Annotated in this window: 47 protein-coding genes and 2 tRNA genes (2 of these 49 cut by a window edge); 20 read left to right on the top strand and 29 right to left on the bottom strand. The window is 69.7% G+C overall.

Going from position 1 to position 56,581, the window contains the following annotated elements; all coding sequences use genetic code 11:
• Together BLQ14_RS01345 and mnmC2 are read right to left on the bottom strand one after the other, a co-directional pair.
• On the bottom strand, positions 1 to 584 hold the 5' portion of the coding sequence (locus tag BLQ14_RS01345) for a DMT family transporter (RefSeq protein ID WP_092497416.1). Its footprint begins 352 nt before the window's first position; the window shows 584 of its 936 coding nt (coding positions 1-584); the start codon lies at positions 582 to 584; its stop codon lies off the left edge, out of view.
• Positions 581 to 1,300 (bottom strand): tRNA (5-methylaminomethyl-2-thiouridine)(34)-methyltransferase MnmC2, encoded by a 720-nt coding sequence (mnmC2, locus tag BLQ14_RS01340; protein ID WP_092497414.1) that lies wholly within the window; start codon positions 1,298 to 1,300, stop codon positions 581 to 583. The genes BLQ14_RS01345 and mnmC2 overlap by 4 nt, the downstream gene beginning before the upstream one ends.
• Positions 1,301 to 1,330: 30 nt before the next feature.
• Here mnmC2 and BLQ14_RS01335 point away from each other — a divergent pair, with 30 nt between their 5' ends.
• Positions 1,331 to 2,371, top strand: coding sequence for an NAD(P)/FAD-dependent oxidoreductase (locus BLQ14_RS01335; RefSeq protein WP_245656803.1), 1,041 nt, complete (start codon positions 1,331 to 1,333; stop codon positions 2,369 to 2,371).
• 21 nt (positions 2,372 to 2,392) lie between these two features.
• On the opposite strand, the gene BLQ14_RS01330 is transcribed toward BLQ14_RS01335, so the two are convergent.
• The 3 genes from BLQ14_RS01330 to BLQ14_RS01320 form a co-directional block, all read right to left on the bottom strand.
• Positions 2,393 to 2,752 (bottom strand): hypothetical protein, encoded by a 360-nt coding sequence (locus tag BLQ14_RS01330; protein WP_143004450.1) that lies wholly within the window; start codon positions 2,750 to 2,752, stop codon positions 2,393 to 2,395.
• A 121-nt stretch (positions 2,753 to 2,873) separates the two neighbouring features.
• Entirely contained in the window at positions 2,874 to 3,692 is an 819-nt protein-coding gene (locus BLQ14_RS01325) for an HTD2 family dehydratase (RefSeq protein ID WP_092497410.1), read from the bottom strand.
• A 41-nt stretch (positions 3,693 to 3,733) separates the two neighbouring features.
• Positions 3,734 to 4,294 carry an NADPH-dependent FMN reductase gene (locus BLQ14_RS01320; RefSeq protein WP_092497408.1) on the bottom strand — a complete coding sequence of 187 codons (561 nt, stop codon included), beginning with the start codon at positions 4,292 to 4,294 and terminating at the stop codon, positions 3,734 to 3,736.
• A gap of 152 nt (positions 4,295 to 4,446) precedes the next feature.
• Between BLQ14_RS01320 and BLQ14_RS01315 the strand changes: the two genes are divergently transcribed.
• From BLQ14_RS01315 to phnE (BLQ14_RS01290), 6 genes are all read left to right on the top strand, one after another.
• Positions 4,447 to 6,090: a thiamine pyrophosphate-binding protein gene (locus tag BLQ14_RS01315; protein ID WP_092497406.1), complete on the top strand. Its 1,644-nt coding sequence runs from the start codon at positions 4,447 to 4,449 to the stop codon at positions 6,088 to 6,090.
• 43 nt (positions 6,091 to 6,133) lie between these two features.
• Positions 6,134 to 6,223: transfer RNA gene (locus BLQ14_RS01310), tRNA-Ser, on the top strand.
• 245 nt (positions 6,224 to 6,468) lie between these two features.
• Entirely contained in the window at positions 6,469 to 7,419 is a 951-nt protein-coding gene (phnD, locus tag BLQ14_RS01305; RefSeq protein WP_092497404.1) for a phosphate/phosphite/phosphonate ABC transporter substrate-binding protein, read from the top strand.
• Positions 7,420 to 7,487: 68 nt separating this feature from the next.
• Positions 7,488 to 8,309: a phosphonate ABC transporter ATP-binding protein gene (phnC, locus tag BLQ14_RS01300; protein WP_092497402.1), complete on the top strand. Its 822-nt coding sequence runs from the start codon at positions 7,488 to 7,490 to the stop codon at positions 8,307 to 8,309.
• Positions 8,306 to 9,112, top strand: a complete 807-nt coding sequence (gene phnE / locus BLQ14_RS01295; protein WP_092497400.1) for a phosphonate ABC transporter, permease protein PhnE — start codon at positions 8,306 to 8,308, stop codon at positions 9,110 to 9,112. Before phnC ends, phnE (BLQ14_RS01295) begins: the two co-directional genes overlap by 4 nt.
• Complete coding sequence (gene phnE, locus BLQ14_RS01290) at positions 9,109 to 9,921, top strand: phosphonate ABC transporter, permease protein PhnE (protein WP_092497398.1); 813 nt, start codon at positions 9,109 to 9,111, stop codon at positions 9,919 to 9,921. The genes phnE (BLQ14_RS01295) and phnE (BLQ14_RS01290) overlap by 4 nt, the downstream gene beginning before the upstream one ends.
• A gap of 92 nt (positions 9,922 to 10,013) precedes the next feature.
• On the opposite strand, the gene BLQ14_RS01285 is transcribed toward phnE (BLQ14_RS01290), so the two are convergent.
• The 4 genes from BLQ14_RS01285 to BLQ14_RS01270 all read right to left on the bottom strand — a co-directional run bounded on the left by BLQ14_RS01285 (position 10,014) and on the right by BLQ14_RS01270 (position 13,865).
• The gene (locus BLQ14_RS01285) at positions 10,014 to 11,228 is read right to left on the bottom strand and encodes a glycerophosphodiester phosphodiesterase family protein (protein ID WP_092497396.1); all 1,215 of its coding nucleotides are present in this window, start codon (positions 11,226 to 11,228) and stop codon (positions 10,014 to 10,016) included.
• Positions 11,229 to 11,325: 97 nt separating this feature from the next.
• A complete protein-coding gene (rbsK, locus tag BLQ14_RS01280; RefSeq protein WP_092497394.1) occupies positions 11,326 to 12,258 on the bottom strand; it encodes a ribokinase in 933 nt (310 codons plus the stop codon).
• Positions 12,259 to 12,285: 27 nt separating this feature from the next.
• Positions 12,286 to 12,744 carry an RbsD/FucU family protein gene (locus BLQ14_RS01275; RefSeq protein WP_092497392.1) on the bottom strand — a complete coding sequence of 153 codons (459 nt, stop codon included), beginning with the start codon at positions 12,742 to 12,744 and terminating at the stop codon, positions 12,286 to 12,288.
• Between the two features lie 29 nt (positions 12,745 to 12,773).
• On the bottom strand, positions 12,774 to 13,865 hold the full coding sequence (locus BLQ14_RS01270; RefSeq protein WP_092497390.1) for an ABC transporter ATP-binding protein: 1,092 nt from the start codon (positions 13,863 to 13,865) through the stop codon (positions 12,774 to 12,776).
• Positions 13,866 to 14,137: 272 nt separating this feature from the next.
• Here BLQ14_RS01270 and BLQ14_RS01265 point away from each other — a divergent pair, with 272 nt between their 5' ends.
• From BLQ14_RS01265 to BLQ14_RS01255, 3 genes are all read left to right on the top strand, one after another.
• Complete coding sequence (locus tag BLQ14_RS01265) at positions 14,138 to 15,787, top strand: ABC transporter substrate-binding protein (RefSeq protein ID WP_092497388.1); 1,650 nt, start codon at positions 14,138 to 14,140, stop codon at positions 15,785 to 15,787.
• A gap of 62 nt (positions 15,788 to 15,849) precedes the next feature.
• Positions 15,850 to 16,968 (top strand): carbohydrate ABC transporter permease, encoded by a 1,119-nt coding sequence (locus BLQ14_RS01260; RefSeq protein WP_211295342.1) that lies wholly within the window; start codon positions 15,850 to 15,852, stop codon positions 16,966 to 16,968.
• Positions 16,969 to 16,988: 20 nt separating this feature from the next.
• Positions 16,989 to 17,909, top strand: coding sequence for a carbohydrate ABC transporter permease (locus BLQ14_RS01255; protein WP_092497384.1), 921 nt, complete (start codon positions 16,989 to 16,991; stop codon positions 17,907 to 17,909).
• A gap of 98 nt (positions 17,910 to 18,007) precedes the next feature.
• On the opposite strand, the gene BLQ14_RS01250 is transcribed toward BLQ14_RS01255, so the two are convergent.
• Positions 18,008 to 18,853 carry an amidohydrolase family protein gene (locus BLQ14_RS01250; protein ID WP_092497382.1) on the bottom strand — a complete coding sequence of 282 codons (846 nt, stop codon included), beginning with the start codon at positions 18,851 to 18,853 and terminating at the stop codon, positions 18,008 to 18,010.
• Positions 18,854 to 18,866: 13 nt separating this feature from the next.
• Positions 18,867 to 19,907 (bottom strand): aldo/keto reductase, encoded by a 1,041-nt coding sequence (locus BLQ14_RS01245; RefSeq protein ID WP_092497380.1) that lies wholly within the window; start codon positions 19,905 to 19,907, stop codon positions 18,867 to 18,869.
• Between the two features lie 196 nt (positions 19,908 to 20,103).
• Between BLQ14_RS01245 and BLQ14_RS01240 the strand changes: the two genes are divergently transcribed.
• The 6 genes from BLQ14_RS01240 to BLQ14_RS01215 all read left to right on the top strand — a co-directional run bounded on the left by BLQ14_RS01240 (position 20,104) and on the right by BLQ14_RS01215 (position 29,155).
• Entirely contained in the window at positions 20,104 to 20,916 is an 813-nt protein-coding gene (locus BLQ14_RS01240) for a BtpA/SgcQ family protein (RefSeq protein ID WP_092497378.1), read from the top strand.
• Positions 20,916 to 22,007, top strand: coding sequence for a M42 family metallopeptidase (locus BLQ14_RS01235; protein ID WP_092497376.1), 1,092 nt, complete (start codon positions 20,916 to 20,918; stop codon positions 22,005 to 22,007). Before BLQ14_RS01240 ends, BLQ14_RS01235 begins: the two co-directional genes overlap by 1 nt.
• Positions 22,008 to 22,017: 10 nt before the next feature.
• Complete coding sequence (locus BLQ14_RS01230; RefSeq protein ID WP_092497374.1) at positions 22,018 to 23,535, top strand: FGGY-family carbohydrate kinase; 1,518 nt, start codon at positions 22,018 to 22,020, stop codon at positions 23,533 to 23,535.
• Positions 23,536 to 23,684: 149 nt separating this feature from the next.
• The gene (locus BLQ14_RS01225) at positions 23,685 to 25,514 is read left to right on the top strand and encodes an autotransporter assembly complex protein TamA (protein WP_170068377.1); all 1,830 of its coding nucleotides are present in this window, start codon (positions 23,685 to 23,687) and stop codon (positions 25,512 to 25,514) included.
• Positions 25,514 to 28,897, top strand: a complete 3,384-nt coding sequence (locus BLQ14_RS01220; RefSeq protein ID WP_092497370.1) for a translocation/assembly module TamB domain-containing protein — start codon at positions 25,514 to 25,516, stop codon at positions 28,895 to 28,897. Before BLQ14_RS01225 ends, BLQ14_RS01220 begins: the two co-directional genes overlap by 1 nt.
• Positions 28,898 to 29,065: 168 nt before the next feature.
• Positions 29,066 to 29,155: transfer RNA gene (locus BLQ14_RS01215), tRNA-Ser, on the top strand.
• A gap of 476 nt (positions 29,156 to 29,631) precedes the next feature.
• On the opposite strand, the gene BLQ14_RS15355 is transcribed toward BLQ14_RS01215, so the two are convergent.
• The 9 genes from BLQ14_RS15355 to BLQ14_RS01175 all read right to left on the bottom strand — a co-directional run bounded on the left by BLQ14_RS15355 (position 29,632) and on the right by BLQ14_RS01175 (position 40,879).
• Positions 29,632 to 29,784, bottom strand: a complete 153-nt coding sequence (locus BLQ14_RS15355) for a hypothetical protein (protein ID WP_170068376.1) — start codon at positions 29,782 to 29,784, stop codon at positions 29,632 to 29,634.
• Positions 29,781 to 30,143: a hypothetical protein gene (locus BLQ14_RS01210; RefSeq protein ID WP_092497368.1), complete on the bottom strand. Its 363-nt coding sequence runs from the start codon at positions 30,141 to 30,143 to the stop codon at positions 29,781 to 29,783. The genes BLQ14_RS15355 and BLQ14_RS01210 overlap by 4 nt, the downstream gene beginning before the upstream one ends.
• Positions 30,144 to 30,250: 107 nt before the next feature.
• Complete coding sequence (locus BLQ14_RS01205; RefSeq protein ID WP_092497366.1) at positions 30,251 to 31,783, bottom strand: DUF3987 domain-containing protein; 1,533 nt, start codon at positions 31,781 to 31,783, stop codon at positions 30,251 to 30,253.
• Entirely contained in the window at positions 31,780 to 32,682 is a 903-nt protein-coding gene (locus BLQ14_RS01200; protein WP_092497364.1) for a DUF7146 domain-containing protein, read from the bottom strand. The genes BLQ14_RS01205 and BLQ14_RS01200 overlap by 4 nt, the downstream gene beginning before the upstream one ends.
• A gap of 388 nt (positions 32,683 to 33,070) precedes the next feature.
• Complete coding sequence (locus BLQ14_RS01195; protein ID WP_092497362.1) at positions 33,071 to 33,268, bottom strand: helix-turn-helix transcriptional regulator; 198 nt, start codon at positions 33,266 to 33,268, stop codon at positions 33,071 to 33,073.
• A 439-nt stretch (positions 33,269 to 33,707) separates the two neighbouring features.
• Positions 33,708 to 34,967, bottom strand: a complete 1,260-nt coding sequence (locus BLQ14_RS01190) for a tyrosine-type recombinase/integrase (protein WP_092497360.1) — start codon at positions 34,965 to 34,967, stop codon at positions 33,708 to 33,710.
• Positions 34,968 to 35,368: 401 nt separating this feature from the next.
• A complete protein-coding gene (locus BLQ14_RS01185) occupies positions 35,369 to 36,571 on the bottom strand; it encodes a VLRF1 family aeRF1-type release factor (RefSeq protein WP_092497358.1) in 1,203 nt (400 codons plus the stop codon).
• Positions 36,572 to 36,866: 295 nt separating this feature from the next.
• Positions 36,867 to 39,254: a YbcC family protein gene (locus tag BLQ14_RS01180; RefSeq protein WP_092497356.1), complete on the bottom strand. Its 2,388-nt coding sequence runs from the start codon at positions 39,252 to 39,254 to the stop codon at positions 36,867 to 36,869.
• Positions 39,255 to 39,292: 38 nt separating this feature from the next.
• Positions 39,293 to 40,879: a proton-conducting transporter transmembrane domain-containing protein gene (locus tag BLQ14_RS01175; protein WP_092498286.1), complete on the bottom strand. Its 1,587-nt coding sequence runs from the start codon at positions 40,877 to 40,879 to the stop codon at positions 39,293 to 39,295.
• Positions 40,880 to 40,987: 108 nt separating this feature from the next.
• Here BLQ14_RS01175 and BLQ14_RS01170 point away from each other — a divergent pair, with 108 nt between their 5' ends.
• Entirely contained in the window at positions 40,988 to 41,941 is a 954-nt protein-coding gene (locus tag BLQ14_RS01170; protein WP_092497354.1) for a LysR family transcriptional regulator, read from the top strand.
• A complete protein-coding gene (locus tag BLQ14_RS01165) occupies positions 41,938 to 42,903 on the top strand; it encodes a calcium/sodium antiporter (RefSeq protein WP_092497352.1) in 966 nt (321 codons plus the stop codon). The genes BLQ14_RS01170 and BLQ14_RS01165 overlap by 4 nt, the downstream gene beginning before the upstream one ends.
• A gap of 33 nt (positions 42,904 to 42,936) precedes the next feature.
• Here BLQ14_RS01165 and hslV read toward each other — a convergent pair whose 3' ends face one another.
• The 9 genes from hslV to regB all read right to left on the bottom strand — a co-directional run bounded on the left by hslV (position 42,937) and on the right by regB (position 55,680).
• Positions 42,937 to 43,509 carry an ATP-dependent protease subunit HslV gene (gene hslV, locus BLQ14_RS01160; protein WP_092497350.1) on the bottom strand — a complete coding sequence of 191 codons (573 nt, stop codon included), beginning with the start codon at positions 43,507 to 43,509 and terminating at the stop codon, positions 42,937 to 42,939.
• A 133-nt stretch (positions 43,510 to 43,642) separates the two neighbouring features.
• Positions 43,643 to 43,963 (bottom strand): thioredoxin, encoded by a 321-nt coding sequence (gene trxA / locus BLQ14_RS01155; RefSeq protein ID WP_092497348.1) that lies wholly within the window; start codon positions 43,961 to 43,963, stop codon positions 43,643 to 43,645.
• 60 nt (positions 43,964 to 44,023) lie between these two features.
• Positions 44,024 to 47,413: a double-strand break repair helicase AddA gene (gene addA, locus BLQ14_RS01150; protein WP_092497346.1), complete on the bottom strand. Its 3,390-nt coding sequence runs from the start codon at positions 47,411 to 47,413 to the stop codon at positions 44,024 to 44,026.
• A complete protein-coding gene (gene addB, locus BLQ14_RS01145; RefSeq protein ID WP_092497344.1) occupies positions 47,410 to 50,349 on the bottom strand; it encodes a double-strand break repair protein AddB in 2,940 nt (979 codons plus the stop codon). Before addB ends, addA begins: the two co-directional genes overlap by 4 nt.
• Positions 50,342 to 51,034, bottom strand: coding sequence for a nucleotidyltransferase family protein (locus BLQ14_RS01140; protein ID WP_092497342.1), 693 nt, complete (start codon positions 51,032 to 51,034; stop codon positions 50,342 to 50,344). The genes addB and BLQ14_RS01140 overlap by 8 nt, the downstream gene beginning before the upstream one ends.
• Positions 51,010 to 52,038 carry an aminoglycoside phosphotransferase family protein gene (locus BLQ14_RS01135; protein WP_092497340.1) on the bottom strand — a complete coding sequence of 343 codons (1,029 nt, stop codon included), beginning with the start codon at positions 52,036 to 52,038 and terminating at the stop codon, positions 51,010 to 51,012. Before BLQ14_RS01135 ends, BLQ14_RS01140 begins: the two co-directional genes overlap by 25 nt.
• Positions 52,031 to 52,522: a tRNA (adenosine(37)-N6)-threonylcarbamoyltransferase complex ATPase subunit type 1 TsaE gene (gene tsaE, locus BLQ14_RS01130; protein ID WP_092497338.1), complete on the bottom strand. Its 492-nt coding sequence runs from the start codon at positions 52,520 to 52,522 to the stop codon at positions 52,031 to 52,033. Before tsaE ends, BLQ14_RS01135 begins: the two co-directional genes overlap by 8 nt.
• 39 nt (positions 52,523 to 52,561) lie before the next feature.
• Entirely contained in the window at positions 52,562 to 54,175 is a 1,614-nt protein-coding gene (locus BLQ14_RS01125; RefSeq protein ID WP_092497336.1) for a PAS domain-containing protein, read from the bottom strand.
• A 77-nt stretch (positions 54,176 to 54,252) separates the two neighbouring features.
• The gene (gene regB, locus BLQ14_RS01120) at positions 54,253 to 55,680 is read right to left on the bottom strand and encodes a sensor histidine kinase RegB (protein ID WP_092498284.1); all 1,428 of its coding nucleotides are present in this window, start codon (positions 55,678 to 55,680) and stop codon (positions 54,253 to 54,255) included.
• A gap of 125 nt (positions 55,681 to 55,805) precedes the next feature.
• Here regB and BLQ14_RS01115 point away from each other — a divergent pair, with 125 nt between their 5' ends.
• Positions 55,806 to 56,441 (top strand): SCO family protein, encoded by a 636-nt coding sequence (locus BLQ14_RS01115; protein WP_092497334.1) that lies wholly within the window; start codon positions 55,806 to 55,808, stop codon positions 56,439 to 56,441.
• An 85-nt stretch (positions 56,442 to 56,526) separates the two neighbouring features.
• Positions 56,527 to 56,581 carry the 5' end (the start) of an ActR/PrrA/RegA family redox response regulator transcription factor gene (locus BLQ14_RS01110; protein ID WP_092497333.1) on the top strand. It continues 500 nt past the right edge of the window, so 55 of the gene's 555 nt are visible here — the first part of the coding sequence; its start codon is at positions 56,527 to 56,529; its stop codon lies off the right edge, out of view.

Below are 56,581 nucleotides of genomic sequence, written 5' to 3'. Positions count from 1 at the left end.
CTGGTGGCCGCGGAATCGCGCCGCGCGGCATAGCGGGTAAGAAGGGAGTAGAGCGCAAACATCAGCGCCGAGATCAGCGGCACCACCGCGGCGGGGGAAAAGACGCGCATTCCCGGCTGAAGGATGATGAGGACCCCGACGAAGCCAACCCCGATCGCCACCCAGCGGCGCCAGCCAACCCGCTCACCGAGAATCGGCCCCGACAGGGCGGCCACGAGCAAGGGGTAGGCGGCGAAGACGGCGTGGCTCTCGACAAGGCCGAGCAGCACGAAGGCCAGAACCATCACGCAGATCTCGCCGGCAAGCAGGAAACCGCGGAACGCCTGCAGGAAGGGCTGGGTGGTGGCCGCCGCCCGCCTCAGCCCGCCGGCCCGGCGCGCCGCGATGACGGTGACGAAGGCGGCAAAGAACCAGTAGCGGATCATCACCACCATCAGCACGTTGTATTCGCTCGCAAGGTGGCGCGAGATCCCATCCTGCATCGCGAAGATGAAGGTGGTCAGCACCATCAGCGCGATGCCGGCGCGGCTGTCGGCGGCGGCATCGCGGGCGGTGGCCCCGACGGACAGGCTCGTGGGCTTCATGCCCAGCCTCCCAGCCGGCCCACCGTCATGTGCCGCTTGCGCCCGAAGCCGGGCCGCCGTTCGACGGTGAAGCCCGCCTCCGCCAGCGCCCGGCGCACATGCCCCGCAGCGGTGTATGTGGCAAGGCTCGCCCCTGGCGCGGAATGCGCCGCCACCGCCTGCATCAGTTCCGGCCCCCAGAGCTCTGGGTTCCTGGCCGGGGCGAACCCGTCGAGATACCACGCATCCGCCCGGCCCGCCCAGCGCGGAAGCGTCCGGCGCGCATCGCCCACCACCAGCTCGAAGGCGAGATCTGCGGTTTCGAGCCGGCGCGCACCGCCTGCCAGCGCCTCAAGCACCGGCGCCATGATCTCGGTCGCCCCGGCAAAGCGCGAGAGGGCGCGCGCCATGTCCGCCGCGGGCAGCGGAAAGGCTTCGAAGCTGGTGAAGCGCAGCCGGCCCGGCACAGCCGCCGCGCGCCATGCCATCAGCGTGGCGGCGAGGTTGAGCCCGGTGCCGAAACCGAGCTCTGCCACATGGAATCCGGGGCGGAAGCGGGCGGGCAGATCGTTGCCGGCGAGAAACACGTGGCGCGTCTCGGCGAGCCCGTCGGCACGGGAGAAGTATGGGTCATCGAAGCGCGTCGAGACGGGCACGCCATCGGCCGTCCAACGCACATCCGCCGCTGTCTGGTTCTCGTTCACGTCAGGCTCTACTCTCTCGCGCGAGCCGCGCATGCCGCGCGACAATGATGAAGGAGCCGTGCCTTGGCAAGGATCGACGTGACGGTGATGGGCGCGGGCATCTTCGGCCTTGCCTGCGCCTGGGCCTGCGCGGCGCGCGGCGCGCGGGTGCGCGTGATCGACCCCAAGGGCGTGGCCGCTGGTGCTTCGGGCGGCGTCGTCGGCGCGCTCGCCCCGCACGCGCCGGAGCGCTGGACGCCGCTCAAGGCCTTCCAGTTCGACTGCCTCATCGCCGGGGAAGGCTTCTGGGCGGAGGTCGAGGCAGTCTCGGGCCTGTCTGCCGGCTATGCGCGGCTCGGGCGGATGCAGCCGCTGGCGGACGACGCGGCGGTGGCGCGCGCGCAGGAGCGGGCAGAGGCGGCGGCGGCGCTCTGGCAGGGCAAGGCGCGCTGGCAGGTCGTGAAGGCGCCCGAGCGCGCAGGCTGGGCGCCGGTCTCGCCCACCGGGCTCGTGGTGTTCGACGATCTCTCGGCGCGGCTCTCCCCTGCCCGCGCCTGTGCGAGCCTTGCCGCCGCGATCACCGCGCTCGGCGGCGAGGTCGCGACCGAGGGCGCGCGGGAAGGGGCCGTGATCTGGGCCACCGGCGCGGCAGGGCTTGCGATGCTCTCGCAGGCGCTGGGCAGGTCGGTGGGCGCGGGGGTGAAGGGGCAGGCCGCGGTTCTCGGACATGACGCGCGCGACCATGCCCAGATCGCCGCGCCTGGCCTGCACATCGTCCCCCACGCCGACGGGACGGTCGCCGTGGGCTCGACCTCGGAGCGCGACTTTGCCGACCCTACGGCGACCGACGAACGCCTCGACGCCGTGATCGCGCGGGCGCGTGCGCTGGTGCCGGCGTTGCGCGACGCGCCGGTGATTCGCCGCTGGGCGGGCGTACGGCCGCGCGCGAGAAGCCGCATGCCGATGCTCGGACCCTGGCCCGGCCGGCCCGGCGAATTCGTCGCCAATGGCGGCTTCAAGATCGGCTTCGCGCTGGCGCCCGGCGTGGGGCGGCTGATGGCCGATCTGGTGCTCGAGGGGCACGACGCGATCGCGGCGGAATTCCGCGTCGAGGCGAACCTGTGAACGGCAGACGTCCGCCTTGCCTCACCGCCCGGCGATGATCCGGCCGGAGGCCGCATCGACATGCGGCTTGCCAAGCCGTGCCACCATCTCGGCCAGCCCGTAGCCGAGAAACCGGCAGGTGCAGAGCGCCACACCCGTCACCGCATGCACGAGGCTCAGTCGGTCGTCGCGGAATTCCAGCCGGAAGCCCTTGGCGGCGAGCCGTTCGCCGAGCGCCTCCCAGCTCGTGGCGGTTTCGAAGTCGCTCCCGAGGTGGCAGCGCAGATAAACGGCGGTCTCGCAATCCATGCGGCTCTCGGTGCCCGCGCGGTCGGCGTCGCTCCAGATCGGCCCTGGCGGCGGCATCTGCCCCCGCGCGGGCGAAATTGCCCGAATGCCCATCATCATTTGCCTCACAATGCTTTGCCGGTTCTCCCGGCTTTCCGTATCTGGAAACAATACCGGGCAAATCCGGCGCGCGCGGGTCACCTTCGTGCCGGAAGCGGGGCAAATGCGTGCCGGTTCAGGCTGCCGTGACGGCCTCGGCGGTCATGCACAGTCGCCCGTCAGGGCCGCGGGCCCAAAGCCCGCCATCCGCCGCGCGACAGAACGCGACCCTCTCGCCCGCGAACAACGGCGCCGTGGCGCGAAACCTGAAGGCGGCCAGCGGCCCGGCCTCGCGGCTGGCAAGATCGATCAGCATCTGCGCCAGCAGCGGCCCATGCACGACGAGGCCGGGGTAGCCCTCGACTTCGCGGCAGTAGTCAGCATCGTAGTGGATGCGGTGACCGTTGAAGGTCAGCGCCGAGTAGCGAAACAGCGTCACCGCGTCAAAGGCGCGCTCAATCCGTGTCACCTCATCCCTTGGTGCCTGCGGCGGCGGCGGGCCGGCACGCCGCGCCTGCACCGGCTCTCGATAGACGAGATCCTGCCATTCGACGAGGCACAGCCGCCCCTCCTGGCGGAATTCGTGGCGCAGGGTCACGAAGCCAAGCCGCCCGCTGCGCCCCTGCTTCTCGCTGACCGCCTCGAGCACCGAGATCCGCTCGGCCGGCGTGCCGAGAACAAGCGGATGATGAAACTCGAGCCGCCCGCCCGCCCACATGCGCTGCGGCAACCCGAGCTCGGGAATGAGCCCCTGCCCCACCCGCGGGTGGCCGTCGCGGCCGAGCGCCTCGGGCGGCTGCGGCGCCCAGAAGTGGATGTGGTGCCAGAAGGGGGGCAGCGCCTGCCCCTCGGCGGGCGGCGGGCCCATGCGCCCCAGCGTGGCATGCAGCGCCGCAGCGCGGGCCGGGTCCATCCGGTCGATGATGCGTTCTGCTCGTGGGCGTGTTCCGGTCATGGGGCCGGCAGCTTCGTTCGCATCCGGTTGCACGATGGACGTTACGCCGCCCGGCGCAGGAGATCCACCTCCGCCTTCAGCGCCTCCATCAGCGCGGCGAGGAGTTTCAGCGATTGCTCGTTGATGAGCCGTCCCTCGGCGTCGAACTGGTTGCGCCCGTTGGCGACGAACACCTCCGGCCCCGGCAGGAGCCTCGGGCGGAAGGGCAACAGGGCGAGACGGGTGATCATCTGCCCCCGCTCGCCGCCCGAACGCCCGGCGGCCGAGGACATCACCGCCACCGGCTTGCCGGCCCATGGGTTGGGGCTGGTGCGGCTGACCCAGTCGAGCGCATTCTTCAACACCCCCGAAATCGACTTGTTGTATTCGGGCGCGGCGACGATCACGGCATCCGCCTCGGCAATCTGCCGGGCAAGCCGCTGCACTGCTTCGGGGATGCCTTCGCTGTCCTCGAGGTCACCGTCGTAGAGAGGCAGGCGCAGATCGGCCTCGATGAAGCGCGCCGGCCCGTAGAGCCGCGCGGCCTCGCGCATCAGCATGGTGTTGGAGGAGCCTTTCCTCAGTGCCCCCGAAAGTCCCAGGAGAACGTCGCCTTCGGCCATCTTTCCTGCCTCGCCCAGTCGTTGCGGTTGTGCCGGGTTTACCGACTCGGGTGGCGAGGTCCAGCCCCTTGCCTTCCCGTTTGGCGGGCGCGTGCTTGCCATCCGCCGCGTCCGGTGAAATCGTCGCGGCGGGTAGCGCAGGAGAAAGGGCGATGACGCGCAGACACGGCGGGCTTGTTCTGGCCGAGATGCTGGCCGCACACGGGGTCGAGCGGGTGTTCTCGGTGCCGGGCGAGAGCTTTCTGGCCGCGCTCGACGGGCTCCATGAGCTCGGCATTCCCAACATCGTCTGCCGGCACGAGGGCGGCGCGGCGATGATGGCCGAGGCCACGGGCAAGCTGACCGGCCGGCCCGGCGTGGCCTTTGTCACCCGCGGACCGGGCGCCACGAACGCCTCGGCAGGCGTGCATGTGGCGCGGCAGGATTCCACGCCCATGATCGTCTTCGTCGGCCAGATCCCGCGCCGCCACCGCGACCGCGAGGCGTTTCAGGAGGTCGACTTCCGCGCCATGTTCGCGCCACTCGCGAAATGGGCCGCCGAGATCGACGACACCGACCGCATCCCCGAATACGTCATGCGCGCCTTCCACGTCGCCAGCTCCGGCCGCCCCGGCCCGGTGGTGCTCGCGCTGCCCGAAGACATGCTCTCGGCCGACTGCGCCGCGCCGCTCCTCGCGCCCACCGCGCCGGTCCGCCAGCCCTTCCCGCAGGACGCGGCCGAAGCAGTCGCCGCGGCGCTCGCCGAGGCCGAACGCCCGATCATCATCGCCGGCGGGCCGGGCTGGAGCCAGCGGGCGGCCGAGGATCTCGCCCGCTTCGCCGAGAGCTGGCGCGTGCCGGTCGCGGTGAGCTTCCGCCGCCAGGATCACATCGACAACGACAGCCCCGCCTACGCGGGCGATCTCGGCGTCGGCGCCAACCCGAAACTGGCCGAACGGCTGCGCGCGGCCGATTGCGTGCTGGCTCTTGGCACCCGGCTCGGCGACATCGTCACCGGCGGCTACCGGCTCATTGACCCGGCCGGGCCCGGCAAGCGCATCCTCCACATCCACCCCGACCCCGATCTGCCGGGCAGCGTGTTCCGCGCCGATCTCGCCATCGCCGCGCCGGCCGCCGAGGCGATCGCCGCCCTCGCCGCGCTCAACGCGCCGTCCCGCGACCCCGCATGGATGCGCGCCGCGCGCGCCGATTACGAGGCCTGGCAGGAGCCGCGCCGCACACCGGGGCGGGTGCGCATGGAGGAGGTCGTGGGCTGGCTGCGCAACAATCTCCCCGAGGACGCGATCCTGACCAACGGCGCCGGCAACTACGCGGCCTGGCTGCACCGCTACCACCGCTTCCGCCGCTACGGCACCCAGCTCGCGCCGACTTCGGGCAGCATGGGCTACGGCTTTCCGGCGGCCATCGCCGCGGCGCTGCATGACCCGGGGCGTCAGGTGGTCTGCCTTGCCGGCGACGGCTGTTTCCAGATGACGCTGAACGAGCTCTCCACCGCCCGCCAGCACGGCGCCGCGCCGATCGTGATTGTGGCCAACAACGGCCGCTACGGCACCATCCGCATGCATCAGGAGCGCCACTATCCCGGCCGCGTCTCGGGCACCGATCTGGCCAACCCCGATTTCGCCGCGCTCGCCCGCGCCTATGGCGGCCATGGCGAGGTGGTGGAGGACGACGCCGAGTTTCCCGCCGCCTTCGCCCGCGCCGCCGCCGCCGGCACGGTTGCCGTGATCGAGCTGCGCCTCGATGCGCGCGTTCTGTCGACCGCGGCCGACCTGCCGGACTTGAAAGGCGGCTGACACTTGCGCATATCGGGGGCGCGAGTCTAAAAGGACGCGCGACGGAGAGGTGGCCGAGTGGTCGAAGGCGCACGCCTGGAACGCGTGTAGGCGGGAAACCGCCTCCAGGGTTCGAATCCCTGTCTCTCCGCCACTGTCTCTACCGATACTCTTTTCCCGCACGCCTGCGAAACAGGATCTTCGGGAGTCCCAGGGGCTCCTGGATGCGATCATGCCTGGCCTGTCACCCGGCATTGACGACGAGCCGCAGGCTCGAGCCAGGCACGCCGCTTCCCGCGCTCAATGGAAAGGGATGTCACAAAACCTTTGTCGAACTGTCAGGAAAGCGTTTAGCCTGCCGTCTAGGAGGACAACGATGGCAGCTTCAGGGAGAAACAGATGAAGACGCTTTCCATTCTTGCCGCCGCAGCGCTTGCCGTGATGACATTGCCCGCGCAGGCGGAATTCAGGCTCGATCCGCGGTTTACCGACAAGGATGGCGATCTTGTCGCCGACATCCCCGAGGATCCGGCCCAGCAGATCGACCCCGGCACGCTCATCTTCGCCTACACCCCGGTCGAGGATCCGGCCGTGTACGCCGAAGTCTGGAAGGAGTTTCTCGATCACATGGCTGAGGTGACGGGCAAGAGAGTGCAGTTCTTCCCCGTCCAGTCGAACGCCGCCCAGATCGAGGCGATGCGGGCGGGCCGCCTGCACGTCGCGGGCTTCAACACCGGCTCGAACCCGCTTGCGGTCGCCTGCGCGGGTTTCCGGCCCTTTGCCATGATGGCCGCGGCCGATGGCAGCTTCGGCTACGAGATGGAGATCATCACCTATCCCGGCTCGGGCATCGAGAAGGTCGAGGACATCAAGGGCAAGCAGCTGGCCTTCACCTCGGAGACCTCGAATTCCGGCTTCAAGGCGCCCTCGGCAATTCTCAAGGCCGACTACGGCATGGAGCCCGGCCGCGACTTCGAGCCGGTGTTCTCGGGCAAGCATGACAACTCGATCCTGGGCGTGGCCAACCGGGATTACCCGGCCGCGGCGATTGCCAATTCCGTCAAGGCGCGGATGATCGAACGCGGCGTGATCAAGCCCGACCAGATCGTCACCATCTACACCTCGCAGACCTTCCCGACGACCGGCTACGGCGTGGTCTACAACCTCAAGCCCGAGCTGCAGGAGAAGATCAGGGAGGCCTTCTTCAGCTTCGACTGGGAAGGCACCAAGCTGCAGGAGGAATTCTCCAAGAGCGGCGAGGCGCAGTTCATCCCCATCACCTTCAAGGACGACTGGGCGGTGATCCGCAAGATCGACGAAGCCAACGGCGTCGAATACAACTGCAACTGAGCAGGCCACCGAGAGACCTGTCGCGGGCGGCCCACCACGGGCGGCCCGCATCTTCCATTGGAGGGGTGATGCTCAGAATCGAAAGCCTGTCGAAGACCTATCGCACCGGCGACACCGCGCTTTCCGACGTGTCGCTGGAGGTGCCCAAAGGCCAGATCCTCGGCCTGATCGGCCCGTCTGGCGCGGGCAAGTCCACACTGATCCGCTGCATCAACCGGCTGGTAGAGCCGACGGCCGGCGCGGTCTGGCTGGGCGATGTCAACCTGGTGACGCTGGGCAAGGCCGAGCTGCGCCGCCAGCGCCGCCGGATCGGCATGATCTTTCAGGAATACGCCCTGGTCGAGCGCCTGACGGTGATGGAAAACGTCCTGTCGGGGCGCCTGGGCTACGTGTCCTTCTGGCGCAGTTTCACGCGCCGTTTCCCGCCGCAGGACATCCAGCGCGCCTTTGCGCTGCTCGACCGGGTGGGCCTTCTCGACCATGCCGACAAGCGGGCCGATGCGCTGTCCGGCGGCCAGCGCCAGCGCGTCGGCATCGCGCGGGCGCTGGCGCAAGAACCCGAGCTGCTGCTGGTCGATGAGCCGACCGCCAGTCTGGACCCCAAGACCAGCCGCCAGATCATGCGGCTTCTGACCGAGATCTGCGCCGAACGCGGCCTGCCCGCCATCGTGAACATCCACGACGTGCCGCTGGCCCAGCAGTTCATGCAGCGCATCGTCGGCCTGCGCGCGGGCCGCATCGTCTTTGACGGACCACCCGAGGCGCTGACCCACGAGGTGCTGACCCGCATCTATGGCGAGGAGGATTGGAACGCCATGCGCCGCGGCGACGAGGAACAGGCCCGCGCCGAGGCCGAGGCGCGCGAGCGCATGGAGGCGCTGGCGCAATGACCCCATCCGCCTATCCCACCACATGGCGGCGCCCGCCGCAGATCATCCGCGACCGGCGCTGGCGCCTCGCGGTGCGGCTGGGCATCGTCGTCTATCTGGCGCTGGCGATCTCCACCGTCGAGGTGAACTGGGCGCGGGTCTACGAAGGTCTGGATCGCGGGTGGAACTTCGTGCTGGGCTTCCTGCGGCCCGATTTCTCCAGTCGCTGGAACGACATTGCACAGGGCCTGACCGAAAGCCTGACCATGACGCTGACCTCGACCGTCGTCGGGGTGGCGATCTCGGTCCCGATCGGGATCGGCGCGGCGCGCAACCTTGCCCCCCGCCCGGTCTATTACCTGTGCCGGGGCATCATCGCGGTCAGCCGCGCGCTGCAGGAGGTCATCGTGGCGATCTTTCTTGTCGCCATGTTCGGCTTCGGCCCCTTCGCGGGCTTCCTGACGCTCAGCTTTGCCACGATCGGCTTTCTGTCGAAGCTTCTGGCCGAGGATATCGAGGATATCGACGCCGGCCAGGTCGAGGCGATCCGGTCCACCGGCGCCAGCTGGGCGCAGGTCATCAACTATGCCGTCCAGCCGCAGGTCATGCCGCGGCTGACCGGGCTGTCGCTCTACCGGCTGGACATCAACTTTCGCGAAAGCGCGGTCATCGGCATCGTCGGCGCGGGCGGCATCGGGGCCACGCTGAACACCGCGATCGACCGCTATGAATATGACAGCGCCGGGGCGATCCTGCTGATCATCATCGCCATCGTCATGGTGGCCGAATACGGCTCCAGCCATCTGCGGAAATACCTGCAATGACCGAAATCACCCATCACTCCCAGGTCTGGTCCCATCGCACGCCCCGCACGCGCCTGTTCATGTGGGTCGGCTGGCTGGCGCTGGTGGCGCTGTTCGTCTGGTGCTGGCAGGTCATGACGCGCGACACGATCTGGTTCTTCGTCGCCGACGCGCCGCGCCAGGCCGCCGACATTGCAAGCCGGATGGTGCCGCCCCGATGGTCCTATCTGGGCGAGCTGTGGCGCCCGCTGTGGGACACGATCAACATCGCGACGCTGGGCACGATCGGCGGCGTTGTCATGGCCGTGCCGGTGGCCTTTCTGGCGGCGCGCAACACCACGCCTTCGGCCCGCTTTCTGCGCCCGCTGGCACTGTTCGTCATCGTGGCCTCGCGCTCGATCAACTCGCTGATCTGGGCTCTGCTTCTGGTGGCGATCATCGGGCCGGGGCTTCTGGCCGGGATCGTGGCGATCGCGCTGCGCTCGATCGGCTTCGTGGGCAAGCTGCTCTACGAGGCGATCGAGGAAACCGACCAGAGCCAGATCGAAGCCATCGAGGCCACCGGCGCCAGCCCCGCGCAGGTGCTGAACTACGGCATCGTGCCGCAGATCATGCCGGCCTTCTGGGGCATCACCGTTTTCCGGTGGGACATCAACATCCGCGAAAGCACGATCCTGGGGCTGGTCGGGGCGGGCGGCATCGGGCTGAAGCTGCAGGCCTCGCTGAACGTTCTGGCCTGGAGCCAGGTAACGGTCATCCTGCTCTTGATCCTTGCCACCGTGGTGGTCAGCGAATGGGTGTCGGCCCGGATGCGCCACGCGATCATCTGAGCCTGGGCTGAAAGGCAAGGCGCCCTCGCCCGGGATCCGGGGCGGGGGCGCCTCAGGGCCCGCCCATGCAGGCAGGCCCGTGCCGCATCGGCTCAGTCGAGACCCATGCAGTTGGCGTAATAGGTGACCGTCGCCGGCCAGTCGGAGAAGATGCCCTCGACCCCGACATCCTGCGCCAGCACATCGATCAGCTCGTACATCATGCCGTCGCTGTTCACGACGTCGCCAATCGACTGGTAATACCAGCCGCCGCCCTCGACGAGCGGGCCGGAACGCTCCAGCGTCCAGGTGATGATCTTCAGGCCCGCGGCCTTGGCGCGCCGTGCCAGCTCCGAGGGCACGATCCGCCCCTCTTCCAGCGTCACCAGCATCCAGGTCGGCGGCGCGATGTAGTTCACGCCCATGGCCTTGAGCTCTTCCATGCTGTGCGGCCACGTCGCCGGATCCATCGGCGAGTATCCCTCGATGTTGTATTCGTCCATCAGATACACGGCCTGCGCGCCGAATTCGGGCTCGTTCTCGATCCAGTAGAGGATGTCGTCGAGATTGAACGACTGCAGCCAGACATCCGAAGGCGGTATGCCGGCGGCCTTGTATTCGTCGACCAGCTTCTGCGCATAGTCCTGCTGCGTGAAGCCGTTGAAGGGCATCTCGACCGCGGGCGCCTTCAGTTCGGGCGTGAACTTCGCGCCGAGGGAGCGGAACAGTTCGATCGACTCGGCATGAGTCATCAGCGTCGCCGGTTCGGCGGCATAGAGCTCGGTCCGCCAGTCGGGGGTGCCGCGCATGTAGGCTTCCACGGTGGTGGCGGTTCGGTCGGCGGCGTCCATCTTCGGGGTCAGGGTGCGGAACTCCTCGAGCGTGATTTCCGAAGTGCGGCACTCCGCCTTCGCCGGCTCGTCGCCTGTGGCGGGGGTGAAGGGGGTGATGCAGGTTTCGGCAAGCGGCGTAGCGAGAATGTTCGTGGTGGTGTGCAGGTCGTTCTGGGCGTGACGGCACACCAGCTCCAGATCCTTGGTGAAGGTGACATCGCATTCGAGGATGCCCGCGCCCATCCGCGCCGCCGCAAGGTTCGATTCAACCGTATGCTCGGGAAACTGCAGCGGCGCGCCGCGATGGCCGATGGAAAACCGGGTTGTCCGCGGCGTCTGCCCCGCACATGACAGAAGCCGCTCCTTCAGCGGCCCCTCGGCCATCCGGTCGATCAGGTAGAAGGGGCGCGGGCCGTAGCTGATGCCCTCGATCCCCTGCGACAGCGCCGGCGCGGCGGCGAGCACGAGAGTTCCAAAGGTGAGATGTCGCAGCATGTTGTCCTCCGGTTGTGGCTGGCGACCGGAGGATGCCCGCACCCCGTAATGGCCGTGTGACGGATCGGCGACGATTGCGCGACAGGCCCCGCCGCGCTCACCCGCCGGCGCCGGACAGGAGCGCCTCGATCTCCTCACGGCGCGGCATCGACGGCGCGGTGCCGGGCCGGGTGACCGAAATCGCCGCCGTCGCGCAGCCGAAGCGCACCGCTTCCACGGGGTCGGCGCCCTCCGACAGGGCAACGGCGAAACCGCCGTTGAAGGCGTCGCCCGCGCCGGTTGTCTCCACCACCGGGCCGGCGTCGAAGGCGGGCACATGCACCGTGCGCGCGCCATCGCGGTAGAGCGCGCCGCGCTCGCCCAGCGTGATCACCGCCGCGCGCGCACCCTGCGCCAGCAGCGCATCGGCGGCGCGCTCGGCATCGGAGAGGCTGGCCACGCTCACGCCGGTCAGCGCCTCGGCCTCCGACTCGTTGGGGGTGACGTAGTCGCACAGTGCCAGCATGCCGGCAGGCAACGGCGCGGCGGGCGCGGGGTTGAGAATGGTCACCGCCCCCGCCTCACGCGCGATCGCCAGCGCCCGCTGGGCCGCGTCGAGCGGCTGCTCGAGCTGGGTCATGAACACGCCCGACGTGGCGATCGCCTCCCTCCAGCGCTCCACATCCTGCGGCGAGATGGTGCGGGCGATGCCGGGACAGACGATGATGGCGTTCTCGCCTGTCGCCTCCTCGACAAAGATGTAGGCCGCGCCGGTGTAGCCCTCGGCGTGCCGGGTCACCTCGGGTTTCACCCCTGCCTCGGCCCAGGTCTGCAGGGCCATCTCGGCGAAGGTGTCGCGCCCGAGCTTGGTGAGCATGCGCACATTGCCCCCCGCACGCGCCGCCGCCACCGCCTGGTTCGACCCCTTGCCTCCGGGCCCGAGCGCGAAGGCACGGCCGAGTATGGTCTCGCCCATCCGCGGCTGGCGCTCGGCGCGATAGGCGGTGTCGGCGACGAAAACGCCGAGAATCGCAACGGGCTTGCCGGTCATTTCTGGGCCCTCCTCATCGCAGCCGCGTCAATCTTCCCCCTCGGGCGGGATCACGCCCTTGCGCAGGGTGAAGCAGCCGTAAAAGCGCCTCTCCCCGGTCTGGATCACAGCATAGGCGGTTCGGGCGAGATCGTAGAAGGCAAACCTCTCGATGCCGACCATGGGCCGGTGCCGGCCCTCGGCGGCATCGATGGCGGCCTGCACCTCGGCCTGCACCGGCGGGATGGTGTCGGGCTCGCCGACGATTTCCATGCGCCCGGCGAAATCATCCACGAAGGTGTCAAGCGGAAACACCGAAAGAATCGCCTCGACGGCCTCGGCCGCGGTCAGATTGTCCATGCGCAGAAGCTCACCCAGCACCGTGTGGCGCGCCACCGAGTCCGACGGAAAGTTGGCGTCCGCGATCACCAGAAGATCGCCATGGCCCATCGCCCGGAGCGCATAGAGCACATCGGCGTTGAGCCGGGGGTCGATTCCCTTGAGCATTCCCTGTCTCCTCCCTTCGCGTTTGCATCTCAGCCGGCGTCTCGGCCGCCCTGCCCGCCAAGCCGTGCGCCGCCGGGGCCGGCATCGAAGACATGTATCATGCCGGGCGCGGGGCGCAGATGCAGCTTCTGGCCAACTCCGAAGCGGTGCCGCTCGCGGAACACGGCGACGATCTCGTCATCGCCGTGACGCGTGACAACATGGGTTTCCGAGCCGGTCGGCTCCACCACCGCCACCGTCACGGCGATGCCCGAATCGGCGAGCTGCAGGTGCTCGGGGCGGATACCGAGCACCACCTCGCGCCCGGGCTCGATTCCCGGCCCAGGCTCGAGGGGGAGGTTGACGCCCCCGATGTCGGCCACCGGCGCCCCGCCCTCCCCGGCGATGCGCGCGCCGATGAAGTTCATGGAGGGCGAGCCGATGAAGCCGGCGACGAACCGGTTCGCCGGCCGGTCGTAAAGTTCGAGCGGCGCGCCGATCTGCTCGATATGGCCGGCGTTCATCACCACGATCCGGTCAGCCATGGTCATGGCCTCGATCTGATCGTGGGTGACGTAGACGGTGGTGGTGCGCAGCCGCTGGTGCAACTCGCGGATCTCGGCGCGCATCTGCACCCTGAGCTTGGCGTCGAGGTTCGACAACGGCTCGTCGAACAGGAACACCTGCGGATCGCGCACGATCGCCCGCCCCATGGCCACGCGCTGGCGCTGCCCGCCCGACAGCGCGCGCGGATAGCGGTCGAGATAGTCGGTGAGTCCGAGAATCGCCGCCGCGTCGCGCACGCGCCGCTCGATCTCGGCCTTGTCCATCCCGCGCATCCGCAGGCTGAAGGCCATGTTCGCCGCCACCGTCTTGTGCGGGTAGAGCGCATAGTTCTGAAACACCATGGCGATGTCGCGTTTGGAGGGCGGGAGCCCGTTCACCACCCGTCCGCCGATGGCGATGGTGCCGGCGCTGATCTCCTCAAGCCCCGCGATCATGCGCAGAAGCGTCGACTTTCCGCACCCGGATGGCCCGACCAGCACCATGAACTCGCCGTCGGCGATGTCGAAGCTGAGGCCGTGGATGACCTCCATCGCGCCATAGGTCTTGCGCACCTCGCGTATCGTGACTTCGGCCATGCTTCCTCCCGCGCGCCGATGTTGCCTTCCCGGCTCGAGAATAGGCACAGCGGCGGCGCCGTGTCCACGCATTGTCATGCTAACATGTCAACCTCTTGACAGGCCGGGGGGTCGACTGAGACAGTTCACGAGGGCCTTCCCGTGGGCCTGCCCGTGACGGGCGGCTGAAGGCACGACAACGCGAAACTGCCGCGGCCCCGCGCATGCTCGGCGTGCGGGCCGGGCGAGAGGACCGGGGGTCATGGCACCCCGGCGTTTGGGAGGAGAGACCAATGAGACGCGAGATCTACGAAGCGATGATGAAGGCCGGCAAGATCAGCCGGCGCAACATGCTCAAGGGCGCGGCGGCAACCGGAGCGGTCGCGGCCTTCTCGGGCGTGTCCACGGGTGTCAGCGTCCGTCCGGCCTGGGCCGCGGCGCATGAGTCGCTGCGCGCCGCGATCCTGAAGATCCCGGGCGTGGGCATGGGCAGCCCCACCGATGCCGACTGGCAGAAGGTCGGCGAGATGTGCATGGGCCCCGTCAAGGAGGTGGTCGCAGAAGGCGAGTTCAAGGGCGTCGAGCTCACCTTCATGGGGCTCAACAACCAGAACCTGCACAACTTCCTGTTCCGCGGCTTCCTCAAGCCGTGGGAGAGATATACCGGCGCCAAGATCAACTGGATCGACCTCGCTCAGGCCGACTACAACGCCCGCCTGCAGCAGTCCATCGCCACCGGCACGGTCGATTTTGACATCCTCGAGATGGGCGCGCCCTTCGAGGGCGACGTGCTGGGCCGCGGCATGGCCTCGGAGATGCCGGGATGGGTCGCCGACATCATCGACATGGATGACTACGTCGATTACCTCAAGGCGCCGGTCGGCACCTGGAACGGGAAGACCCACCGCGTCTCGATCGACGGCGACTGCCACACCTTCGCCTATCGCACCGACTATTTCGGCCCGGGTTCGGTGACGGGGCGCGATGTGCCGAAAACATGGCAGGAGGTCAACGAGATCACCAAGGCGCTCAAGGGCAAGACCGACCCGCTCACCGGGCTCGAGGCCTACGGCTATCTCGACCCGCTGAAGGGCTGGGGCGGCTTCGGCTTCTACTTCATCGAGAACCGCGCCACCGCCTACGTGAAGAAGCCGGGCGACCCGGTGTGGCTGTTCGACCCCGACACGATGAAGCCGCTCGTCAACACCCCCGGCTGGGTGCAGGCGATCCAGGACGTGATGGACCTGATCGCCGCCGACGTCTACCCGCCCGACCAGATCAACGCCGATCCGGGCACCACCGCCTTCCAGCAGTTCCTGGCCGGCACCGGCTCGATGCTGATGTGGTGGGGCGACGTGGGTTCGAATGCGCGCACCTCCGACACCTCGGTGGTGGGCGACGTCGTCGGCTTCGGCATCAACCCCGGCTCCGAACGCTACTATGACCGCGCGACGGGCCAGTGGGTGAACGAATACAACGAGGCGCCGAACATGGCCTACATCGGCTGGGGCATCTACGTCATGGCCACGGTCGATGGCGACCCGAAGAAGAAGAAGGCCGCATGGTCGGCGGCGGCGCATCTGGGCGGCAAGGACATCTCGCTCTGGGCGTCGGCCTATCCGTCGGGCTTCCAGCCCTACCGCAACTCGCACTTCAATTACGACGAGTGGGAAGCGGCGGGCTACGACCGCGCCTTCATCGAGGATTACCTCGGCTCGAACCGCGACAGCTACAACCACCCGAACGCCGCCATCGAGCCGCGCATTCCCGGCATCTTCCAGTACTACTCGGTGGCCGAGGACGAGCTCGCGAAGGGCTTCGCCGGGCAGTACGCCTCTGCCCAGGAGACGGCCGATGCCATCGCCGCCGCCTGGGAGAAGATCACCGATCAGATCGGCCGCGAGCAGCAGCTGAAGCTCTACCGCGCCTCGCTCGGGCTCTGAGCCCGGCGACAGGGTGACGGGACTGCAACCGGGCTGAACGTGATGGAACGGAGCGGCGGACGATGAGCGCAGGCAGGCACGACATGGGCGACCGGCTGCATGTGGTGTTCGAGGACAGGATTGCGCCCTGGCGCCGCCGTCTCGGTGCGGTGCTCGTCTGGGGCGGGGCGGCGGTCATGGTCGCCGTCTTCGCCCTGCTCGCGCTCGGCCGCTTCGGGCTCATCGCGCTTGACGTGCCGAACTGGCGCCCGGCGCTCTATGCCTATCTCGCCTGGGCGGTGGCCTTCTGCACCGCCCAGGTGCTCACCCGCGGCGAGCGCGGAAAGCGGGCGCTCTTCATCCTGCCCGCGGTGCTGTTCGTGGTGGCGATGGTGGTGTTTCCGCTGATCTTCGCCGTCGCCATCGCGCTGTCTGACTGGAACCTCTCCTCGCTCAGCGGCCCGCGCTTCAACGGGCTCGACAACTTCCGCCAGATGCTGAGCGATCCGTTCTACTGGAACGCCATGCGCAACATGCTCTGGTACACGGGCATGATCTCGGTCGAGTATGTGATCGCGTTCGGCCTTGCATTGATCCTTGCCGGCCAGATCAGGGCACGCAAGTTCTTTCGCGTGGCGTTTCTCTTGCCGCTCATGCTCTCGCCGGTGGCCGTGAGCTGGATGGTGGGCAAGTCGATGCTCGAAGTGCGCTTCGGCCCGGTCGCCCGGCTCGCCCGCGAACTCGGCTGGGAGCGGCCCTCGTTCTTCGGCGATCCGCTGATCGCCCGGCTCACCATCGAGGCGATGGATGCCTGGACCTACATCCCCTTCATGATGATCATGCTGCTTGCCGGGCTTCAGGCCATTCCGCGCGAGCTGACCGAGGCCGCGGAGGTCGACGGCGCCAGCGCCTGGCGGCGGTTCTGGGAAGTGACCTTTCCGCTGATGCTGCCGGTGTCGATCACGGCGATCCTGATCCGCATCATCTTCAAGCTCAAGCTCGCCGACATCATCATCAACGTCACCTCCGGCGGCCCGGGCGGCGCGACCGACAGCGTCACCTCCTTCATCTTCCGCGAATACCGCGACCGCTCGAACGTCGGTTACGGCACGCTGCTGGCGCTCGTCTATCTTGTGGTGATCGTCGTCGCCATCACCGTGTTCATGAAACTCGTCGACCGCTGGATGAACCCCAGATACTGAAGGCCCGGAGCGCAGACAGCATGTCAGGCACGCAGATCTTTCACGACCACCCGGTCGATCTGGCCTACAGGGCGCGCTGGTGGAGCGGCAGGCTGGTCATCTACGCCATCCTGATCCTGTGGACGGTCATCTGCCTTTTCCCGATCTACTGGACCATCACCACCAGCTTCAAGACCGCCCCCGACGTGATGAAGGGCAACCTGATCCCGTTCTGGGACTTCACGCCGAAATGGCTTGGCTGGCGCTCGCTCGGCCTCTCCCCCGACACGTGGGGGCAGGAGAGCACCGTGCGGGCCGAGTTTCTCAAGCGCTTCACCAACTCGGCCATCGTCGCGCTCGGCGCCTCGAGCCTTGCCGTCATCCTCGGCTCCTGCGCGGCCTACGGGCTCAGCCGCTTCAGCTACCGCTTCGGCTTCATGCGCAATCCCGACATCTCGTTCTTCTTCCTGTCGCAGCTGATCCTGCCGCCGGTGGTGCTCGCGCTGCCTTTCCTCGTGCTCTACAAGGAACTTGACCTGCTCGACACCCGCATCGGGCTGATCCTGCTCTACACGCTGACGGTGCTGCCCATCGTCATCTGGATCATGCGCGACCAGTTCCAGTCGATCCCGGTGGAGCTCGAGGAGGCGGCACTCGTCGACGGGCTGTCGGTATGGGGGGCGTTCCTCACCATCGTTCTGCCGATCGCCCTGCCCGGCATGGTGGCGGCCTTCATCCTCAGCCTCACCCTGACCTGGAACGAATACTTCTTCGCCGCTCTGCTGACCTCCACCGAGGCCAAGACGCTGCCCGTGATGCTGGCCAGCCAGACCGGAAGCCAGGGCATCAACTGGTGGGCAATGGCGGCCCTGGCGACGGCGGCGATCCTGCCGCTCGTGATCATCGGCATCCTGCTCGAGCGCTACATCATTCGCGGGATGGCGGCGGGGGCGGTGAAGTAGGCCCGCCGAGGCGTCCGCCCCCCGCTTTCCGCCCCCCGCTTTCCGCCCGCCTGTCCGCCCGCCTGTCCGGCCGTCTATCCCGCCGTCTCGCCTCTCTTTCACGTCCCAAGCCGGTAGAAGGCCGCCGCGGTGCCACCGAAGACGCGCGCACGCTCCGTCTCGGAAAGCCCCGCCGTCAATGCTTCGGCGGCGGCGCGCCAGTCGTCGTAGCTTGCGCGCAACAGGCACACCGGCCAGTCCGAGCCCCACATCACCCGCTCGGGGCCGAATTCCCTGAGCACATGCTCCACGCAGGGGGCAAGATCGTCGAGCGTCCATCCTTCGGCGGCTTCCGTCACGAGGCCCGAAAGCTTGACGAAGGCGCCGGTCTCGCCCGCAATGCGGCTCATTCCCTCGGCCCATGCGCGCATCAGCTCGGGCCGGGCGGCATGATCGCGGATGCGGGGCTTCATGCAGTGATCGATCACCACTCGCATCGCCGGGTAGCGCCTGAACAGCTCGAGAAAGTTCGCCAGATGCTGAGGAAAGCCGAGGGCATCGAAGGCGAGGTCAAGCTCGCAGACGGCGCGGAAGCCCCACTGCACGTCGTCGCGCAGCATCCAGTTCACATCGGGGATGTCCTGGATCATGGGGCGCACGCCCTTGAACTTGGGATGGCGCGCGAGCCGCTCGAGTTCGGCGCGCTGGTCGGGGCGCTCGAAATCCACCCAGCCCACGACGCCGACGACGCTGTCCGTGGCATCGGCGATGCCCAGCATGTATTCGGTTTCCTGCACGCTGGGCGCGGCCTGCACCAGCACCGTGGCGGCAATCCCGTGCCGGTCGAGATGGGGCCTGAGATCGCGCGGCAGCCACACCCGGTTGAGCGTGGCATTGTCGCGCGGCATCCAGCCATAGTCGCCGCGGGCGGGGTTCCAGTAGTGCTGATGGGCGTCGATCCGCATCCTGCCGTCCTCCTCAGGCGGTGGGCGCGTCGGTGGGCGCATCGGGGCGCATCAGCCCCTCGGCCTTGAGATCGGCCCAGAGCGCTGGCGGAATTCTCGCCTCGAGCGCGGCAAGGTTCGACTCCATCTCGGGCATCCCCTGACCGCCCGGTATCACCGAGACCACCGCCGGATGCATGAGCGGAAAGCGGAAGGCCGCATCGACGAGCCGCACCCCATGGCGGGCGCAGACCGCCTCGATCCGCCGGACGCGCTCGAGAATCTCCGGCGGTGCGAGATCGTAGTTGTAGTGAGCGCCTTCCACCGGCCCGGTGGCGAGAATGCCCGAATTATACGGCCCGCCGATGACGATGCCGATGCCGCGGCTCTCGCAGAGCGGCAGGAAGCTCTCCAGCGCCTCCTGTTCGAGCAGCGTGTAGCGCCCGGCAAGCAGGAACAGGTCGAAATCGCCCCGCTCGGCCAGCCACTGGCAGGGCTGCCACTCGTTGACGCCGGCGCCGAAGGCGCGGATCACCCCCTGCTCGCGCAGATGCACGAGCGCCCGATAGCCGCCGGCCATGAACTCGGTCAGCCGGCCTTCCAGCGCCTCCCGCGTGCCATGGTTGAAGACGTCAAGATCATGGGCAAACAGGATGTCCACCCGGTCCAGTCCAAGCCGTTCGAGCGAGGCCTCCAGGCTGCGCATCACCCCGTCATAGGTGTAGTCGTACACTTCCTGGCGCGAGGGCACGTCGAACCACTTGCCCACCCCGTCACGGGCGTCGGGCGGGCAGGCGCGCAGGAGCCGCCCCACCTTGGTTGAAAGCACGTATTCATCGCGCGGCTTGCCGCGCAGGAAACGGTTGAGCCGCGTCTCGGCCAGCCCGAAGCCGTAAAGCGGCGCGGTGTCGTAATAGCGCACGCCCGCCGCCCAGGCGCGCTCGAGCACCGCCTCCGCCTCCGCGTCGCTGACCGCGCGGTAGAGGTTGCCCAGCGGCGCCGTGCCCATGCCAAGTTCGGTGAAGCTCAGCCCGCCGTCGCGCCGTCTGTCCCAGTGCCGCGTCGCAATCGCCATATGTGTTCCTCCTATCCTCGCCGCGCTTCTCCGGCCGCGTCCGTTGCCACCCGCTGCACCGGCCGGAGCCGACGCAGTGTCGCCGACATGCTAGAATATTCAGGATTGGCGTGCACATGAAATCGGGTAGGTTCTAGAGCGAAGCGCGCCGCCCGGGAGGGCGCGCGCAGCGCAGATCCGGGCGAGGGAGGCGGCATTGGACAGGTTTCGCAGCATATTCGGCGACGTGAGGCCGGTGATCGGCATGGTGCATCTGGGCGCCCTCCCCGGCGCGCCCCTTCACGACGCCCGGGCGGGGCTCGAAGGGCTTGTCGAGTCCGCCCGCGCCGATCTCGCGGCGCTGCAGGCGGCCGGTTTCGATGCGGTGATGTTCGGCAACGAGAACGACCGGCCCTACGAGCTGAAGGTCGACACCGCCTCGACCGCGACCATGGCCTATGTCATCGGCCGGCTGAGGAGCGAGATCACCGTCCCGTTCGGGGTGAATGTGCTGTGGGATCCGATGGCCACGGTGGCGCTGGCCGCGGCCACCGGCGCGGCGTTCGCGCGCGAGATACTCACCGGCCTCTATGCCTCCGACATGGGGCTCTGGTCACCGGACGCCGGCGCGGCGATGCGCTACCGTGACCGGCTCGACCGGCGCGATCTGGCGATGTTCGCCAATGTCTCGGCCGAATTCGCCGACAGCCTCGACCGCCGCCCGCTTCCCGACCGGGCACGCTCGGCGGTGTTCTCCTCCATCCCCGACGCGGTGCTTGTCTCGGGGCAGATCACCGGCGAGCCCGCCGCGCTTTCCGACCTGGAGGCGGTCAAGGCGGTGCTGCCCGAGGTGCCGGTTCTGGCCAACACGGGCGTGAAGCACGACACCGTGGCCGATGTGCTGGCCGTTGCCGACGGATGCATCGTCGGATCGGCGCTGAAGGTGGACGGCGACACCTGGGCACCCGTCGACCCCGAGCGCGCCGCCGACTTCATGGCGAGGGCGCGCGCCGCCCGGAGGCCGCGGTGATGCGGAGCCTTCTGCGCGACGACCTGATGGCGCTGATGCGCCTGCCCGGCCTGGCCGGCCACGAGGACCGGGTGCGCACCGCGATCCGCGCCCGTCTTGCCGCCGCCGGCGTGGAGAGCCGCGGCGACCGGTTGGGCAACCTGATCGCGACGCTTCCCGGCGCGGCGGAGGCCCCCTCGGTGATGGTCTTCGCGCACATGGACCAGCTCGGTTTCATCGTCCGCCGCATCGAGGATGACGGACTCCTGCGGCTCTCGCGGCTGGGCGGCGTGCCCGAGCGCGCGCTCGCCGCGCAGGAGGTTCTGGTGCAGCTCGGCGAGGGCCGCGATCTGCCCGGCGTGATCGCGACCAAGGCCCATCACGCCACTGGCCCGGAAGAGAAATTCCGCGTGGTGCCGACAGCCGAGGTTTTCGTGGATGTCGGCCTTGCCTCCCGCGCGGCGGTGGAGGCGGCCGGCATCAGGATCGGCACGCCGGTGGTCTGGGCGCCGCGCGCGCTCGAGATCGGCGACGGGCGGATCATGGGCACGGCGGTTGACGACCGCGCCGGCTGCGCGGTGCTCATCGCGCTTGCGCGTGCCCTGCGCCGGCGCACGGGCGGGCCGACCGTGCATCTGGTGTTCTCGGTGCAGGAGGAATTCAACCTTCGCGGCGCGCTGGTCGCCGCCCAGGCACTGATGCCGGACATCGCCATCCAGCTCGACATCATGCTCGCGACCGACACCCCCGACATGGCCCATCTCGGCGAGATGCGGCTTGGTGGCGGGCCGGGGATGAGCCTCTACTCCTTCCACGGCCGCGGCACCCTCAACGGCGTGCTGCCGCACCCGGCGCTGGTGCGGCTCATGGAAGAGACGGCGGCGGCCGAGAACATTCCCCTTCAGCGCAGCGCCCAGGTGGGTGTCCTGACCGACCTCAGTTACGTCCAGCTCGTCGGCCAGGGCGTGGCGGCGCTCGATCTGGGTTTTCCGATGCGCTATTCCCACTCGGCGCGGGAGATGTGTGACCTCGCCGATCTCGAGGCGCTTGCCGCGCTTCTGTGCGCCGCTCTCGCCCGTATCGGCGCGGGCTTCGATCTGATCCGGCACTAGGAGGAGCGGTATGGGCTGCACGCTTGGCATCGATATCGGCACCTATCAGAGCAAGGGCGTGCTCGTGGACGAGACGGGCCGGGTGCTCGCCGAGGCACGGCGCGATCACCGCATGATCGTTCCCCGCCCCGGCTGGGCCGAGCATCGCGCCGAAGAGGACTGGTGGGCCGACTTCGTGCACATCACCCGGGCGCTGATCGCCGAGGCCGGCGTGGCACCCGGCGAGATCGCCGCCGTCGCCTGTTCTGCAATCGGCCCCTGCATGCTGCCGGTGGATGCCGCGGGCCGGCCACTGATGAACGCGGTGCTCTACGGGGTGGATACCCGCGCGGCCGCCGAGATCGAGGAGCTGACCGGGGAAATCGGGGCCGAGAGGATTCTCGCGCGCTGCGGCAACGCGCTCACGAGCCAGGCTGTCGGGCCGAAGATCCTGTGGCTCAAGCGCAACCGCCCCGAGATCTTCGCCGCCGCGGCGAAGGTGATGACCTCGACGAGCTACCTGGTGATGAAGCTCACCGGAGAATGTGTCATCGACCACTACACGGCGGCGAATTTCGCGCCGCTCTATGACGTCGCACGCCGCGACTGGTGCGACGATCTCGCCCCCGACATCATTCCGCTCGAGCGGCTGCCGCGGCTGATGTGGTCGGCCGAGATCGCCGGGCATGTGAACGACGCGGCGGCGCGCGAGACGGGCCTTGCTGCCGGAACGCCGGTGACCTGTGGCACCATCGACGCGGCCGCCGAAGCGGTCTCGGTGGGCGTGGCGGCGCCCGGCGAGATGATGCTCATGTACGGCTCCACCATCTTCGTGATCGAGGTCACGGCCGAGCGCGTGCGCGACGCGCGGCTGTGGTATGCGCCGTGGCTGTTTCCCGACCGGCACGCGGCGATGGCGGGGCTTGCCACCTCGGGCACGCTCACCCACTGGTTCCGTGACCACTTCGCCCGCGACCTGCCCCGCGACGAGGCCTTTGCCCGCCTGGCCGCCGAGGCGGAGACCACCCCGCCGGGCGCGGGCGGGCTCCTGTGCATGCCGTATTTCTCGGGCGAACGCACGCCGCTGCATGACCCGAAGGCGCGCGGCGCCTTCTTCGGTCTCGATCTCACCCACACGCGCGGGCATCTTTATCGGGCGCTTCTCGAGGGCATCGCCTTTGCCACTGCCCATGTGCTCGAAACATATGCCGAGGCGGGCGCCACGCCGGAGCGGATCTTTGCCGTGGGTGGAGGGGTGCAGAATACGCTTTGGCTGCAGGCCACGTCGGATGCGGCGGGAGTCATGCAGCGGATCCGCGCGCGCACCCTCGGTGCCAGCTACGGCGACGCCTTCCTCGCCGCTCTGGCAGCGGGAGCGGTGGACGAGGGCGACATCGCCCGCTGGAACCCCGAGGCACGCCGCGTGGAGCCGCGCGATCTGCCCGCCTACCGCGCGCTCTATCCCCTGTTCAAGGCGCTCTACGTCCAGACCCGCGACATCGCCCATGCGCTCGAGCACCTCGCCGATGGCGGCACGGCCCCCGCTTGATCCCGCCCGGCGGATCCTGGCCGAAATCCCGTGTGCCCCCGCCGGCTGACTGTCGCCTTCCGGACTGCGCGGCGCTAGGTTGCCGGCACGGCGGGCCGGTCCGCGACTCACGCATGCCGCGCCCGCAAGCCGCCGCGCAGGGAGCCGCGATGACACCGCACCGCCGCCGCCTGGGCTTGCGCATCCGACCGCCTTTCGGGGCGCTTCTCGTCGCCTTCCTCGCGACAGCGGCACCCGGCGGAGCGCAGGCGCTCGAGCGACTGAGCTACGAGGTCGCTTCGCGCGAGGCGCATCTGCGCGCCGCGGTCGAGCGTGCCTCGGCGCTGCGCGCGGCCGAGCGAGAAGGGCGCACATCGCCGCGCGAGCTCGTCGCCGCCGCCCTGCTCGACTACCGGCGCATCACCGAGGCGCTTTATGCCGAGGGCCATTACTCGGTGGTGGTTTCCATCCAGATCGATGGACGCGAGGCGGCCGACATCCCCCTCACCGCGCCGCTTGCGCGGATCGACACCATCGCCGTGCGCGTCGACCCCGGCCCGCCGTTCCGCTTCGGCGCCAGCACCCTTGCCCCGCTGCCCCCCGGTCACGGTCTGCCGGAAGCCATCGCGCCCGGCCGGCCGGCGCGAAGCGGCGCGGTGCGCGAGGCCGTGCGCGAGGCCGTGGAGGCATGGCGCGAGGCCGGTCACGCCAAGGCCCGCCCCGCGCGCGACCGCGTGCTTGCCGATCACGCCGCGCGACGGCTGGATGTGACGGTGGAGATTGAGCCGGGGCCAAGGGTGCGCTTCGGACGGCTGCGGCAGATGACCCCAAGCGCCGTGCGGTCCGAGCGCATCGAGGCGATCGCCGGCTTGCCGGAAGGAGAGGTCTTCTCCCCGGCCACGGCCCGCCGCGTCGCGGACCGGCTGCGCCGCAGCGGCGCCTTCGCCACCGTCGCGCTTGGCGAGGCCGAAACCCTCTCTCCCGGCGATCGCATGGACATGCTCCTTTCGGTGGTGGACGAAAGGCCGCGCCGCCTCGGCTTCGGCGCAGAGCTTTCCTCCTTCGAGGGGCTCGAGCTCTCGGGCTACTGGCTGCACCGGAACCTGTTCGGTGGAGCCGAGCGCCTCAGGCTCGACGGCCGGCTCGGCGGCATCGGCGGGCAGAGCGGCGGGCTCGACCAGTCTCTCACGGCGCGGCTCGACGTGCCGGCGGTGTACGGCCCCGACACGCGCGGCTTTGTCCATGCCGGCGGGGAACGCCGCGAGGAACCGGACTTCACCTCCCTCGGCGTGAGCGTCGGTGCCGGGCTTGGCCGGGACTTCACCGAGAACCTCTCGGCCGAGGCGGGAATTGCCCTGTCGTGGACACGGGCGACCGATGCGCTGGGCACCCGCAGCTACCCGATGGCGATGCTCCCCGCCCAGCTCACATGGGACGGGCGCGACAAACGCCTCGACGCAACGCGCGGCCATTTCCTTGCCCTCGGGGCGATGCCCTTCATCACCCTCGACGATGGCACCGCCGGGCTCAGGGCAACGCTCGATGCGCGCGGCTACCAACGGCTCGGCGACGAGGACGGCGCCACGGTGCTGGCCGGGCGGCTTCAGGCGGGCACGCTCGCGGGGGTTGCGCTGGCCGACGCGCGGCCCGACCTCCTGTTTCACAGCGGCGGCGGCGGCACGGTGCGCGGCCAGCCCTACCAGTCGCTCGGGGTCGATCTCGGCGGCGGCGCCACCACCGGCGGGCTGAGCTTCCTGGCGCTGTCACTCGAAGCGCGGGTGCCGCTTGGCGAACGCTTCGGCGCCGTCGCCTTCGTCGATGCCGGCCATGTCGGCTCCACCGCGCTGCCGGGAAGTTCGGGCAACTGGCACGCGGGAGCGGGGATCGGTCTGCGGTACCACACCGCCTTTGCCCCGATCAGGCTAGACATCGCCGCCCCCGTCGCCGGAACCACCGGGCAAGGCCTGCAGATCTACCTGGGGATAGGGCAGAGCTTCTGATGCGCCAGCTTCTCTTTCCCGCGCTCCTTCTGCTGCTCGCCGCCATCGCCCCGCCCTTCGCGCCGGCGCGGGCGCAGCAAGGCGGCGATGACGGCGCCGGGTTTCTCGAACGCTGGCTGGAGACGCGGCTTTCGGCCGCCGGGCGCGAGGTCCGCATCGAGGGTTTCCGGGGAGCGCTCTCGGGCCGGGCCGAACTCGAGGCGCTCACCATCGCCGATGCCCGCGGCGTATGGCTGACGGTGCGTGGCGCGGTGCTCGACTGGAACCGCGCCGCACTTCTTTCCGGCCGACTCGAGGTGGCCGAGCTTGCCGCCGAGGAAATCATCCTTGCCCGCCTGCCCGAGCCGGAACCCGCCCCCGGCGCACCGCTGCCCGACCTGCCGGCGGCAAGGGCGCCCGGCTTTTCCCTTCCCGAGCTCCCGGTGGAGATCGACATCCGGCGGCTGGCCGTTGCACGGCTGCGGCTCGAACCTCCGGTTCTGGGCGAGGCGGTGGAGCTGACCGGCACCGGCAACGCCCGCCTGGCCGGCGGCGCAGGAACCGCCGCGCTCGACATCCGCCGCACCGACGGGCGGGAAGGCGCGGTGAGCCTGCGCGCAAGCCATGACAACGCGGCCCAATCGCTCGCGCTCGAGATGAGCGTGACCGAGCCCGAGGGCGGTATCGCCGCCCGCCTTCTGGGCGTGCCCGGCCAGCCCGCCCTTTCCCTGCGAATCGCCGGCGAAGGCACGCCGGAGGATTTCGCCGCCGACCTTTCGCTCGACGTCGCCGCGGCACGGGCCCTCTCGGGCCGCTTCGCGCTTGCCGCGCAGCCGACGGGTGGCGACCTGCGCTTCACGCTCGAGATCGCCGGAGACCTGCGCCAGCTGCTGCCGCCGCAACTTGCGCCAGCGGCAGGCTCCCATGCCACGCTTTCGCTCCGCGGCGCGCGTAGCGCCGGGGGGCTCCTGCGGTTGACCGACATCGCGCTTGACAGCGGCACGCTGCGCATCACCGGCGCCGCCATACTCACGCCCGAAGGCGACAGCGCACCCACGCCGATGGGGCCACGTGCCGATCTCGACCTCACGGTCGTCATCGACGATCTTGCGCCCCTGTCGGGGGTGGTTGCACCTCCCCTGCCCGGCCCGCTCGGCGGCGGCGTCACGCTCCGGCTGCGCGGCAAACTCGCACCTCTGGGCGGGGCATTCGATCTCGCCCTGGAAGGCCGCACCCGCGACATCACGCTTGGCCTTGCGCGGCTCGACCCGCTGCTCTCGGGTGAGGGCCGCCTCGCCGTCGCAGCCCGCCGCGACGCCTCCGGCACGCGCCTCGAGCGCGCCGAGTTCGCCACCGCCCGCGCCACTCTCCGCGCGGTGGCGGACTTTCCCGGCGCCGAGGGCACGGCGCGGCTCGAAGCCGAAATTGCCGATGTCTCGCCGCTTGCGCCGGGGCTCGCGGGTGCCGCGCGGCTCGCGCTCACCCTCGATGGCGCCGGAGGGCTCTGGCAGATCCGGCTGAGCGGCGAGGGCCCGGGCGGCGCGCGCCTCGCCGCAGAGGGTACCGGAACGGTCCGCTCGGGCGCGCTTGCGGCTCTCGAGGGCACCGCCCGCGCAGATGTGCAGGCCCTTGCCGGCTATTCCGGCCTCGCCGGGCGCAGCCTGAGCGGTACAGCGCGTCTCCAGGCGCAGGGCCGCGCCGATTTCACCGCGAAGGCGTGGTCGCTCACGATAGACGGCGAAGCGCAGGATCTTGCCCTTGCCGAGCCGCTCCTTGATCCGCTGCTGCGTGGCACGGCGCGCCTGTCGGCGCGTCTGCGCGGCCCGCGGCAGGGCCTCGCCATGCTCGAGGCGCTGAAACTCGAGTCGCGCGAGCTTTCCGCCACGGTGGCGGCCGAGCCGGAAGCAGCTCCGGCCGCGTTTGCCGTGTCAGCGCGGCTGCGCGACATGGGGCTTGTTGCGCCGGGGCTTGCCGGTGAGCTCACCGTCGCGGGCACCGCCCGGGCCGGCGCCACCTCCGATGACGGGAGCTGGCGCATCGACATCGCCGCCAACGGCCCGGCCGGCCTTGCCGCGCGCGCGGTGGGAAGCATCCGCCCTGCCCTTCCCGGCGCGGAGCTGTCGATGACCGGCACCGCCCCCCTTGCGCTTGCCAACCGTCTCGTTGCGCCGCGCCTTCTGTCGGGGCGCGCGGATTTCGACCTGCGGCTCGACGGTCCCCTCGCGCTGGAGGGGCTCTCGGGCAGGTTGCGCCTCTCGGAGGCCGGAGCGGCACTGCCGGCACTGCAAATCTCGCTGACGGGCGTCTCGGGCGAGGCGCGCATTGCAGACGGTGCCGCGGAGCTCGCGGCTTCGGGACGGGCGCGCAGCGGTGGCCGCTTCGGACTCGCCGGCCGGATCGGACTGGCGCCGCCCAATGATGCCGCACTGACCCTGCAGCTCGACGGCCTCGTGATCCGGCGGCCGCCGCTTCTGGAGGCGACCGCAAATGCCGCGCTGACGCTCACCGGGCCGCTGGCCACGCGCGCGCTGCTCGGCGGACGTGTGGATGTCATCACCGCCGAGCTGCGGCTCAGCGAGGGGCTTCCCACCGGCGCTGCGCCGCTTCCCGGCCTGAGGCACCGCAATCTGCCCGCCCGCGTGCGCGAGACGCTCCTGCGCGCGGGCCTTCTTGAAATCGCCCCCCCGGCACCCGCCGCGGGCCGGACGCTTGGGCTCGATCTTCTCGTGAGCGCTCCGGCGCGGGTGTTTCTGCGCGGGCGCGGCGTCGATGCCGAGTTTGGCGGCAGCCTCCGGCTCGGAGGCACTGTCGACGAGGTGATTCCCACCGGCGGCCTGCAGCTTCTGCGCGGGCGCATGGAGTTTCTCGGCCGCCGCCTCGAGCTGGAGGAGGCGACGGTGACGTTGCGAGGCAGCTTCGATCCGCTTCTGCGCCTGCGCGCGGCAACAGCCACCCCCGATGGGCTTCGGGCAGCGGTTCTTGTGGAAGGATCGGCTTCCGATCCGGTGGTCACGATCTCCTCGAGCCCGCCGCTGCCGGAGGACGAGATTCTCGCCCGCCTCGCGTTCGGCCGCGACATCTCCAACCTTTCGCCACTGCAGGCGGTACAGCTGGCATCGGCGATCTCCACGCTTTCGGGGGCCGGCGGTGCCGGCGTGGTTGACCGCATTCGCGCGCTCTTCGGCCTCGACGATCTCGAGGTCACCTCCTCGGAGACCGGCGGGCCACGAGTGCGGCTTGGCCGCTATCTTGGCGAGAACCTGTACACCGATGTCGAGATCGACGCCGCGGGGCGCACCGCGATCGACCTTGAGCTGTCGGTTTCGCCCTCGGTCACCGTGCGCGGGCGACTCGACTCGACAGGAGATACCGGACTGGGCCTCTTTTACGAGCGTGACTACTGACGCGGCCGCGACCCGCCGGACGCTGACCGCCTTCGAACCGGCATCCGTGGCAGGGCCAGGGCTGCGTCCGCGCGGGCGCGTTGACGGCTGCCGCCACGCAAAAAACACATCGATCTGGCCCCCTGCGCCTTGCCACGGGCAGCGGAGGCGCGCTACCTCTGCGCCGCCGGAGGAGTGGCAGAGCGGTTGATTGCACCGGTCTTGAAAACCGGCGTGGGTTGACGCCCACCGTGGGTTCGAATCCCACCTCCTCCGCCATAGCATCCGTGAAACACCAATGTTTGCAGGGTGTTGCAGGAATTTCGAAAAACGAGTTCCCACAATCGTTCCCACAGTTTGCACGGGCTTGGGCCTGTTTCACGGCCTCGAAAAGGCGAGGTCACATCCTTTCGGGAATCGAACCTTGAGGCCTCGCGCGCGAGGAAATTTTGCGGGTTTAGCGCAGATGAGGTCCAGCCGCCGGTTTCTCGGTCCAAGGCCTCAGAGATTTGACCCGCCCCCCGGTCGGGTCCCTTTCCGGGCGTCCGAGCGCCAGCGGTAGCGCGAGGCCCTGCGCCCTCTCTAGTTCGTGATGCTGAAAATCCTGTCTCGCCGCTTGGGTTCGAGCAGGTGGGTAAAATCGCTTTTATCCGTTTTTCCAGCCACTTGCCGGATTTTTCAGGGCCTTTGACCGGAACGGCGAACGCGCCGCGACAGGTGCAGGCCTTTTTATAGAGCCGGAAAATTCCGGGTTCTTATCGAACGTTGGCGCGCACCTCGCGCAAGAGCGCCTCGGCAAGGGCCAGCGCCGCGTGAGTGTCGAGCGGGATTGCCGCCAGTTCCCGGCCATCTTGCCAGACGTGCAGCACCGGCCCTGGGCGCACGGCGACAAGCATCACGGGCGTCATGGCCTGCCCGTCGGCACCGAAACCGCGTGCCGCCATTCATCCGGGTTGGGCGGGTGGCAGGTGGCGCACCGCCAGCCTTCACCCTCGAAGGGCAGGCGCATCGGCTTCCAGAAGTCACCGCCGCCGCAGCGGGTGCAGGGCTGGAAGGGCAACCCTTCGCTATCGAGCGCGGGTGCCTCGGGCATCACCGCCCTGCGCACCTCGGCCACGGGCAGGCTCAGGGCGCGGGCGGTATCTTCCACCGCCAGCGCCTCGGCCTCGGCACGGGCGAGCCCGCCGTCATGCTCGCGAATGGCCGCGCGTTCCTCGAACAGATCGCGGGCGAGGTCATCGGTGAAGGGTTCCGGCCCTTCTGACAAAACCGACGAAACTGACAAAACCTCTCTCGGGCCGGGTTTCGTCAGTTCTGTCGGTTTTGTCAGCGAGGGAAGGGCACCCAGTTCCTCGGCCAAGGCGCGCCAGCCGCTCATGGCGCACCGTTCAGAATCGCCGGATTGACCGCGAAGCGCCGTGAGGGTCGCCCGCCCTTCGGGCCGATCACCTCGGGCAGTTCGCGGATCACGTCGCCTTCGGCCAGCACATTCGCCGCCGCTTCCACGTCGGCCGCACGGGCGAGCCCGGCCCGGCCCGCGCGCTGCACCTCGCGCAAGGTGAAGCTGCGCCAGCCCTGTTCGCGGATCATGGCGAGAAGCCGCGCCGCCGCCCGCTCGGCCTTGGGCTTCGAGGCCTCGGCATAGGCGCGCCGGGCCATCGGCAGGGCGTAATCCTCGAGGAAGGCGCAGGCCCGTGCGAGGTGCGTTGCCGTCACCGCTTCCACCTCGGGCGGGCGGTCGGTCGCCATGTCGAGATGCGCGAGGATCAGCGCCAGCCGAACCGCCATGCCGGGCAACTTGCCGGTGAAGCCGAGAAGAAGGCCCTCGGCCTCGCCTTCCCATGCGCGGCAGGATTGGCGGAAGGCGGTCAAGAGCGCCTGCGCCTCATCCTCGAATGGCACGAACCACGGGCGCGGGTTTCCAGCGTCATCTTCGGCCATGCCGAGGCCATGAAGCCGCTCGAGCGTTGCCTTGATGAAGGCGTCATCGGCACCCGGCCCGGGCGCGGTGATCGGTGCCGGGTCGGGCCAGAAGGGCAGGAAGCGGGCAACGAGCCCGTCATCATCAGCCTTCAGCATCAGGCTCTTCAGCCGGTCAGGCTGGATACCGCCCAGCACCGCCACCGTCAGCCGTTCCACCGTCACCGGATCGCGGCCCATGCGTTCCACGCTATACCGCCGCCCGCCGTAGGCCTCGAGCCAGAACGGCCGATCCGATCCGCTCGAATAGCGCGCCATGCCCTCGAGCCATCCGGCCAGTTCGTCGCGCAACTGAAGCACGCCGCGCGGGTGCCGCTCGAGGATGACCGCCACGCGCTCAATCGTCGCGTCGTTCAGCATCAGGCGCGGCGGGAAGGGTTCCGGCCCGGGATCGCAGGCGGCAGGCTTGGCGGGCGGTTCCTCGCCTTCCTTGAGCGCCGCCTTCACCGCTTCCTTCCACGCGCTTTCGGCAATCTTCGCCACCTCGGCCTTCTCGGCCCAGGCCTTGCGCTCGGGCTCGGCCGCCTCGCGCCGGGCGCGTTCCAGTTCGGCCAGCGGCCGGGTGATTGCGTCAAGGGCCGGGCTCTTGCCCGCCGAAGGATTGCCGATCACCATGCACCACAGCGCGGGCGGCTCGCGCCAGCCCGGCCAAGGTGCCGCCCAGCGCGCATTGCCAAGCGCTGCGCCCGAGGCCGCCAGAAGGCCCGCCAGAACGTAATCGGCAGGCGCGCCCTTGCCTTCGGCCGCCGCGCGCACCCATGCCGCCAGCGGCGGGCTCAGAAGCGGCTCGAGATGCAAGGGCGGTGCCTCGGGCCGCTCGGGCGCGAGAAGCGCCGGGTCGGGCTCGGCCCATTCGATAGCGGCAAGCTCGGCCTCGGGCGTGTAGGGCGTGACTGCCGCCGAAAGCGGCTTCACCTCGGCCGTCATGCTGCACCGCCTTTCCGGGCGCGGGCCTGTTCGGCCAGCGCATCGGCAAAGTCGGTGCCGGGCGGTGCCGCCAGCACGGCCGCAGAGATGCCCGCCGCATGGGCCTTGCGGGCGAGGGCATACATGGCCTTGATGCCCGCGTCATCGCCGTCGCCAAGCGCCACAATTGACGCGCCGGGCGGGACATGGGCGAGGTCGAGGCCCGCCATGCCGGTTGCGCTCAGCGCCGCCCAGGCACCGCAGGGCGCACCGAACATCGCCACCGCCGCCAGCGTCGTTTCGATGCCCTCGCCTATCAGCACAGGCCCGCCCTCGGGCGGCTCAACCAGTCGCACCGCGCCGCCCTTGGGAAGGCCGAAGGTGGCCTTGGCAGGCACCACCGCCGCCTTGCGTCCGGGTTCGGCCAGATAGGTGACGTGGCAGGCGGTGCCTTCGCCGCCGTCGATGCGCGCCACCATCGCCGGAAGCCGCGCGCCGCTCGGGTGCGGTGCCGCCGGATGGAAGCGCAGCGCCGCGCCCTCGGGAAGCTCGAGGTGACGGCCGTTCAGGTAGCGCTCGGCCACCGTGCCGCGCGCCGGTCGCGCTTCCCGCCAGATGCGCCATGCGGTGCCCTCGCGCCGCTTGCGCTGCGCTTCGAGGTCAGCCTTCCGCCGCACCTCGGCCGCCGGGTCGGGTCGCGAAACAGAACCGGGTGCGATGCCCGCCGCTGCAAGGATGTCCGAGAACGAACAGCCCGCCTTGTGGCACCGCAGCAGAAGCCGCCCGTCATGGCCCTGCGAGATGGACAAGGCCTTTTGGTCGCGCCGCCGCTCGGGCTGGCACAGCGGACAGGACGCTACGCCGTAGCTTCCGAACCACCGGCCGCCCAGGGCGCGGGTGAGGTCGCGCGGATCAGTCATGGCGCGGCCCTCTCATTTTTTGCGCGCCCGCCGTCCGAAAAGCGTGCGATTTCATCGCCGGACGCGGAAGCGCCGCCATCAGCCGCGCGAGGTCAGCGGCCGGAATGCCGAGGCTCGGGCGATGCAAGACGGGTGGAAGCGCCCTTGCGTTCAGGATGTAGGCAACGGCCTGCCACGGCCACTTGCGGTTTCCACCACGTCGCCGTTGCAGGATGAATTGCAAGTCATCGCGGCACCGGATTGCTCGCCACCGGCCCGAAGCGGCAAGGGTGCCGTGATAGCCGTCAGCGGTTTCGTGCAGGGTGGCACGGCCGCAATCGCGAGTCGCACCTTTCCCGTTCCCGCCCTGCATCGGGCGGGTTGCCGTGAACGCCGAAGGCATGACGAATCAGCCCGCCGCGCGTTCGCGGTCGCGCTCGGCCGCCCGTTCGGCCAGCCATTCGCGCACCTCGGCCTCGGGCCATGCCACCGCGCGCTTGCCGATGCGGACAGGTGCGGGAAACCGGCCCGCCTTCACCATCCGGTCAAGCGTCGCGTCGGAAACGCCAACGATTTCGAGAAGTTCGGTTTTCCTCAACAGCTTCATGCGCTGTTTTCCTCTAGATGCAGGCCGGCCCAAGCGAATGTGACGGAACACATTTGGTGTTGCCGAACCGGCCCAAACGTGCATCTATGAGGGTGTGACAAGATAATTCACACCCGCCGCGCTTCGGTGTTGCAGCACCGGGCGCGGCACCTTCCGCATGGTGATGCACTTTGACGCATGCGGCGGCAGGAACAAACAAGCGGAACCACCTGCCCGAATCAAGAATCAATTTGAGTCGGAAAGCCGCATTTTGTGCTTGACAGCGCGGGAATCTGCAACCGCTTGTGTCGCCCTGGGTTTGACTCGCTGCCTCGCCCTTCCCGTGTAGCGATTGTAGCGGATGTAGCAGCGGGCCGGGCCGCGAAACGCGCGCCCGAGGTTTTGTCGGTTTCGTCGGTTTTGTCACCTAGGGTGAGACCATCCGACAGGCGCGCCTGTCCTACCGCCGAAACTCGACAACCTGCCCGCGCGCTTCCTTCCCGGTGACGTGATCGGCCCAGGCTTCCATCATCGCCCGCCGCCGTTCCACCATGTCGGAACGCCGATAGGCGCGCTCGGTCGCATCACCCACGTCATGGGCAAGGGCAATCTCGGCAAGGTCGCGCTCATAGCCGCGCTCGGCCGCCCAGTCGCGGAAGCTTGAGCGCAACCCGTGCGGCACCGCCGGGCGTTTGCTTCTCGGGTCAAGGAAGCCCTCACCACCGGCCTTGAGGTCGCGCCCATGCGCCGCCTTCATGGCCTTCGCAAGGGTCATGTCGGACATGGGCCGCCCGCGCCGGATACCGGGAAACACAAGCGCCTCGCCCTCTATGCGCGGCACGCTTGCCAGCACCTCGAGCGCAGCCCGGCTCAGAGGCACCACATGCTCACGCTTCGCCTTCATGCGGCTTGCAGGAACGCGCCACAGGCCCGCCTCGAGGTCGATTTCATCCCACGTCGCGCCGCGCACCTCACCAGAACGCGCCGCCGTGAGTGCCGCGAAGCGCAGCGCCGCCGCGCCCATGCCTTCCACTTGCGCCAGACGTTGCCACCATCTCGGCAGGTCGGCTTGTGCCACCGCCGGGTGATGATCGCCGCCCTTCTGGCGCTTGAGGGATGAGGGCGCGGGCAGAACCTCGGCAAGGTTGCCCTTCCATCGCGCCGGGTTGTCGCCCTCGCGAAAGCCTGCCACCGTTGCCCAGGAAAGCACCGCCTCGATACGGCCGCGAAGGCGGGAAGCGGTTTCCGGCTTCTCCTCCCAGATCGGTTCGAGCACCCGCAGCACGTCGCGAAGGCCGATGCGGTCAACCGGCATGTCGCCCAGCACCGGGAAGGCGTAGGTTGCCAATGTCGAGCGCCATTGCCTGCGGTGCTTTTCGTTCGACAGGCCCTTCGCCCGCTTGACAAGGCACCGCTCGGCCGCCTCGGCAAAGGTGATGCGGCTTTTCTCGGTGCGGTGCAGAAGTTCGGCACCTTTCCCTTCGCGAATGAGCGCCTTGTTCGCCGCCGCCTTGGCGCGGGCGTCGGTCAGGCTCACGGCCGGGAACGGTCCGAGCCCAAGGTCGCGCCGCTTGCCGTCGATGGTGACGCGCTGCACCCAGAACCGGGAACCGGAAGGCTTGACGTAGAGCGCGAGCCCGTCACCGCCGCCGTCATGGTATCGGCCCGGCCCGGCCGTCGAACAGAAGCGCGCCGTGAGCCTCTTGCCTTGCCTCGCCATGCGGTTCCCTCAATCGTTCCCTCAATTTGCACGCGCTTCAGGGCATTTTCCTGAAACCTTATGAAGTCATATGACGGGAATTATCGTTCTGAAACAAGAGGTTTTTTGACCGCTCGCGAGGGCTTGTGAAACATAGGTATGGCGGACACCTCCTCCGCCACGGCACCCGCACCGCGAACTGCGCGCTTGACGGGGCGACGGGGAAACGTCCTCGCCGGCTTCGCCAACAAGATCCCCGCCCGTTCCCTTCGGTTTTCCCGTCCGTTGCGGCCAGGCGCGTGCAAGGGATCCACTGCAAGGCGCCCACAGCAAGGTGCCCTCGGTCAACTTGGCCCCGGACGACGAAAGCGGCGCCTGAGCGCCGCTTCCGCACGTGCTCCGTCTTTGCTCGACCGCCGCCGCTACCACCGCCTGTGCGCGGCGATACCGCCGAATTCTTCCCTCAATCTGTCCGCCGCCTCGCCGTCGACGAACTCGACACGGGTGCCGAAGTTCTCCGCGAGCCGGAAAATGTGGTCGGCGAGCGGCACTTCGACCGGCTCCGCGCAGTATCTTTCCGCTGCAGCGCGGGTACCGCCGTAGAGGCCGCTGTCGGGACAATGCCAGATCTTCGCCTCGGTGCGGAAGGGAACCGCCACAACGTCAACCCGGCCGAACTGGATGGCGTCGATGACCGCTTCAAGCCCCATGGGGCCCGGCTCTTCGCGGATGCGGTCGAGAAGGCGCATTTCCTCGCGCCGCTCGGCAGCCTCGAGTGCAGGCAGCACCAGATCGTGGAGCTTCCTCGGGTCGATATCGTTGCCGTCCGAGGGGTTCGGAAGGATGGCGGCAATCATGTCATGATAGCGACCGGTGAAGAGGGATGCGACCATCGCCGCCTCGGCATGATCGCCGAGGATGACGAGCCGCTCGATGCCGCGCGCCTCCAGAGCCTTCTCCACGAGGCGGACGAGCCGCTGATAGAGCTTGCGCCGCCAGTGGCGCGACTTGGCTGCCCAGCGATCCTTGGTCGAACCGGAAAGATCGGGAGTCACTTCGGCCCTCAGTCGACCCGAACGGATGAAGTCGGCCGCCTCGCGCAGCTCCTTCCAGTCCTGCTCGTCGACTTCGGCGAAGACGCCGTCGATTTCCTCGAATTCACCAAGGAAGAACTCGTAGAGGTGCCACTCGGTCCCGTGGATGTGAAGCGCCGCCGCGCGCTGGTATTCGTCGAGCGCATACAGCAGCGGTGCGATCCAGGGCTCACCCCAGCGCGCGTCGACCCGGCCGCCGACGAGGTCAACCACGGGCACGGCCACCTTGAGGTCGATCCGCTCGAGAAAGGTCTTGCCCAGATGGTTCTGGCGGGCAAAGAGAGCCATCGTCTTCGCCTCGGGGCGTTCCTCGTCGATGAGCGCGACCACCTCGTCGTAGAGGCTCGGGCGGTGCTCGGTGCGCTCGTGGATCTCGGGGATGTCCTTGAGCGCATTCTTGACACGCACGCGCCACGCGCCGCCCCGGTTGTCGGGATTGGATGGGTCGATGTCAGCATAGACGCTGAGAACAGGAGTCTCGAGCTCCTGCAGACGATTCCAGATTTCGGCCGCCTCGTTCCGTCCGATCATTTCACTTGCTCCCTTTCCGGCAATGGGTCTTCTGGGGTCATTCCCCTTGGCCAGCGACAGGCCTCGGGCCCTCGCCCTGCCTCCGGTCCAGTCGCTCCCCGATCTGGGGGCGCGGCAGGGCATTTCAAGCACGCCGTTCAACGTTTCTCCCGGCCATTGCCGAGCACTCCCCCGAGGGAAACATCGTCTGAAGGCCCGCCCGCCGGGCGAGGGCCGGCGTCCGGTGCGCCGAACTCGCGGTCGTAGAGGCGCCTTCGAGGGGCGTGTGGTGATGCGGTGCGGGCTGCGCACAGGTTCAGGCGGCGCCTGCCTCCTCGCGCCAGCCGCCGCCCGGCCGGTAGCGCGCACTGACGCGGCCGCCCTCGAGCTGCATGAGGTGCAGCCAGCCGTTGTCGAAGAGCGCCGCGACCTCGCGGTGGCGGGCAAGAACCTGCGCGATCGCCTCGCGCGGGGCCTCTATGAGCACGGTGAGGCGCAGCGGCTCATGCATGAGGCGTTCGCCGTCATGCACTGCCTGCCAGGGCAGTCCGGCGCGCAGCCGCCCGCCATTGCCTTCGACCACGCCGATGCCACCCACCACGTTGTGGATCAGCTTGTTGCCCGCGCCGAAGGTTTCCGGCGCGAGGCTCGACCCGTGATACTGGAGCGCAATCCAGCTTGCCACCACCACGGGCGCGGTCAGGATCAGCTCGAGCGTGGCAAAACCCTCGTCCGCCTGCCAGTCATAGCTGTGCAGGAAGGCGCGCCCGCCAAGGTCCTTGCCCCGGGTGACCGCGCGCGGAGCCGCGATGAAGGCGGCACAGCCCGCGAGCCCCCACTCGGGGCGCGTCTCGGCCCAGTCGCGCGCCCGCGCCGCCACGCCGCCGGGCGCCGCGCCGGGAAGCCGCAGGGCGCGCCCGGCCCGCACCTGCCGCCCCGCGGCCTCGAGCCAGGCCCGCGCCCGCGCAAGATCCTGCGCGTGCTCGCCGGCCTCGTCCCCGGCCTTCTCCACGTCAAACAGCGTCACCTCGTCGGTCGTGGTCTCGTGCAGCGCCGCGACGAAGCGCGTGTCCTCGGGCACGGCGATGCCGGCCGTGGCCAGATGCGCGCGGGTGTCCGGGTCATTCAGCAGGCTGGCCAGAAGCCGCGCCGAGACCGCGCCGGTGTGCCCCCCGCAGGCGCCGCAGTGATAGGCGCTTTCGTGGGGGTTGTTGGTCACCTTCGCGCCATGGCCGACGAGCAGCACGAGCCGCGCGAACCCCTCGCGCACCCCCATCGCCGTCAGCACGGCGGCCGCGATCTGTGCCCGGCGCGCCGGATCGAGGGACGCGTCCAGCCGCGGGGCGGGTTCCGGCAGCGACGCCTTGCCGCCCTTGCCGAAGGCACCTGCGAGTAGCTTGCCGCCGTAAGCCAGCCCCGCGGCCTCGACGAAGGCAAAGGAGGACACCGCCGCCTGCCGGAACCGCCGCCAGGCGCGCGCGGCCCGCGCCGCGATGCGGGCCGCCTGCTCAGCCGCTTCGGGTTGATGGCTGGTGCTGCGCAGGGTCGGCTTCAGCAGGGCCGGAAGGTGTGCCTCGGCCACATCCGAGCCGTGCGGACAGTGCGCCACGGGCAGGCCGAAGAACCCGGCAAAGCCGATGGTCTCGATCCCCGGGGCCTGCGCCTCGAGGGCGCGGCGGAACGGCTCGGAGCGCACGTCGATGCAGAAGGCGGCCTGCAGCGCCGGCCGCTCCGCCGCTGCCCCTGCCGCCGGCCGGTCGAGAAGCGCGCCGAGCCGGCGCTGGAAGGCGCGCTCGGCGGCATCCTGAAGGATCGCGTCAATGACCATGTCGGGGGTGGGCGTGACCGGCTCGGCGTGCGCCCGCGCCACCTCGGCCCAGCGGGGCGCAAGCGCGGGGTATTGCGCAAGCAGCGCCTCTTCCCAGATCAGGCGGATCGCGAGCAGTGCGAGCAGGGTGCGGTCCGTCGCGCCTTCCTGCTCGGCCTGCCACAACATCCAGCGCGCGTGCTGCGCCCAGCCGCCGAGATCCATCAGCAGGCGGTGAAAGGCGGTCTCGGTGGCCTCGGCCTCGATCCCCAGCGCCTTCGCCGCCCGCACGATGGCGCGCTCGGGCGTGTCGGGCACGGCCGCGACATGGGCGCAGAAGCCCTCGAGCCCGGCAATCTCCGGCGTCAGGTCGCGCGCGGCCCAGGCCCGCCAGGCGGCCCACGCATCGGCGCCCGGCGCCGGCAGCCACAGGGCCTGCCCCCGGTCGAAATGCCCCGCCGCCCAGAGGCCCACGCAGCGCTCGATCAGGGCGGGCCAGTCGGTGCCGCTGAGCTCGGCGGCCAGATCGGCAACGGTCGGCAACGCCTCCGGCGCGGGGGCGGGGGCGTGCAGCTTTGCCTTCAGAAGCGCGAGGTCGACCGGCTTGAGCGGCGAGCTGCAGGCGATCAGGGCCGCCGCCAGATCATCATCCGAGATGCGCCCCTCCGCCACCTCGGCGGCGATCTCCGCGCGCGGCCGGAAGAGCCGCGCCCCGGCCACCCGCGCGAGCCGCGCCGCCGCCACGGTGACATCCTCTCCCGCCTGCCCGAGGAACGGGTTCACCGCCACCGTGGCATCGAGCGGGAAGGCGGGCGGGATCGCCCGCGCGGCGGCCTCGGCCGCCTTCAGCGTCGCCGACAGCCGGGCCGGCGTGATGTCGATTTCCTGCATGAACATGGTCGAATATCCCTGCTTGCCGGTCCTACTTGCCGGTCCTACTTGCCGGTCACGACGCGAAAACCGCCGATGGCCCGGTCGATGAGCGCGTTGAGGTAGAGGCCGTTGGCGACATGCACGCGCAGCCCGGCAGTCGCGGGGTGATGCGCCCAGAGCGGGAACAGCGCCTGCGCCAGCGCCACGAGCCCGAACGACACGACGGCGAGCACGATCAACGCCCATTCGAGCGGTCCGGGCGTCGGCGGAGCGGGCAGATGCGCGCCCCACAGCGCCTGCGCGCCGAGCTGGAAGCCGAAATACGCCACCGTGGCCGCGAGCGAGGCGACGACGGTGCGCCGCGTCAACGCCCGTGGCGCGGCATCGGCCAGCCCCTGCGCCACCAGATAGGCGACGCCGAAGACCAGCATCGCGCCCAGCGCCAGCGCCTGCGGCGACTTCGGCCCGGCGATGGCCATGATGGCCCCCGCCATGGCCGCGTAAAGCAGGAGCGCCAGCGCAAAGGCCTGCAGGACCGCCCCCCAACCGGGCACCGCCACCGGCCCCGGCCGGCGCGCCGCCCCTACCTCGGCCACCGCCATGCCGGCGGTCAGGAAGGCATGGCTCTTGTAAAGCCCATGGGCCACGATGTGCAGAAGCGCGAGCGGCCACAGCCCCAGCCCGCATTGCATGAGCATGAACCCCATCTGCCCGACCGTTGACCAGGCGAGCGCCGTCTTGACCGCGCTTTGCGTCAGCATCACCACCGCCCCGAAAAGCGCGGTGAGGCCGCCGAGTAGCACCAGTGCCGCCATCGCCGCGGCGCTTGCCTGCACCAGCTCTGCAAGCCGGATCAGCAAGACCCCGCCCGCGTTGATGACCCCGGCATGCAGGAGCGCGGAGACGGGCGTGGGCGCCTCCATCACCTCGGTGAGCCAGCCGTGCACCGGGAAGGCGGCCGTCTTGAGAACCGCGGCCAGAACGACGAGCGCCGCGGCAGCCTGTCCCGCCGCGCCAAGCCCCTGCGCCGGCACGAGCGCGGCGAGTGCGGCCAGATCGACGGTGCCGAAGCGCAGCCACAAGAGCCCCGTGGCCAGCGCCAGCGCTGCGTCGCCCGCGTGCCAGACAAGCGCGAACTTTGTCGCCGCGCGCCGGGCCGCCGTCCGCTCGGGGTAGAACAGCAAGAGCCCGCGCAGCACCGCACCCGTCACCACGAGGGCGCCGGTCGCCACCGCAAGGTTAGCAGCCTGAACCAGCACCATCACGCTCGCCAGCGTGCAAAGCATCAGGGCATGAAACCGGCCCTCGCGGGCTTCGCCGTCCATGAAGCGCGTCGCGTAGCGCGTCACCACCCAGCCGATGAAGCCGACGAGCACGGCGAGGCTCGCACCGACCGCATCGGGGCGCAGGAGCGCCGCAAGCCCGTCACGCGCCGCCGGATCTCGCAATCCGGCGCCCTTTTCGGCTGCCCCGGCAAACGCGATGTCGAGCGCTCCGGCAACCGCCAGCAACAGCGCCAGCAGGCTTGCACCCTGCGGCACCCGGCGCGCAAGCGGGGGGCGTCGCCCCGGCTGGGCCATCATCAGTGCGGCACCGGTCAGCAACACAAGCGGCGCGAGTGCCGCGGTGACGTCAGCGGAATAGGCCATGCCGATCTCCACGTCTTCCCTTGTCTCTTCAGGCGAGGCGGAGATAGGCGCTGGCGCAGTTAAATAAAATTATATATTGTTTCTGAAATCGTTCTATTTAATGGAACAATGAGCACGCTGAACCTGCACCACCTGCGCCTGTTCAGGGCGGTCGCGCGCGAGGGCACCCTGACCGGCGCCGCGCGCCTGCTGAACCTTTCGCAATCGGCACTGTCGACCCAGATACGCGCGCTGGAGGCGAGGCTCGGCCACGAGCTTTTCGAGCGTCGCGGCCGCGGTCTGGTCCTCACCGAGGCCGGCCGCATCGCGCTTGACCATGCCGAGGCGATCTTCCGCACCGCCGATGACCTCGTTGCCACCCTGCGCGAACGGCGCGCCTCGCGGCAGGCGCTGCGTGTCGGCGCCCTGTCGACGTTGTCGCGCAACTTCCAGATCGGCTTCATCGCGCCATTCCTCGCGCGCGACGACGTGGAAGTGGTGCTTCGTTCCGGCCCGCAAGCCCAGCTCCTCGCCGGGCTCGAGGCGCTTGCCCTCGACGTGGTGCTCACCAACCATCCCCCCGCGCAGGATGCGCTGAGCCGCCATCTCGTCAACCGCCTCGCGGAACAGCCCGTGAGCCTGATCGGCCCGCCGGAACTTCGCGGACAGCCGCTGCGCGTCCTGCTCGAGAGCCGGCCCCTGATCCTTCCCACGGCGGAAAGCCCCCTGCGCGCCGGCTTCGACGCACTGCTCGAATCGTTTTCCATTGTTCCGCGCATTCTCGCCGAGGCCGACGACATGGCCATGCTCCGGCTTCTGGCGCGCTCGGGCGCCGGGCTTGCGGTGGTGCCGCCGATCGTGGTACAAGACGAGCTCGCTTCCGGCCGTCTGGCGGAACTCGCCCGTCTCGACGGGCTGACGGAAACATTCTATGCCGTGACCCTGCGGCGCCGTTTCCCCAACCCGCTGGTCCGCGAAGCGCTGGAGGCGGCCGAGGCGTTGGCCGGCCGGGCCAAGCCGGCTTCCGGCCAGGCGGACAGCGGCGCCGACGCGAGCGGGAAACCGAAGGAAAAGCTGGAGTGATACAGGATCTGTTTCTGGTGGCCGCGGGCCTTGTGCTGTTGTTCCTGGGTGGCGAGGGGCTGGTCAGGGGCTCGGTCGCCATCGCCGAGCGCCTGGGCCTGTCGAAACTGCTGATCGGCCTCGTGATCGTTGGCTTCGGCACCTCGACGCCCGAACTGCTTGTCTCGGTCGATGCGGCCCTGAACGGGGTGCCCGAGATCGCGCTTGGCAACGTCGTCGGCTCGAACACGGCCAATGTACTGCTGATCGTGGGTGTCGCGGCGGTGCTCCTTCCCATCGCCGGCTGGGAGCGAACGGCCGTCAGGGAAGCGCTTGTGGCAACCCTCGTCGCGCTGGTGCTCGTCGGACTCGTCCATGGAGCTGCCATCACGCGTTTCGAGGGCCTGGCGATGCTGGTGGTGCTGGCCGCGTATCTTGGCTCGAGCTACTGGCTCGAGACCAGGCGGCCCGACGACCAGACCTTCGTGCACGAGGCCGAAGCGTTCGAGGACATCCCGCTTCCGCGCCCGTGGCTCGCGCCTCTCCTCGCGCTCGGCGGAATCGTGGCGCTGGTGTTCGGCGCCGACCTGCTCGTGGAGGGCTCGGTGAACATCGCGCGGTCACTCGGCGTGCCCGACGCGGTCATCGGGCTCTCGCTGGTGGCGGTCGGCACGTCGCTGCCGGAGCTGGCCACGGCGATCATTGCCGCGATCCGCCGCCATTCCGACGTCGTGCTCGGCAACGTCATCGGCTCGAACATCTTCAACGTCCTTGCCATCCTCGGCACAACCGTCGTGATCAGGCCCATCGTGGTCAGCGACCGCTTCCGCACGATCGACACGCCGGTGATGCTGGGCGCGAGCCTTCTGCTGCTGGTGCTGCTGTTCTCGGCGTCGCGCATTTCCCGCCTCTGGGGCGCGGTGATGCTCGTCGCCTATGCCGCCTACATGGCGTTTCTCTTCACGAACGGCATGGCGGGCTGAAGCGGCCGGGGGCCGTGGCGCCGGGGCCGGCGGTCAGCCCTGCCCGGTGCCGGCGCCGATCGTCTCCACGGTCACGTTGGCGTTGGTGTAGACGCAGATCTCGGCGGCGATGGCCAGGGCGCGGCGGGCGATCTCCTCGGCGTCAAGATCGCTGTCGATCAGCGCCCGCGCCGCGGCCAGCGCATACATCCCGCCCGAACCGATGGCGGCGATGCCATGCTCGGGCTCGAGCACGTCGCCCGCCCCGGTGATCACATAAAGCGCCGCGCCATCGGTGACGACCAGCATCGCCTCGAGATTGCGCAGATACTTGTCGGTGCGCCAGTCCTTCGCCAGCTCAACCGCCGCGCGCTGAAGCTGGCCGGGGCTGGCCTCGAGCTTCGTCTCGAGGCGTTCGAGGAGCGTGAAGGCGTCGGCCGTCGAACCGGCAAAGCCCGCCACCACCTCATGGCCGCCAGGGGCGAGGCGGCGCACCTTGCGCGCCGTGCCCTTGATGACGGTCTGGCCGAGGCTCACCTGACCGTCGCCCGCCACCGCGACCTTGCCGCCCTTGGCCACGCCGATGATGGTGGTGCCGTGCCAGCCGGGAAATGCCTGATCGCTCATCGTGCCTCTCCATTGCCGCGGCAGGTTAACGCCCAGGCTATATGACGACGCGCCGCCCCCGCGGCAAGGCGTGGGCAAAGCAAAAGGGCGGCGCGACAGCCGCACCGCCCCCGCAATTCCGCCTCGCGCGCCCTCAGAGCGAGGACTTGATCCACTCCTCGAGCGCGGCCTTGGGCGCGGCGCCAACCTTGTTGGAGACCACCTGCCCGTTCTTGAACAGAAACAGCGCCGGAATCCCGCGCACGCCAAGCTGGGCCGGCGAGTTGGGATTTTCGTCGACGTTGACCTTGGCGATCTTCACCTTGCCGGCGTACTCCTCGGAAAGCTCCTCGAGGGCGGGGCCGATCATCTTGCACGGGCCGCACCATTCGGCCCAGAAATCCACCACCACGGGGATGTCGGAGTTGCGCACTTCGGCGTCGAACGTCTCGTCGGTCACTTCAACGGTGGCCATGGCCTGTTGCTCCTTGGCATGTCGGGTCGGCGGCGAACCTATGAAGCCCCCCGCCGGGCGTCAAGGCGCGGCGGCGCGCGCGAATGCCGCGGTCACGAGATCGTCAGGCAGCGGCATGAGCCGCGGCACCGCAGTCCACAGTATCGCGGTCTCGATGGTGCGCTCGGGGTAGATCTGCCCCAGCGCGGCGCGATAGGCACCCATCTGCGCCAGAAGCCCCGCCGGCACCTCCTGCGGCGTCCCCGGCACGATGCGGTTGGTCTTGAAGTCGATCGCCAGAACCCGGCCGGGCTCGACGATAAGCCGGTCGATGGTGCCGTGCACGCGCCGCCCGCCCAGTTCGGGCAGCGGCGCGGTCACGGCCACCTCGGCGAGCGCGCCCGGCGCAAAGAGCGACGCGAGCGCGGGCTCGTCCAGCACGCGGGCGGCATCCTCGAGCAGCAGCGCGAGCTCGGCACTGTCGGTCACCGCATCCTCGCCGCTCATCAGAAGGCTCGCGGCAATCTCGGCGCGGCGCGCGGGCGGATGGTGGGGCAGGTGCTCGAGCAGCAGGTGCAGCTGCCGCCCGCGGCGCAGCGGGTCGTCGCCCTCGGCAAGCGCCGCCTCCCCCGGCAGCGCCTTTTCCCCCGGCAGATCCGAGGGGCGCAGCACCGCGGGCGCCTCAACGGGCGGCGGGGCGTGCTCCCGCGCCCAGTTCGGCAGCGCCGGTGCGGCCCGCGCCTGCCCGGCTGCCGTCGCCGTCACATCGCAGGCCGACCAGTCGCCGACCTCGTAGCGCAGCCCCTCGCCGGTGGGAAAGGGCGCGGCGACGGCACCCGCGCGCTGAAGCCCGGCCTTGACGGCCTCGTGCCAGGCAGCCTCGGAGCGTTCGGCCTCGGCCCCGCAGACGATGAGCCACTGTTCGGCCCGCGTCATCGCCACGTAAAGAAGCCGCCGCCGCTCCTCCTCCTGCTCGGCCCGCCAGGCGCCCAGCGCCGCCTCCACCGCCGGGGGCAGCTCGCCGCCTTCGGCCTTCCAGAACACCCGCGGCGGCCCCTCGCCCTCCGCCTCCGCGGCAATGAGCCGGCCGCGATGGACGGGCGGTGTGCGCACCGTGTCGGGCAGGATGACGACGGGCGCCTCGAGCCCCTTGGCGCCGTGCACCGTCATCACCCGCAGCCGCCCCTCGGCCGCGCCCATCTGCCGCTTCAGCTCCACATCCTCGGCCTGAAGCCACGAGACGAAACCGGTGAGCGAGGGCACTTCGGCCTGCTCATAGGCAAGCGCCTGCTCGAGCAGCGCATCAATGCCCTCCTCCGCCTCCTCGCCGAGCCGCGCGATCAGCCGCCGCCGCCCGTCATGGCGGATCAGGATGCGCTCAATGAGGTCGTAGGGCCGCAGGAAGTCGGCCGCATCGCGCAAATCGCGCAGCATCGCGTGGGTCTCGGGCCACTCGTCCCGGCGTGCCTCGAGCACCGCGCGCAGCGGGCGCCCGCCCCGGTTCGCGGCGATACGGAAGAGATCGGCCTCGCTCCAACCGAAGAGCGGCGAGCGTAGTGCGGCGGCGAGCGAAAGCTCGTCCTCCGGCGTGGCGAGGAAGGAGAGAAGCGCGGTGAGATCGCGCACCGCGAGCTCCTCGCCAAGCTTCAGCCGGTCGGCCCCGGCCACCGGCAGACCCTCGGCCTTGCAGGCGCGGATGATCTCGTGAAACAGCACCCCCCGCCGCTGCACCAGCACCATGATGTCGCCCGCGCCGATGGGCCGCGCCGCGCCCGTGCCGTCGGGCAGGGGCGTGCCGATGAGCGCCCTGATGTGGCGGGCGATCTTGCGGGCGAGTTCGAGGCGGTTGTCGCCGGGCGCGAGCACGTCCACCGGCTCGTGCCAGGGCGGGTCTTCCGCCTTCTCCGGCGCGGGCTCGAGCGGCCAGAGGTCAACCCGGCCGGGCAGATCGCCGAAAAAGGGGCGGTGCGCGACCGGCTCGTGACGGGGCGGGCCGTTCGTCCAGTCCGGGAAGGTCAGGTCAACCGCGCGCAGGATCGCCGGCGAGGAGCGGAAGGAGTAGGCCAGCTCGTGCGGCAGGAGCGGCTGGCCCGCCGCCCCGAAACGGCGGGCGAAATGCTCCTGCATGCGCGCGAATTCCCGCGCGTCCGCCCCCTGGAAGGAATAGATCGACTGCTTCGGGTCGCCGACCACGAAGAGCGTTCGCGGCGGCGCGCCTGCGCGCCCGCCCTCACCGGCGGTGAACTCTTCGGCCAGCCGCGCGATGACCCGCCATTGCTCGGGACTCGTGTCCTGCGCCTCGTCGACAAGGATGTGATCGATGCCGCCGTCAAGCCGGTAGAGCACCCAGGCCGAAACCGCCGGGTCTTCGAGAAGCGCCAGCGTCCGGCCGATGAGATCGTCGAAATCGAGCCGGGCGAGAGACTGTTTCCGCGCCTCGTAACCCTCGAGGAAGGCCCGCGCGAAGCGGTGCAGGGCAAGCGTTGCCTCGGCCGTCTTCAGCCCCACCCGCATGGGGCGGGCGGCCTCGACACGCCTCATCAGCGCCTCGAGCCGGCGGGTGTCGTCGCCGAGCACCTCGCGCGTGGCCTTGGTCGGGAATTTCCCGATTCTTGCGGTGAATGGCGCCGCGCCGCTCTTGGTGAGGAAGACCGACTCGCATGCGATGAGCGTCTCTTCGGTCGCTGAGGCGAAGTCGAGCGGCGCAAGATCGGCGGCCGCTTTCTGATCGTTTGTGCTCCCCGCACGCAGCGCCGCGATCACGCGCGGCATGAATTCGGCCGCATCAGAGAAGGTTTCGGCGAGCAGCCGCTCCATGTTGAGCGCTTGCGGCAGGCCGAGCCAGCGCCTGATCTCGGCCTCGCTCACCTCCCGCGCGAAGCCTGCGCGATGGGTGATGATCTCCTCGGTGAAGGCGGCCATGTCCTCCCCCGCGATCAGCGGGGCGATGGCGCCGAAGCGCCCCTCAGCGTCCTCCTCGGCGAGCGCGCTTGCCACCTCCTCGCGCAGAAGCGCCGCCGAACGGTCGTCAAGCTCGAGGAAGTTCGGCGACACCCCGGCCTCGAGCGGGAAGCGGCGCAGGAGCGCGGCGCAGAAGGAGTGGATGGTCTGGATGCGCAGGCCACCCGGCGTCTCGATGGCGCGGGCGAAGAGCCGCCGCGCCTCGGCCAGCCGCTCGGGCCCGCCCGGCGCCTCCTCGCCAAGCCGCGCAAGCTCGGCGCGCAGCGCGCCATCCTCCATCAGCGCCCAGCGCCCCAGCGTGCCGAACAGGCGGTTCTGCATCTCGCTCGCCGCGGCCTTGGTGTAGGTCAGGCACAGGATGTGCTGCGGGTCGGTGCCTGCGAGCAGAAGCCGGGCCACGCGGTCGGTGAGCACCTTGGTCTTGCCCGAACCGGCGTTGGCGGTAAGCCATGTGGAGCTTGCCGGGTCGGCGGCGCGGATCTGGTTCAGCGTCGCGTCATCAAGGCTCATCGGCCGACATCCTCGGGCTCGGGTGCGTCGCTGTCCTCCCACTCGCCGTGGCGGGCGAGGTGGTCATAGTCGCCGGGATACGCGCTGCGGAACATCGCCCGGCGCGAGACATAGCCCGTTGACGGGTCAAGATAGGTCGACACAAGGCGGAACAGAGACGTTTCCGCCTCCTCCAGAAGCGCTGCGTCAATCTCGATCGGGGTGAACTTGGGGTTCGTCCCGAGCCCGATATAGGCGGCCTGCGTGACGGCCCCGGGTGCGACTCCCTCCACCGCGCCGCGACTGACCGCGAGCGCCGAGAGCGGCAATTGCGGGTCGAAGTGGCGCACCTGCTTCCGGGTCGGCACGCTGCCGGTCTTGTAGTCGTAGACGGCGAAGGTGCCGTCGGCGAGCAGATCGACGCGGTCGATGCGCCCCGTAAGGGTGAAGCGCGGGTCTTCGAGCTTCAGCGTGCAATCCTTCTCCAGCGCCGCGGGAAAGGCGCCGGCAAGACGCGAGGCCTCGCCTTCCACGATCCAGCCCGCGATGCGCGCGAGCCGCGCAAGCCAGAGCCGGCGGGCGAGCGGCCAGGGCACTTCGGCCTCCATCACCTCGCGGGCGATGTCCATCAGCGTGCCGGTTGTCAGTGGCGCACCATCGCCCACCGACCGAAGGAAGCGCTCCATGATGGTATGCACGACCGTGCCGCGCTGGCTCGCCTCGGGCTGCGGGCGCAGCGGGTCGAGCGGCCGGAGACCCAGCACATGCCGGGCGTAGATGGCATAGGGGTCGCGCACCAGATGGCTGATCTCGGTGATCGAGAGCCGCCGCGGCCGCACTTCCACCGGCGGGCGGGGCGCAGGCCTGCGCGCGGGTTCCACGCGGTTCTCCGCCGCGTCAAGCCGGCGGGCAAGGGCAAGCCAGTGATTGCCGCGCGCGCGCATCTCGGCAAGCGCCGCGCGCCCCTCGTCGGAAATGCCGCCAAGATAGTTGGTCAGCCGGTTCAGCCAGCGCGAAGGCACCGTCTGCGCCTCCGCATCGCGCAGGGCGCGGGTCAGCACCAGCTCGGCCGCGCCTGCCGCCTGCTGGAAGTCGTGCGCCGAAAGGCCAATGCGCCGCTCCGGCAGCAGGAGGCCGACGGCGTGCCGCATCTGCCGGTTGAGCCACGGGTCGGCGCCGGGCTGGGCCGGCCACACGCCCTCGTTGAGCCCGGCGGCTATGACAAGATCGGCGCCCTGCGCCCGGGCCTCGAGCGTGCCCCAGATCATCACCCGGCTGTCGGCGGCGACCGTCTCGCGCACCTCGCGCTCGGCCAGAATCTGGTGAATCAGAGCCGCATATTCGGCCGGCGTGACCTCACCGCCATGCGCCGCCTCGCGCTCGAGCGCCTGCATCTGCCGCAGCGCCTCGATGCCGGCCGCCTTCAGCCACAGCTCGCCTGCCCCCTCCTGCCCCGGCCCGGCGGCAAGAGTCTCGGCAAGGCGAAGATGGGCCTTGAGGTGCTCGGCGAGCGGGCGGCGCTCAGGCGCCGGGACCGCCTCCAGCACTTCGGCCAGCCAGAACGCCCAGTCGCGGTGCTCCTCCCGCGCCTCGCCCCAGGCGCGGATGTCCTGCCCGTGCGGGTGCGGGATGCCGCGGCGGCGCAGGTGAAGCTCAAGCTCGCGGGCATGAAGCACATGCGCGCCCCGCTCCTTGCCGCCCTCCGCGCCTCCGGTGGCGGCGAGCGGGTGCTTAAGCAGCGCCATCAGCGCATCGGCCGGCGGCGGCGCCACAAGAAGCGCCGCCGTCTGGCGCAGGAAGCGGCCCGGCGCGGTGAGCTCCAGCGGGCGGCCGGCGCTGTCGTCGGGGATGATGCCCCAGCGGTCGAGCGCCGCCGTCACCTGCCGGGTCAGAACCCGGTCAGGCGTGACCAGTGCTGCGCGCACGCCCCGCTCGACCGCGTCGCGCAGGATGAGCGCGATGGCGCCAGCCTCCTCGCGGGGGCCGGGCGCCTCGATCAGCGTCACCCGCGCCATGGCCGCGCGCGGGTCAGGCATGTCGCGGCCCTCGCTGAGCCACTGGTCGGTCACCGGCGCGGGGCGCAGCACGAGCGAGAGCGTGCGGTTGCGCGCGGGATCGGGGGCGGTTGCCGCTTCATGCCAAGGGTGCACCGCGCCAGGCTCCATCCCGAGGGCCTCGCACAGCCGGGCGAAGCGGAACTGCGGGTGATCCTCGCCGCTGCGGGCGTCGGTGAGCGCGGCCCAGCCATGGGGCGGCATGTCGAAATCGAAGCCGGGCAACACCACCGCGCCTTGCGGCAGGCGCGCCACCGCCTGCATCAGCCGCGCCGTGGTGCCGCGCGAGCCGGTGGAGCCGGCGACGATCACCGGATGCTCGGGCGGGGCCTTGTCCCACCGGGCGATGAGCGCTTCCACCGCCAGCCGCTGGCGCGCTTCCGCGTCGATCGCCTCCGCCCCAGCCTCGGAAAGGAAATTGCGCACGAGGTTGATGAAGGTCAGGCTGCGCTGCCAGTGGCCCGACTGGTCGGAGACGTCGAGCTCTTCGAGCTTCTCGGGCGGCACGCCCTCGCCCTGCATCTCGTCGAAGAGCGCGCCGAGGCTCTCGGCAAGGTCGAAGGCGGCGGTGCCGGGGGCAAGCTCGGGGGCGCGCTCGAGAAGAGCGGCCACAAGCCGGGCAAGCTCGAGCCGCCGGCGCAACGGCGGCAGGGTCGGCGGCAGCCCCGGCAGCGGCAGGCGCGCGCCGATGTCGGTGACAAGCTGCAAGCGCGGCAGGAGCCGCGCCGGCCCCGCGTCGAAGGCCGCCTCGATCCGGCGCTGCATCCGCCGGGTGTTGACGAAGACTTCGGCCCGCGCGAGCGCCTCGGGCGGCCCCGCGCCATGCCGCGCGATCAGCCCGGCGACGAAGGCGGCCGGAAAATCCGCGCCGGGCGGGATGCCGAAGAGCCGCGGCTCAGCCATTGCCGCCCTCCGCCAGAAGCGCCTCGGCAAGTGCAATCGATTGCGGTCGGCCCACGTCGCACCAGCCGCCGGGGTGGATCACGCCGCAAAGCCGCCCCTTCGCGGCGAGCGCATCCCACACGCGGTTGAGCGAGAAGACGCGCCCCTCCACCGCCTCCACCGCCGCGCGCGCGATGATCTGCGCCCCGCCGTAAACGAAACCGCCGCCGCGCGCGAGCCGTCCTTCGCCCTCGAGCGCGAAGTCGCCGGCCCCGGCATGGCCGAGGGCGCGGTCGCGCGGCACGAGGATCAGAAGCGCATCCATGCGCCCAGAATCCCAATGCGCGGCCAGCGTGGCAAGCGGGCTCGGCCCCGTCCAGACGGCATCGGTGTTGAGGGTGAAAACGGCCTCACCCGGCAACTGCGGCAGCGCGTTCTTCAGGCCTCCGCCGGTGTCGAGAAGCTCCGCCTCGCGCAGTGTGATCACGCCGCGAGGCGCAAGATGCGCCTCAAGCATCGGCGCAAGGTAGTGCGTGTTGGCGAGGATCGGCGCGAGCCCCAGGCCCGCCGCCTGATCGAGCGCGTGGTCGATGAGCGGCTTTCCGGCGACCTCGACGAGCGGCTTCGGCCGGCGCCGGGTGAGCGGGGCCATGCGCGTGCCAAGACCGGCGGCAAAGAGCATCAGGGCGCGGGGGGCGTCGGGCATGGCTCGGCAAGGCGGGCGAGAATGGCGGGCGTCGGTTCGGGCAGGGTGGCGAGAGCGGCATCGCGCAGATCGCGCAGGTCCGGGTGGGCGAGATGGCGCATGAGCTGGCGCCAGACCCTCGGCATGTGGGCCAGATAGCCGGGCTTGCCCTCCCGGCGGGCAAGACGCGCGAAGATGCCGAGGATGCGCAGGTTGCGCTGGGCGCCGAGCGTGGCCCATGCGGCCTCGAATTCGGCCGGATCAGAGCCTGTTTCGGCGAGAAAAAGGGCCTTCATCCGCGTCACGAGATCGGCGGACAGGTCGCGGCGCGCATCGCACAGAAGCGAGACCGGATCATAGGCCGGGTGGCCCTGCTCGGCATCCTGGAAGTCGAGCCAGCCGACGCGGGCGAGGCCGCGCCGGTCGGGCAGCCAGACGAGGTTTTCGGCATGGCAGTCGCGATGCACCGGCGTAGCGCTTTCGGGCGCGAGACGGAAAAGCGCCTCTTCGAGGGCGGCGAGGAGCCTCTCGCGAGCGCCCGGCGGCGTGGGGGCGAGCGGCGCGGCGTAATCGTCAATCGCCGGGAGGGAAAGGCGGGCGCGCTCGCCACTGGTGCGGATCGGCAGCGCCCTGGCATCGGCGCGCGCCTGCAGTTGCGCGATCGCGCGCAGCGTCTCGCCGTAGAGCATCGCCGCGCGTTTTGGGAACTTCGTGATCACGTCTGCAAGCAAGGCGTCGCCGAAATCCTCGAGCAGCATGAAACCCTGCCCGGGATCGGCCTCGTGGACACGCGGCACGGAAAGCCCGGCTTCGGCAAGAATGCGGGCCGTGGCGATGAAGCCGTCAAGCGGCGGATTGGTCTCGGGCGGAGCGTCCATCAGGATCAGCGAGGCGCCGGCGCCGTCGCGCAACCGGAAGTAGCGCCGCCGCGAGGCATCGGTGCGCAGCGCCGCCAGCGTCCAGCCCGCCAGACCGCAGCGTTCCAGGAACCCACGGCGCGCGACATTTCGCAGCGGTTCATTCATCTGCAACAGCGGCCTCGAGCAAGCGCTTGCGCCAGCGCATCGGATCGGTCGTGGAAAGCTCGATCATGCGCGCCTCTCCCCCCGGCACGAACCGCAGCCAGAGCGCGCCTTCGGGAACCGCGGCGCCAAGGCGTTCGGGCCATTCGACGAGACATATGGCGCTCTCGAAGGCCTCGTCGAGCCCGAGTTCTGCCGTGTCCGCGTTCTCGCCAAGCCGGTAGAGATCCGCGTGCCAGATTTCCGCGCGCCCGTCATCGTAGACTTGGACGAGGGTGAAGGTCGGAGAGGGAACCTCCTCATGCAGGCCCGCCGCGGCCAGCCGCGACTGGATCAGCGCCCGAGCGAAAACGGACTTTCCAGCCCCGATCGGCCCCGAAAGCAACAGAACGTCGCCCGCCTCCAGACGCGGCGCGATCCGCGCGGCGAGTTGGCGCGTGTCTTCTTCGCGGTCGGAGCGGATGTTGGCAATGGGGGTTCGGGCCATGCCCCGAGTTTGGCCCCGCCCCCGAGCGGCCGCAAGGGGTCAGGCGCGCCTGCTCGCGACGCCCCCGGCCTCGATCCCTTCGAGGGCCGCGCGCGGCGGCGAAGCTTCGACCGCCGCATCAAGCTCGCGGAAACCCGCAAGCATCGCGCCGCCCTGGATCGGCTCGAACCGGCATTGAAGCCGCCGCCCGTCGCGCAGACGCACCTCCGCGCTCCAGGCCGACCGTTCGCCGAGCCCGGCCGCGAAATCGCGCACATCGCCCCAGACCGGGGTTGGAACGCATGCCATGTTCCATGTGCGCGTGGCATCGAGCAGCGTGATGTCCCCTTTCAGCGTGGCCAGCGGATCACTGCCCCAGAGCCTTGCATAGGCGCGGTTGGCGAGCGTCATGATGCCCGCGGCCGAAAACACCGCGATCGCCTCGTCAAGGCTGTCGATCACGGCCTGCCCGGTCTCGATTTCGGCGCGAAAGCGACGGGTCAGCGAGACTTCCGAAGAGATATCCTCGAACACCAGGGCGATGGCGCCGTCGTGATGCGGACGGCCGTCAACCCGGAAGGTGCGCCCGTCGACCAGCGGCCAGATCTCCGAATAGGCTCCGTCCCTGGCGGCCGCCTCGAGCTCGGCGATGTTGCGCCGCCAGCTGCGATAGTCGCGCGGCTCGGGCGTCATGCGGTGATCGCGCAGCCGGTCGAGAAAGGCATGAAGCGTCGGGCGTCCGGCCAGAAACTCCACCGGCAGGCCGGTGAGCTCGGCAAGGGCGGGGTTGAAAAGCGACAGCACGCGGCGGCCGTCGAAGATCGCAAGGCCCACGGTCAGCGCGGCGAAGGTGTTCGACATCGTCTGGACGAATTTCGAAAGCGACCGTTCGGCGGCAACGGCGCGATCCTCGGGCAATGCCGTGTAAAGCGCGCCATCGGCAAGCTCCACGGCGCTGCACCGATACCAGAACTGCCTGCCCGTCCCGGCTTCGGTAAGCGGGTGGCGCTGGCCCTTGGCAAGCGTCGCCGCCGGGCCGAGCCCTTCGAAAAGCACCGGCGGCGGCCAGCATGCCGCGCCCGGTGCCTCGCTCATCCGTTCGGCGAGGTCGAGATAGGCGGCATTGGCCCAGCTGATCCTTCCGTCGGCCGTGGTGCGCCAGATGGGAACGGGCGTATGCCGAGCGACGGTGCGCAACTCGTCCAGCTCGGCGAGAAGCGCGGCGCCCATCGCGCCCGTCGGGCCGCGCCGGGCGCCTCGGTGCAGCTCCACCAGCCTCAGACGTGCGACGCCGTCGGACCATTCCGCCTCGAGCCATGCGCTGCCGTCGGCGGCGGCAAGGTCAAAGCGCCGGCGCTCCGAAAGTTCGGCAAGGCGCGCGCCGAGTGTCGGAAAACGCGGCGACAGCGCGCCAAGCAAACGTTGCAGGTCGCTGCCGGCGCCCGGGTGGCGCGAGAGGATGAGCCGCCCCGCCGCCGTGGCATCGAGCAGCTCCTCGCCGCGCAGCAGAAAGACGGCGCCCTCGGCCTCGGACCCCGCGGCGGGGGCATTCCCGGCGGACAGCTTGCCCCTTTCCGGGCCTGCAAGGCGCAGGGTGCCGAGCGCGATTGCCGAAGACGCCAGCGCACCGCCGGCGAGCAGCGTGGCGATCTGACCTGCCAGTCCCCAATCCATGATCGTCCCCCGCAGCTGCCTGCTGTGGACAGTTTTAGGAAAACGCCGGTTAACAGTGCCTTAACGCGGGATATCCCTCACGACTCGGCGTCTTCGGCGCGGTAGGGCATGTTCGAGCCCAGCGCCGCCCGATCGGCACCGGCGGGCGCGGCGATGGCGGTGAAGGGCCAGCGCACCTCGACAACGGCCCCGCAAGGCTCGCCGCGTCGGTGCTGCGGCGCGTGAACGTCGGCAGCGTTGGCAAAGGTGAGCACGGCGCCCGTGCGCTCGAGCAGCGTCTTGGCAATGAACAGCCCCAGTCCCATGCCCTCGTAACCGGCGCGGGCGCCACCACTGCCGCCGCCGCGGGTCCGGCGGCGCACGAACGGGTCGCCGATGCGGTCGAGCACGTCGGCGGGGTAGCCCGGCCCGTCGTCGGCGATATGGATGACGATCGTGTCTTCCGACCAGCCGATATCGACCCACACGCGGCTTTCGGCGAAGTCGACGGCGTTCTGAATGAGGTTGCGCAGCCCGTGAATGAGTTCGGCGCGGCGCAGCAGCACCGGCTGCTCGTCCCGCCCGCCCGGCATGGGCCTCGCCGAGATCAGGATTTCCCTGCCACGCCGCTCGTGCGGGCGCGCGGCTTCCTGCACTACCGCCTCGATCGGCATGAGCCGCAGCAGCCGGTCGTCCTTGCCCATCTCGCCCATCGAGCGCAGGATGTCCCGGCAGCGGTCCGCCTGTTCGCGGATCAGCGCCACATCCTCGGCCAGATCGGGGCGGTCGCCGAGCTCCTCGGCCAACTCCTCGGCAAGTTCGGCGCTGGCGAGCTTGATGGTGGCCAGCGGCGTGCCCAGCTCATGGGCGGCCGCAGCGACGATGCCGCCGATGTCGGTGAGCCGCTGCTCGCGCTCAAGCGCCATCTGGGTGGCCAGAAGCGCCTGCGACATCGCCCGCCCCTCCGCGGCGACCCGCGCGACGTACCCGGCAAGAAACGCGATGCCGATCACGATCGCCGACCAGAAACCCAGCGACAGCAGGGGCGGCAACGCCAGCACCTCGCCGCCGGAGGTGACAAGCGGCAGGTGGAAGCGCCAGACGATGGTGATGAGAACGATGGCCACGGCCCCCAGCACCGCCGTCGACGCCGGCCGCAGCGCCGCCGCCGAGATGGTGACCGGCGCGAGGATGAGAATTGCAAAGGGGTTGTTGAGCCCGCCGGTGAGCGCGAGCAGAACGGCAAGCTGAACGAGGTCAAACAGCAGCATCGCCGCCGCTTCGCCTTCCCCAAGGCGCCGGTTGCGCGGCGCCAGCGCCATGGCCACGAGATTGACGATGACCGAAGCTCCGACCGCAAGCGCCAGAAGCCCGGTCTCGAGCCGGAGCCCGAGAAAGCGCGCTGCGACGAGAATTGCGGCAAGCTGGCCGGCCACGGCAATCCAGCGCAGGATGACGAGGGTCCGCAGGCGCACACGCTGCCCCCCCGCCTTGAGCAGGGCCATCGGGTCGGGATCATCCTGCATCATCGGGCTCCGATCCTGCCGGCACGGCCTTGCCTGTTTGCGTCAAACTGACCACTTGTAGCCCGCGGCCAGCGCGCCGATCAATCGCGCCCGACCACGGGCAGACACCAGAAGAGGAGAGTCACATGACGAGGGCCACAGCCATCCTCGCCGTCATACTGCTTGCGGCAATGGTCGGGGTGAGCGCCTGGCTCGCCTTCTTCCGCTCGACCGAGTCGGTCCTTGCCGCCTGTGGCGGCGCCCAGGTCGCGGGGGGCATCGGCGCCATCGGTGGCCCTTTCGAGCTTGTCAATGCGAGCGGCGAGACGGTGACCGACAGGGACGTGTTCACGAAGCCGAGCCTTGTCTATTTCGGCTACACGTTCTGCCCCGATGTCTGCCCGCTCGACAACGCGCGCAATGCCGCCGCCGTCGACATCCTGCTGGAGCAGGGGTACGACGTGCAGCCGGTGTTCATCTCCATCGACCCCGAGCGCGACACGCCCGAGGTGGTGGGCGAATACGCCTCCTACATGCACCCGCGCATGATCGGCCTCACCGGCAGCCCCGAGCAGGTCAAGGCCGCCTCGCAGGCCTACAAGACCTATTACCGCAAGCATGAGGGCGACGACGAGTTCTATCTCGTCGATCATTCGACCTTCACCTATCTCGTCCTGCCCGGACACGGCGTGGTGGATTTCTTCCGCCGCGACGAGAACGAGGAAGAGGTCGCCCGGCGCACAGCCTGCTACATCGAGGCCGCCGAGCGGCTCGGCAACTGATCGGCCCTGCCGCGGATTTGACCGGGTCGCGCGCCGGCTCTAACTTGCCGCGCAACACGCTTTCGGTGCAATCGGGAGAGACGCCATGACCGAGCGCGCGCTGAGGGAGATCGGGCCTGACCCTTCGCTCCTCATCGTCG

This window comes from Meinhardsimonia xiamenensis (assembly GCF_900102905.1).
GTDB lineage: Bacteria > Pseudomonadota > Alphaproteobacteria > Rhodobacterales > Rhodobacteraceae > Meinhardsimonia > Meinhardsimonia xiamenensis.
This window is presented reverse-complemented; position numbering and strand designations above follow the sequence as displayed.

Bases quoted from the DNA above. Each gene is read 5' to 3' on its own strand.
- mnmC2 (WP_092497414.1), bottom strand. From the start codon at position 1,300: ATGCGCGGCTCGCGCGAGAGAGTAGAGCCTGACGTGAACGAGAACCAG.
- BLQ14_RS01330 (WP_143004450.1), bottom strand. From the start codon at position 2,752: ATGGGCATTCGGGCAATTTCGCCCGCGCGGGGGCAGATGCCGCCGCCA.
- BLQ14_RS01325 (WP_092497410.1), bottom strand. From the start codon at position 3,692: ATGACCGGAACACGCCCACGAGCAGAACGCATCATCGACCGGATGGAC.
- BLQ14_RS01320 (WP_092497408.1), bottom strand. From the start codon at position 4,294: ATGGCCGAAGGCGACGTTCTCCTGGGACTTTCGGGGGCACTGAGGAAA.
- BLQ14_RS01315 (WP_092497406.1), top strand. From the start codon at position 4,447: ATGACGCGCAGACACGGCGGGCTTGTTCTGGCCGAGATGCTGGCCGCA.
- phnD (WP_092497404.1), top strand. From the start codon at position 6,469: ATGAAGACGCTTTCCATTCTTGCCGCCGCAGCGCTTGCCGTGATGACA.
- phnC (WP_092497402.1), top strand. From the start codon at position 7,488: ATGCTCAGAATCGAAAGCCTGTCGAAGACCTATCGCACCGGCGACACC.
- phnE (WP_092497400.1), top strand. From the start codon at position 8,306: ATGACCCCATCCGCCTATCCCACCACATGGCGGCGCCCGCCGCAGATC.
- phnE (WP_092497398.1), top strand. From the start codon at position 9,109: ATGACCGAAATCACCCATCACTCCCAGGTCTGGTCCCATCGCACGCCC.
- BLQ14_RS01285 (WP_092497396.1), bottom strand. From the start codon at position 11,228: ATGCTGCGACATCTCACCTTTGGAACTCTCGTGCTCGCCGCCGCGCCG.
- rbsK (WP_092497394.1), bottom strand. From the start codon at position 12,258: ATGACCGGCAAGCCCGTTGCGATTCTCGGCGTTTTCGTCGCCGACACC.
- BLQ14_RS01275 (WP_092497392.1), bottom strand. From the start codon at position 12,744: ATGCTCAAGGGAATCGACCCCCGGCTCAACGCCGATGTGCTCTATGCG.
- BLQ14_RS01270 (WP_092497390.1), bottom strand. From the start codon at position 13,865: ATGGCCGAAGTCACGATACGCGAGGTGCGCAAGACCTATGGCGCGATG.
- BLQ14_RS01265 (WP_092497388.1), top strand. From the start codon at position 14,138: ATGAGACGCGAGATCTACGAAGCGATGATGAAGGCCGGCAAGATCAGC.
- BLQ14_RS01260 (WP_211295342.1), top strand. From the start codon at position 15,850: ATGAGCGCAGGCAGGCACGACATGGGCGACCGGCTGCATGTGGTGTTC.
- BLQ14_RS01255 (WP_092497384.1), top strand. From the start codon at position 16,989: ATGTCAGGCACGCAGATCTTTCACGACCACCCGGTCGATCTGGCCTAC.
- BLQ14_RS01250 (WP_092497382.1), bottom strand. From the start codon at position 18,853: ATGCGGATCGACGCCCATCAGCACTACTGGAACCCCGCCCGCGGCGAC.
- BLQ14_RS01245 (WP_092497380.1), bottom strand. From the start codon at position 19,907: ATGGCGATTGCGACGCGGCACTGGGACAGACGGCGCGACGGCGGGCTG.
- BLQ14_RS01235 (WP_092497376.1), top strand. From the start codon at position 20,916: ATGCGGAGCCTTCTGCGCGACGACCTGATGGCGCTGATGCGCCTGCCC.
- BLQ14_RS01230 (WP_092497374.1), top strand. From the start codon at position 22,018: ATGGGCTGCACGCTTGGCATCGATATCGGCACCTATCAGAGCAAGGGC.
- BLQ14_RS01225 (WP_170068377.1), top strand. From the start codon at position 23,685: ATGACACCGCACCGCCGCCGCCTGGGCTTGCGCATCCGACCGCCTTTC.
- BLQ14_RS01220 (WP_092497370.1), top strand. From the start codon at position 25,514: ATGCGCCAGCTTCTCTTTCCCGCGCTCCTTCTGCTGCTCGCCGCCATC.
- BLQ14_RS15355 (WP_170068376.1), bottom strand. From the start codon at position 29,784: ATGACGCCCGTGATGCTTGTCGCCGTGCGCCCAGGGCCGGTGCTGCAC.
- BLQ14_RS01205 (WP_092497366.1), bottom strand. From the start codon at position 31,783: ATGACGGCCGAGGTGAAGCCGCTTTCGGCGGCAGTCACGCCCTACACG.
- BLQ14_RS01200 (WP_092497364.1), bottom strand. From the start codon at position 32,682: ATGACTGATCCGCGCGACCTCACCCGCGCCCTGGGCGGCCGGTGGTTC.
- BLQ14_RS01195 (WP_092497362.1), bottom strand. From the start codon at position 33,268: ATGAAGCTGTTGAGGAAAACCGAACTTCTCGAAATCGTTGGCGTTTCC.
- BLQ14_RS01190 (WP_092497360.1), bottom strand. From the start codon at position 34,967: ATGGCGAGGCAAGGCAAGAGGCTCACGGCGCGCTTCTGTTCGACGGCC.
- BLQ14_RS01185 (WP_092497358.1), bottom strand. From the start codon at position 36,571: ATGATCGGACGGAACGAGGCGGCCGAAATCTGGAATCGTCTGCAGGAG.
- BLQ14_RS01180 (WP_092497356.1), bottom strand. From the start codon at position 39,254: ATGTTCATGCAGGAAATCGACATCACGCCGGCCCGGCTGTCGGCGACG.
- BLQ14_RS01175 (WP_092498286.1), bottom strand. From the start codon at position 40,879: ATGGCCTATTCCGCTGACGTCACCGCGGCACTCGCGCCGCTTGTGTTG.
- BLQ14_RS01170 (WP_092497354.1), top strand. From the start codon at position 40,988: ATGAGCACGCTGAACCTGCACCACCTGCGCCTGTTCAGGGCGGTCGCG.
- hslV (WP_092497350.1), bottom strand. From the start codon at position 43,509: ATGAGCGATCAGGCATTTCCCGGCTGGCACGGCACCACCATCATCGGC.
- trxA (WP_092497348.1), bottom strand. From the start codon at position 43,963: ATGGCCACCGTTGAAGTGACCGACGAGACGTTCGACGCCGAAGTGCGC.
- addA (WP_092497346.1), bottom strand. From the start codon at position 47,413: ATGAGCCTTGATGACGCGACGCTGAACCAGATCCGCGCCGCCGACCCG.
- addB (WP_092497344.1), bottom strand. From the start codon at position 50,349: ATGGCTGAGCCGCGGCTCTTCGGCATCCCGCCCGGCGCGGATTTTCCG.
- BLQ14_RS01140 (WP_092497342.1), bottom strand. From the start codon at position 51,034: ATGCCCGACGCCCCCCGCGCCCTGATGCTCTTTGCCGCCGGTCTTGGC.
- BLQ14_RS01135 (WP_092497340.1), bottom strand. From the start codon at position 52,038: ATGAATGAACCGCTGCGAAATGTCGCGCGCCGTGGGTTCCTGGAACGC.
- tsaE (WP_092497338.1), bottom strand. From the start codon at position 52,522: ATGGCCCGAACCCCCATTGCCAACATCCGCTCCGACCGCGAAGAAGAC.
- BLQ14_RS01125 (WP_092497336.1), bottom strand. From the start codon at position 54,175: ATGGATTGGGGACTGGCAGGTCAGATCGCCACGCTGCTCGCCGGCGGT.
- regB (WP_092498284.1), bottom strand. From the start codon at position 55,680: ATGCAGGATGATCCCGACCCGATGGCCCTGCTCAAGGCGGGGGGGCAG.
- BLQ14_RS01115 (WP_092497334.1), top strand. From the start codon at position 55,806: ATGACGAGGGCCACAGCCATCCTCGCCGTCATACTGCTTGCGGCAATG.